Annotated in this window: 44 protein-coding genes; 19 read left to right on the top strand and 25 right to left on the bottom strand. The window is 40.6% G+C overall.

Going from position 1 to position 56,299, the window contains the following annotated elements; all coding sequences use genetic code 11:
- The first annotated feature begins 138 nt into the window (after positions 1-138).
- Positions 139-783 (top strand): hypothetical protein, encoded by a 645-nt coding sequence (locus RRG12_RS26750; RefSeq protein ID WP_420761265.1) that lies wholly within the window; start codon positions 139-141, stop codon positions 781-783.
- A 138-nt stretch (positions 784-921) separates the two neighbouring features.
- Here the strand turns inward: RRG12_RS26750 and RRG12_RS26745 are convergent, their stop codons facing one another.
- Positions 922-2,394, bottom strand: a complete 1,473-nt coding sequence (locus RRG12_RS26745; RefSeq protein ID WP_420761264.1) for a hypothetical protein — start codon at positions 2,392-2,394, stop codon at positions 922-924.
- 207 nt (positions 2,395-2,601) lie between these two features.
- Here RRG12_RS26745 and RRG12_RS26740 point away from each other — a divergent pair, with 207 nt between their 5' ends.
- Complete coding sequence (locus tag RRG12_RS26740; protein ID WP_420761263.1) at positions 2,602-4,005, top strand: amidase; 1,404 nt, start codon at positions 2,602-2,604, stop codon at positions 4,003-4,005.
- Positions 4,006-4,007: 2 nt separating this feature from the next.
- Positions 4,008-4,706 carry a Crp/Fnr family transcriptional regulator gene (locus tag RRG12_RS26735; protein WP_420761262.1) on the top strand — a complete coding sequence of 233 codons (699 nt, stop codon included), beginning with the start codon at positions 4,008-4,010 and terminating at the stop codon, positions 4,704-4,706.
- Positions 4,707-4,776: 70 nt separating this feature from the next.
- Here the strand turns inward: RRG12_RS26735 and RRG12_RS26730 are convergent, their stop codons facing one another.
- From RRG12_RS26730 to RRG12_RS26705, 6 genes are all read right to left on the bottom strand, one after another.
- Complete coding sequence (locus tag RRG12_RS26730; RefSeq protein WP_420761266.1) at positions 4,777-5,268, bottom strand: hypothetical protein; 492 nt, start codon at positions 5,266-5,268, stop codon at positions 4,777-4,779.
- A 21-nt stretch (positions 5,269-5,289) separates the two neighbouring features.
- Positions 5,290-5,637 carry a cupin domain-containing protein gene (locus tag RRG12_RS26725; RefSeq protein ID WP_420761261.1) on the bottom strand — a complete coding sequence of 116 codons (348 nt, stop codon included), beginning with the start codon at positions 5,635-5,637 and terminating at the stop codon, positions 5,290-5,292.
- A gap of 92 nt (positions 5,638-5,729) precedes the next feature.
- A complete protein-coding gene (locus RRG12_RS26720; RefSeq protein WP_069070643.1) occupies positions 5,730-6,506 on the bottom strand; it encodes an SAM-dependent methyltransferase in 777 nt (258 codons plus the stop codon).
- Positions 6,507-6,589: 83 nt separating this feature from the next.
- On the bottom strand, positions 6,590-7,129 hold the full coding sequence (locus RRG12_RS26715; RefSeq protein WP_069070642.1) for a GNAT family N-acetyltransferase: 540 nt from the start codon (positions 7,127-7,129) through the stop codon (positions 6,590-6,592).
- Between the two features lie 40 nt (positions 7,130-7,169).
- Positions 7,170-7,970: an EndoU domain-containing protein gene (locus RRG12_RS26710; RefSeq protein WP_069070650.1), complete on the bottom strand. Its 801-nt coding sequence runs from the start codon at positions 7,968-7,970 to the stop codon at positions 7,170-7,172.
- Between the two features lie 307 nt (positions 7,971-8,277).
- On the bottom strand, positions 8,278-9,144 hold the full coding sequence (locus RRG12_RS26705; protein WP_069070641.1) for an aldo/keto reductase: 867 nt from the start codon (positions 9,142-9,144) through the stop codon (positions 8,278-8,280).
- A 104-nt stretch (positions 9,145-9,248) separates the two neighbouring features.
- On the opposite strand from RRG12_RS26705, the gene RRG12_RS26700 reads away from it, so the two are divergent.
- Together RRG12_RS26700 and RRG12_RS26695 are read left to right on the top strand one after the other, a co-directional pair.
- Positions 9,249-10,067 carry a hypothetical protein gene (locus RRG12_RS26700; RefSeq protein ID WP_420761260.1) on the top strand — a complete coding sequence of 273 codons (819 nt, stop codon included), beginning with the start codon at positions 9,249-9,251 and terminating at the stop codon, positions 10,065-10,067.
- Positions 10,068-10,234: 167 nt separating this feature from the next.
- Entirely contained in the window at positions 10,235-10,498 is a 264-nt protein-coding gene (locus RRG12_RS26695; RefSeq protein ID WP_069070640.1) for a DUF3146 family protein, read from the top strand.
- 78 nt (positions 10,499-10,576) lie between these two features.
- Here the strand turns inward: RRG12_RS26695 and RRG12_RS26690 are convergent, their stop codons facing one another.
- From RRG12_RS26690 to ntcA, 3 genes are all read right to left on the bottom strand, one after another.
- On the bottom strand, positions 10,577-11,032 hold the full coding sequence (locus tag RRG12_RS26690) for a Holliday junction resolvase RuvX (protein ID WP_069070639.1): 456 nt from the start codon (positions 11,030-11,032) through the stop codon (positions 10,577-10,579).
- 517 nt (positions 11,033-11,549) lie between these two features.
- Complete coding sequence (locus RRG12_RS26685) at positions 11,550-13,040, bottom strand: DUF3084 domain-containing protein (RefSeq protein WP_069070638.1); 1,491 nt, start codon at positions 13,038-13,040, stop codon at positions 11,550-11,552.
- 170 nt (positions 13,041-13,210) lie between these two features.
- Positions 13,211-13,882, bottom strand: coding sequence for a global nitrogen regulator NtcA (ntcA, locus tag RRG12_RS26680; protein ID WP_010998529.1), 672 nt, complete (start codon positions 13,880-13,882; stop codon positions 13,211-13,213).
- Positions 13,883-14,261: 379 nt separating this feature from the next.
- Between ntcA and fabI the strand changes: the two genes are divergently transcribed.
- The 5 genes from fabI (at position 14,262) to RRG12_RS26655 (ending at position 21,955) form a co-directional block, all read left to right on the top strand.
- Positions 14,262-15,038, top strand: a complete 777-nt coding sequence (fabI, locus tag RRG12_RS26675) for an enoyl-ACP reductase FabI (RefSeq protein ID WP_069070637.1) — start codon at positions 14,262-14,264, stop codon at positions 15,036-15,038.
- A gap of 115 nt (positions 15,039-15,153) precedes the next feature.
- Positions 15,154-15,789: an imidazoleglycerol-phosphate dehydratase HisB gene (gene hisB / locus RRG12_RS26670; protein ID WP_420761259.1), complete on the top strand. Its 636-nt coding sequence runs from the start codon at positions 15,154-15,156 to the stop codon at positions 15,787-15,789.
- 234 nt (positions 15,790-16,023) lie between these two features.
- The gene (locus RRG12_RS26665) at positions 16,024-17,007 is read left to right on the top strand and encodes an ABC transporter ATP-binding protein (RefSeq protein ID WP_420761258.1); all 984 of its coding nucleotides are present in this window, start codon (positions 16,024-16,026) and stop codon (positions 17,005-17,007) included.
- Between the two features lie 498 nt (positions 17,008-17,505).
- Positions 17,506-18,978, top strand: coding sequence for an SLBB domain-containing protein (locus RRG12_RS26660; protein WP_420761257.1), 1,473 nt, complete (start codon positions 17,506-17,508; stop codon positions 18,976-18,978).
- 1,579 nt (positions 18,979-20,557) lie between these two features.
- Complete coding sequence (locus tag RRG12_RS26655; RefSeq protein ID WP_420761256.1) at positions 20,558-21,955, top strand: choice-of-anchor Q domain-containing protein; 1,398 nt, start codon at positions 20,558-20,560, stop codon at positions 21,953-21,955.
- A 151-nt stretch (positions 21,956-22,106) separates the two neighbouring features.
- Here the strand turns inward: RRG12_RS26655 and RRG12_RS26650 are convergent, their stop codons facing one another.
- The 7 genes from RRG12_RS26650 to RRG12_RS26620 all read right to left on the bottom strand — a co-directional run bounded on the left by RRG12_RS26650 (position 22,107) and on the right by RRG12_RS26620 (position 33,623).
- Entirely contained in the window at positions 22,107-24,353 is a 2,247-nt protein-coding gene (locus RRG12_RS26650) for a GumC family protein (RefSeq protein ID WP_069072693.1), read from the bottom strand.
- 521 nt (positions 24,354-24,874) lie between these two features.
- Complete coding sequence (locus RRG12_RS26645; RefSeq protein WP_069072692.1) at positions 24,875-26,068, bottom strand: glycosyltransferase family 4 protein; 1,194 nt, start codon at positions 26,066-26,068, stop codon at positions 24,875-24,877.
- A gap of 169 nt (positions 26,069-26,237) precedes the next feature.
- Positions 26,238-27,341: a glycosyltransferase family 4 protein gene (locus RRG12_RS26640; protein WP_420761255.1), complete on the bottom strand. Its 1,104-nt coding sequence runs from the start codon at positions 27,339-27,341 to the stop codon at positions 26,238-26,240.
- A gap of 35 nt (positions 27,342-27,376) precedes the next feature.
- On the bottom strand, positions 27,377-28,612 hold the full coding sequence (locus RRG12_RS26635) for an O-antigen ligase family protein (protein ID WP_420761254.1): 1,236 nt from the start codon (positions 28,610-28,612) through the stop codon (positions 27,377-27,379).
- Between the two features lie 776 nt (positions 28,613-29,388).
- Positions 29,389-30,486, bottom strand: a complete 1,098-nt coding sequence (locus RRG12_RS26630) for a glycosyltransferase family 4 protein (RefSeq protein WP_420761253.1) — start codon at positions 30,484-30,486, stop codon at positions 29,389-29,391.
- A 71-nt stretch (positions 30,487-30,557) separates the two neighbouring features.
- Positions 30,558-31,952: an oligosaccharide flippase family protein gene (locus tag RRG12_RS26625; RefSeq protein ID WP_420761252.1), complete on the bottom strand. Its 1,395-nt coding sequence runs from the start codon at positions 31,950-31,952 to the stop codon at positions 30,558-30,560.
- Positions 31,953-32,180: 228 nt separating this feature from the next.
- The gene (locus RRG12_RS26620) at positions 32,181-33,623 is read right to left on the bottom strand and encodes a sugar transferase (RefSeq protein WP_420761251.1); all 1,443 of its coding nucleotides are present in this window, start codon (positions 33,621-33,623) and stop codon (positions 32,181-32,183) included.
- A gap of 1,737 nt (positions 33,624-35,360) precedes the next feature.
- Between RRG12_RS26620 and RRG12_RS26615 the strand changes: the two genes are divergently transcribed.
- On the top strand, positions 35,361-41,279 hold the full coding sequence (locus tag RRG12_RS26615; RefSeq protein WP_420761250.1) for an amino acid adenylation domain-containing protein: 5,919 nt from the start codon (positions 35,361-35,363) through the stop codon (positions 41,277-41,279).
- A 125-nt stretch (positions 41,280-41,404) separates the two neighbouring features.
- Here RRG12_RS26615 and RRG12_RS26610 read toward each other — a convergent pair whose 3' ends face one another.
- Entirely contained in the window at positions 41,405-42,370 is a 966-nt protein-coding gene (locus tag RRG12_RS26610) for an RsmB/NOP family class I SAM-dependent RNA methyltransferase (RefSeq protein WP_420761249.1), read from the bottom strand.
- 210 nt (positions 42,371-42,580) lie between these two features.
- On the opposite strand from RRG12_RS26610, the gene RRG12_RS26605 reads away from it, so the two are divergent.
- Both RRG12_RS26605 and RRG12_RS26600 read left to right on the top strand, forming a co-directional pair.
- Entirely contained in the window at positions 42,581-43,996 is a 1,416-nt protein-coding gene (locus RRG12_RS26605) for a DUF2157 domain-containing protein (RefSeq protein ID WP_420761248.1), read from the top strand.
- A gap of 190 nt (positions 43,997-44,186) precedes the next feature.
- Entirely contained in the window at positions 44,187-44,897 is a 711-nt protein-coding gene (locus RRG12_RS26600; RefSeq protein ID WP_069074729.1) for a GDYXXLXY domain-containing protein, read from the top strand.
- Between the two features lie 285 nt (positions 44,898-45,182).
- On the opposite strand, the gene RRG12_RS26595 is transcribed toward RRG12_RS26600, so the two are convergent.
- Complete coding sequence (locus RRG12_RS26595; RefSeq protein WP_289800074.1) at positions 45,183-45,590, bottom strand: universal stress protein; 408 nt, start codon at positions 45,588-45,590, stop codon at positions 45,183-45,185.
- Between the two features lie 89 nt (positions 45,591-45,679).
- Between RRG12_RS26595 and RRG12_RS26590 the strand changes: the two genes are divergently transcribed.
- Together RRG12_RS26590 and RRG12_RS26585 are read left to right on the top strand one after the other, a co-directional pair.
- On the top strand, positions 45,680-46,882 hold the full coding sequence (locus RRG12_RS26590; RefSeq protein WP_069074728.1) for a phosphoglycerate kinase: 1,203 nt from the start codon (positions 45,680-45,682) through the stop codon (positions 46,880-46,882).
- Between the two features lie 111 nt (positions 46,883-46,993).
- Entirely contained in the window at positions 46,994-47,611 is a 618-nt protein-coding gene (locus tag RRG12_RS26585; protein WP_420761247.1) for an NUDIX hydrolase, read from the top strand.
- Between the two features lie 270 nt (positions 47,612-47,881).
- On the opposite strand, the gene RRG12_RS26580 is transcribed toward RRG12_RS26585, so the two are convergent.
- The 3 genes from RRG12_RS26580 to RRG12_RS26570 form a co-directional block, all read right to left on the bottom strand.
- Positions 47,882-48,520, bottom strand: coding sequence for a histidine phosphatase family protein (locus RRG12_RS26580; protein ID WP_420761246.1), 639 nt, complete (start codon positions 48,518-48,520; stop codon positions 47,882-47,884).
- 252 nt (positions 48,521-48,772) lie between these two features.
- A complete protein-coding gene (locus RRG12_RS26575; protein WP_420761245.1) occupies positions 48,773-50,950 on the bottom strand; it encodes a protein kinase domain-containing protein in 2,178 nt (725 codons plus the stop codon).
- A gap of 57 nt (positions 50,951-51,007) precedes the next feature.
- Entirely contained in the window at positions 51,008-52,708 is a 1,701-nt protein-coding gene (locus RRG12_RS26570; RefSeq protein WP_420761244.1) for a protein kinase domain-containing protein, read from the bottom strand.
- 184 nt (positions 52,709-52,892) lie between these two features.
- Between RRG12_RS26570 and RRG12_RS26565 the strand changes: the two genes are divergently transcribed.
- Positions 52,893-54,407, top strand: coding sequence for a phenylacetate--CoA ligase family protein (locus RRG12_RS26565; protein WP_420761243.1), 1,515 nt, complete (start codon positions 52,893-52,895; stop codon positions 54,405-54,407).
- Here the strand turns inward: RRG12_RS26565 and RRG12_RS26560 are convergent.
- Together RRG12_RS26560 and RRG12_RS26555 are read right to left on the bottom strand one after the other, a co-directional pair.
- Complete coding sequence (locus RRG12_RS26560; protein ID WP_420761242.1) at positions 54,392-54,754, bottom strand: hypothetical protein; 363 nt, start codon at positions 54,752-54,754, stop codon at positions 54,392-54,394. The two genes, RRG12_RS26565 and RRG12_RS26560, sit on opposite strands and share 16 nt — an antisense overlap.
- Before the next feature lie 27 nt (positions 54,755-54,781).
- Positions 54,782-54,940, bottom strand: coding sequence for a hypothetical protein (locus RRG12_RS26555; RefSeq protein ID WP_420761241.1), 159 nt, complete (start codon positions 54,938-54,940; stop codon positions 54,782-54,784).
- A gap of 58 nt (positions 54,941-54,998) precedes the next feature.
- On the opposite strand from RRG12_RS26555, the gene RRG12_RS26550 reads away from it, so the two are divergent.
- Genes RRG12_RS26550 through RRG12_RS26540 form a run of 3 tightly spaced genes read left to right on the top strand, consistent with a single transcriptional unit; the run spans position 54,999 to position 55,705 of the window.
- Positions 54,999-55,277 carry a hypothetical protein gene (locus RRG12_RS26550; protein WP_069074722.1) on the top strand — a complete coding sequence of 93 codons (279 nt, stop codon included), beginning with the start codon at positions 54,999-55,001 and terminating at the stop codon, positions 55,275-55,277.
- Positions 55,270-55,533 carry a type II toxin-antitoxin system RelE family toxin gene (locus RRG12_RS26545; protein ID WP_420761240.1) on the top strand — a complete coding sequence of 88 codons (264 nt, stop codon included), beginning with the start codon at positions 55,270-55,272 and terminating at the stop codon, positions 55,531-55,533. The genes RRG12_RS26550 and RRG12_RS26545 overlap by 8 nt, the downstream gene beginning before the upstream one ends.
- Positions 55,514-55,705: a hypothetical protein gene (locus RRG12_RS26540; protein WP_420761239.1), complete on the top strand. Its 192-nt coding sequence runs from the start codon at positions 55,514-55,516 to the stop codon at positions 55,703-55,705. Before RRG12_RS26545 ends, RRG12_RS26540 begins: the two co-directional genes overlap by 20 nt.
- Before the next feature lie 75 nt (positions 55,706-55,780).
- Here the strand turns inward: RRG12_RS26540 and RRG12_RS26535 are convergent, their stop codons facing one another.
- Positions 55,781-56,206 carry a HEAT repeat domain-containing protein gene (locus RRG12_RS26535; RefSeq protein WP_420761238.1) on the bottom strand — a complete coding sequence of 142 codons (426 nt, stop codon included), beginning with the start codon at positions 56,204-56,206 and terminating at the stop codon, positions 55,781-55,783.
- Between the last annotated feature and the right edge of the window lie 93 nt (positions 56,207-56,299).

The raw sequence follows: 56,299 nt of genomic DNA, 5'->3' as shown, positions 1-56,299 counted from the left end.
CAGAAATCAAAGCGGATTCCTATAGTTGCTTTGCCTTCCCGCAGGGTAGGTTCGCGGAGGAATGCAAATTAGGTAAAATTATGCTCGACTATAAAACTTATCACGAATAAGGTAGGTAAAACTCATATTTGCTCAAAAATGGTAAGTTTTCTGGAATCTCTACCTCAAATTTCTTTTACTGTATTTTATCTGTGGCTTTCTACTCTTAATTTGTTACCAATAGCAAACGCTGCAACCCCCAAAAATGCTAACAAACAAGTAATTTGCCAAGCTAAGAAATTAGGATATGAAGAAGCACTTTTTTTATACTTAAGAAAACCGCAAGGAGAATTTGAAGATGGAGGTGCAATTAATATATATGAAGACGCAAAGTTACAAGTACTAGCGAAAGGTTTTGAAAACTGGATTTACGTTAGTGTTATCGATGCAGATAATTCTAAAGAAAAAGGCTTAGAAGGTTGGATGCGTAGTAGCAGCCTAAAATGTACTAGCAATTTAGCTCAAGTTAAGCCTGCACTCTGCGAAGTAACTGGGTTACGATCGGGGCAATTAGCTTTACGTACCACACCTGGCGGAAAGTCAACAGCAGGTTTAGAGAATGGCAACAATATCACATTACTCAAGCCTGATATTGTATCACTTCAAGGTCGCCCAACACCTTGGGTTAACGTGCGTGTTACTAATAGCTCAAATAATAGAATAGTAGGAAGGGAGGGGTGGATTAATTCTCAATATATAGATTGCTATAGCAACCAAAGCAATGATGCAATAAATTATCCATAAAATATTTGAGGATATACCTCATTTTATCGATAACCGCTATGTAACAATTTGTGCAGGAGTTACGAGCAAAAAGAACCCCGACTTCTTAAAAGAAGTCGGGGTTTTGAGCCTCTCAATGTTTACAAAACAGATTAATTCCTATATTTGACTAGTAGCTGCATAACTATTTTTATAAATAGGAAGTAACTCTTTAGCTTGTATATAGACAAAGGTACTCTTTGGAATAGCTTCTAATAAATGAATTGCTTGTTTCCATTTACCTTGTACTTGCTGCCGAACTAGTAGAGAATGAGGTGGATTGTGAAGAATAAAATTAGCTTCTATTGCTAGTTTTTTTGCTGATTCTAAGTTTGCTATAGCGTTCTTTTCAATTAATACTCTTTTACTGATAGATTTGTAGTTAATTTGATAATAAGCCAATTTCTTCTTAGCTTGGTCATAAATTGATGTTTCATCAGGAATACTATCTAATAAGATTATTGCCTGATGCCATTTAGTTTCTGCTTCTTGCCAAACTTTTAAAGGATGCGGTGGATTTTGAACTAAAGAAGCAGCTGCCATTCCGAGTTTTTGAGCAGATTTAAACTTAGCACTTGCACTTCCTTGTTGAGTTAAACTTAGAATAATCTTTTGTAATTGTGGACTTTGCTCTTTAATTTTCCAACCACCAAAACCCAAGATTAATAAACTTGAGGCTATAATCAAAGCTGAACGGACTATTTTGGATGTCCAAAACTTTGGGACTCTTTCTACTTTCTGACTAATAATTGCTTCTTTATTACTTTCCTGTTCAATCTTTTTCAGGGATTGTTCTGCCTGTTCACTTAAAACGTTACTCTGAATAATTAAAGCAGCAATCTGTTCTTGGAAAAAATCACAATCATTGAGAATATCTGTTAATTCTTGAAATTTCCCTTCACTCGATATAATTAATTCGTGGTCATCATCCAACCACTCTAAAGCAAAGCCAGATTTTCCATAAAAAGCAGATACTCCTAATAAAATATTTAATAAACTACGACTGCTTTGAATAGCATGAAAAATATAATTTAATTTTTGCTGTAACTGTAATAGTTCTTTTTTAGCATTGCTAATATTTTGAATTTGACGTTGTATAACATTAGGTTTTGCAGGGTCTAAGTTAATATTTAAGCTGACATTGATTGCTTTAAATTCAGTAGTTATGCTTGGATGATTAATATCAGAGTTTAGTTGATTTACTAGTTGCATATCACTAAGAATGTCAGCGGCTATTGCTTGCAAAAAATAACCCCATTCAATCCAACTATCAATTTTTGATTGTAAATCAGTTAATGAAATTTTAGTTTCTGAGTTCCCGAATTTTTCAGCTATGGCTGGATCTACTAATCCTAGGTTAGGGATAAACAAAGTAGCGACTGTAGCAATGCGAGGAAGTGTAGCGATCGCAGAATTTTTGGCATGATCAAATCTCAATTCCTGAGCAATTAATTTTTTAAGATTCCGTAGTTGTTCCTGAGCATTATTGATCAGGATAATTTGTTCCATGATTTCATTGGAATCGCCAATAGTCAGTTTTAGACTTTGAATCAGTGTTGGCAATTCACTAACAAGTATTTCCAGGTTAGCCATAAATACCCCTTAGGGATTTGTCGAAAGTTTATGCGAAACAATTAAAATGGCTTGAGTAAGAACGTAAATACGCCTGTTGCATCTGAGCATCCTAAATTAGTCACAAATCTCAGGAGCTATAAAATGTATAGTTCCCGGAAATCCTGCTAAAGTAACAATTTCAGTTTCAAAATCCCAGGAAAGATAAAATTATCCATTCACTAACCTATGAATGAAGTTGATTTAGCATTTACCCCAGCCCTAGAGTTGGCACAATTAATTCGTCGCCGGGAAGTATCACCGCTAGAGTTGGTGGAAATATATTTAGAACGGATTGGGCAGTTGAATCCCCAATTAGGAAGTTATTTTACGGTGACGGCAGAATTAGCGATCGCAGATGCTAAAGCTAAAACAGAATTATTGACAACTACCTCAGAATTACCACCATTTTTTGGTGTGCCGATTTCCATTAAAGACCTCAACGCTGTAGCGGGTGTTACTTGTACTTATGGAAATCCGGCATTACTGAACAATATCCCTAATTATGATGATGGTGTTGTGACAAGGATTAAGCAAGCTGGATTTACTATTCTCGGTAAAACAGCTACTTCCGAATTAGGTTCATTACCTTACAGCGAACCTACGGGTTTTCCCCCAGCTAGAAATCCGTGGAATTTAGAATATACCCCTGGCGGTTCCAGTGGTGGCGCAGCCGCCGCAGTAGCAGCGGGATTGTGTGCGATCGCTCAAGGTTCTGATGGTGGTGGTTCGATTCGGGGGCCTGCGGCTTGTTGTGGTTTGGTGGGACTCAAACCATCCAGAGGCAGGGTGAGTAAAGCACCCGTAGGCGAACGCCTCGCTGGAATTGCCGTCAACGGCCCGATCGCCCGCACTGTCGCTGATGCTGCTGCCCTTTTGGATGCTATATCTGGCTATGTCACAGGCGATCCTTACTGGTTGCCCGATCCTGAACCATCATTTCTCGCTGCCACTCACACAAAACTCGGTGCTTTGCGAATTGCCTTTGACACTACTATTTCTCCTTTGGGAGAAGCTGATGCCAACTGTCAGCAAGGTGTCCGCCAAACAGTTGAGTTATTAGAACAACTCGGCCACCAAGTTGAACAAAAATCCCCGGATTTCAGTGCTTTAGTTGAACCATTTCAAATCGTCTGGCAAGCTGGGGTAGCTGCATCGGGACTTCCTGTTGAAGCCTTGCAGCCATTAAATCGCTGGCTATTTGCACGCACCGGTTCTGTTGCCCAATACCTGCAAGCAGTTTCCCAAATGCAGGTAGTAGCACGGCAAATCGTGGCGTTTTTTGATACAGTGGATGTGCTGGTATTGCCAGTTTATCTACATTCACCCATCCGCGTTGGGGAATGGGCTTCTTTGAGTGCAGAAGAGACATTCCAAAATATTATTGAGTGGGTTGCCCCTTGTCCACCCGCGAATGCAACTGGACAACCTGCGATCGCAATTCCTGTAGGCTTTGATAGTAAAGGTTTACCTATCAGTGTGCAGCTAATCGGTAAACCTGCCGCAGAAGCCACACTCATCAGCCTAGCAGCACAATTAGAAGCGGCTAACCCTTGGATTCATCATCGTCCAGCCTTTGCAATATCAGGCTAATCATGCAGGTATCCCTGGAACAACTCTCACAAATTATTGTGTTTGCAGGTTTAGAAACAGCAGAGAAGATAAGTTTGCAACCTTACGCTCAGGTGCAACACCATCGCAAAGGAGAGATTATTCTGCATGAAGGTGATGTCTTACCAGCAAAACTTTATGCTGTTGTCAGTGGATCAATTCAAGTTACCAAAACAGCAACAACGGGGAAAGAAACGATTCTCCGCGCCTTGACTGCTGGGGAAATTTTTGCGGCTCCTGCTTTGTTAGGAAATAGAATTTCTCCGGCAACTGTAACTGCTGAATCTGATTGTGAAATCCTCACTGTAGAGCGAGATGCTTTATTAAAAGCTATTGGCGAAAATCCTGAAATTGCATTACGAATGCTGATGGTTTTTAACAGTCGGATTCAGCAATTACATGAAACAGTCCACGGATTAGTTTCTGAAAGAGCTATTGTTCGCCTTGCCAGATTAATTCAATATTTTGCTGCTGAATCTGGAACTGAATCTACCTCACAAGGCGAGTGTTTAAAAGTCAAATTATCTTATTATCGTATGGCTCGAAGTAGTGGCATTACTTACGAAGAATGTGTGCGGTTAATTAAAAGTCTCAAGTCAATAGTTGCCTATCGTCGGGGTGGGACGATTACCATACTTGATGCTGCGAAATTGGATGCGATCGCTTCTGGAGATATAGATTAGAGTATTTGCTATTACATAGAGAAAACCTGCCTCAGCAGGTTTCACAAGTTTAATTTTCCGTAAAGAGTTATCAGACTGCTACAGCTTCTCTATCTCGTTCGCGTGCAGCGACAACTAGAACTAGACATAAAGCTGCGATCGCTTTTTGCCATTCCTGCCGAACTTGCGCGTCTTCGACACCTTCAAACATCCCTACCAAGCGGGGAATAGAAGCTTCTAAAGCCGGACGAGGTACTGGTTGGTGTAGTTCAACTAAATGAGTTAAACTTTCTTGATTATGGACAAAACCAATTACCCATGTTGTTGTGTGATCAGGACTATCAGGAACCCGCTTGACTCCCAACTCATTTTTTAGCCAGTTGTAAAAAGGTGGTAATTCTTTAGCTAAAACCCCTCCTGCCGTGGGTAAAGTTTCCTTAAGTAAATTGGTATCTAAGCTATTTAGTTCTTGTTGTAATTCAGGTGAATTGAGAACTTCAGTTAGAGGTTGCGATAGTATTTCTTCCAACTGAGTTTCAGAGAAGTTTAAATTTTGAGCAAAAGTTAAAAGTAGCGATCGCATATTTCCAGACTCCATAAATAACTAATTATTTTCTGTTAATTTTTCAGAAAGCGTGAGTATAAATGTCAGGTTTTCTTCAGCTTTTAAAGCATGAGACGCGTTAGCAGATATAAAGATAAAAACACCAGGTTTAAGTGCAATATCTTCTCCAGATAAAGTCAGTAACCCTCTGCCTTCGATGACATTAATGGTGGCATTTCGAGTAGAAGTATGCTCAGAAATATCAGTATTAGCTGCTAGGCAAAATAGAGTGTATTGACAAGCGTTATCTTTCAGCAGCACCTTGCTGAGAACTCCCGCACTGGGATATTCAATTTTGTCTTGGAGTTGAATCATAAAAGATGGGCTAATTGTGATTGAGTTTGTCATAGTATTTGGGGATGATGAACCGTAAATAAATGCTGATAATCATTCAAAAACTATCGGTATTTATCAGGTGATATATTTGGGAACCAATTATGTTAATGGGCAACAGCACACAAAATGATGTAGCCTAATTCGTGTTGGTATTTATGAAAAACTTGGTACATCTCTAAAACGCGTTTGCGGATAGCTCTCTGCGTCAATATATTCCACATAATCCGAGTTGTATTAAAGATGCCTTCATCTTGAAATATCCGTTTTAAATTCAATAAATTCATTGAATCAGTTTGGCATTTCTGTACTTGCAATCCTGCTGTTGCAAAAGCCGTCATCCAGTTTGATTCTGAAAGTGGTGTAGAATTAACTCGAATTACTGGTGCTAAGTCATCATGAATTTGTTCTTCTTTGTCACGAGCTAATAGTTCGTGGGAGAGAAATTTACCTCCCGGCTTGAGTTTATTGTGAATTTCAGCTAAAATCTTGGCTTTTCCCAATGGCGATTGCATTGTAAGAATAGCTTCTGCCAATACATAATCAAACTTTCCTGGGATTGTCTCTAAGTTGAAAATATTACCTTCAATGATTTCAACTTGATTTTCTAACCCAGCAGCACAAATATTAGCACGCGCACAAGCTACACTATCAGGATTTTTTTCAACGCCTACTACTTTCACATGGTAGCTTTTTGCTAAAGCGATCGCACTATAACCAAAGCTAGAACCTAGCTCTAAAACTCTCTCTCCAGGCTGAAAGTTTGCCCACTCAAATAATTTATCTGTAGCTATTCGTCCACCAGGACGCAGATATTTTTTACCTGCTGCTGCTAAAACTTCGTGTCCGGTAGCTGTGTGGAAATTGAGGATAGTGTTGGTCATCTCTGCGACCCTCTGAACTTGTCTTATCCTCAATTTCTCAGAAATTTACGATATTGTCTCTGAGGTAGCTCATAGAAGCAGTATTACTTTGCTTTCCACTCATGGTCAAGGATAGCGTAAAGAAAATTGTCGTACCATCTATCTTTGATTAACTCTTTTTCCCGCAGATGACCTTCACGACGCATACCAATTTTTTCTAATACCCTTACAGAAGCAATATTCTCTGCAACACACCAAGACCAGATACGATGCATTCCCAGTTCTTCAAAGCCGAACTTTAAAATGGCGTGTGCTGCTTCTGTTGCATAACCTTGTCCCCAATACTGAGTGTTTAGTTCATAGCCGATATTTGCTTCTCGCATTTCCGGGTTATTTACACGAATACCACAATTACCAATAAGCTGATTTTCTGCTTTGAGGATAATAGCTAACTGAAACTTTGTCCGTGGTTGCTCTTTTTGCTGATCAACAAACATCTGAATAAACTCGCAAACATCCTTTTGTGTGCGGTGTGTCCAATAGTTGTAACGCAAATACAAAGGATCAGATTGATAGATAAAAACCGGCTGCCAATCTGCCTCTATAAAATCACGCATTAGCAAGCGGTGTGTTTCTAAGATCATGTCTTTTCTTTATGCGCTAATTACAGGCAATCTATAAAATTTAACTTTTACATTTTGCACCTTGAGGAGTAGCATCAGGATAATAGGTAATAATTGCTTTGTCTTTTCTGATAAAAACTGTAGGAAAGGATTTACCTGTTTCTCGGTCACGTACATTATAAATACACGCTCCCTCATTATTGCCTTGGAGCTTAAATATTTTGGTGGCATCTAAAAGCATTTCTTCGGCATTACTGAGATAGCCATAGCCTTTAATGACATCCCTTACTGTCCGATTTTCCTGCTTAATTACTACACCCATTGTATAAATTACATTCGGAACAACTTCCTCTCGTCCCTGATTATTTGGCAACCGTCCGCCTATTCCTTCATTTTGTAACTGTAAATATCTGCCATGAAAATGTAAGCCACCAATATCATTGGCGTTATATATTTCACCACAAAATATATGCTCAAACCCCCGACGTTGGAACCAAATATTGGTTAAATCTTCGAGAAATTGTGCTTTATTATTACGTCCAGGACGTAGTTCACCGCCACTAACTTGCTGAAGTTTTTGTAACACATCTGGGTAATAAGATAACAATTGTTTAAAATTATTAGAACTAACTCTTGTACCAATAGGGCCACAGAGTTTAATTATCGCTTTGTCAAAAGAATTTAGCAGCGGTGGAGGTGGTGTGATATCTACCTGTTGTCCTGCGGGAAAACGAACAGGGACAGGGTTATCTATATTATCAAAAAACGGCAGAAGTTGCTTATTTGACTGTGGCTGCGCGTTCACTGAATTTTGCCAGCCAAAAGGGGAAACCAGTAGCAAAATAGCAAACATCTTTACCATCTGCTTTAACCTATTGGTTACAGAATTTAGTAGCATAAATTTTAGATTAATTAGATTAAAATACTACATCAAATTAAACTTGATGTATGTCGTATTTTCTTAAAAACCCGGTTTCTTTTAATAAACCGGGTTGATGAAGTCCTTTAAAATTATGTTGACTTGGAATTTGGAATTGTTTATCTATAGGACTCATATTTGATTTCTGAAAAAACTCAGTACAAATTCGTCAAAAGCGGATTCCTATAGCTAAAGATGGCGCGTAAATCTTTGGCAACTTTCACTCAATCTACATTATTTAGTGGAATGATTAAGTTGCCCGATCAATTCTTTGCACTTCTTCATCAGATAGTTTTACATTGATAGCACCTGTTGAGTCTTCGATGCTGGAAACCTTGCTAGCACCAGGAATCGGCAAAATAGCAGGTGACTTAGAACGCAACCACGCTAAGACGATATTGTATACTGACACGCCTTTTTCTTGAGCTAATTTAGCGATCGCAGGAATATCTTGCAAATCCTGATGGCGACGCCTACCGCCAAAGGGACTCCAAGGCAAAAATGTTAATCCTTGCTGTTCACAATACTTCAACACGCCGTCATTTTCTGGCTGTCTTTGCCAAGGGCTGTATTGATTCTGCACCGAGACAATATCCACCACATCCCGCGCCTGCTTAATTTGTTCAACGGAAAAGTTAGAAACTCCCACAAATCTAATCAAACCAGCCTCTACTGCTTCTTTGACTGGCGTAAGAGATTCTTCAATGCTGTAATTAGGATCGGGAGAATGGTATTGCCAAACATCGATGGGTTTAGCACCACCCAACGCTTCAAAACTGTCGCGAATTGTTTGGCGCAAATGTTCTGGATTACCGTTGGTTGTCCAGTTGCCATCGGGACGCATCAACCCGCCCTTCGTTGCCACAATTACTTGACTAACATCGCCTTTATAACTGGTAAGTGCCTTGTGAATTAGCCGCTCGTTGTGATGCTTATCTGACTCATCTTTGCAGTAAGAATCGGCAGTATCAATAAATGTAATACCCAAATTCAACGCCCGATGAATAACTTCGATTGATTGCGATTCGGGAGGGCGATTAGAAATTGACATGGGCATACCACCCAAACCGATCGCACTCACAAAGATACCAGTTTTTCCTAGCTGTTTGGTTTCCATGCTTCTAGCTATAGTTTTCTGCCCCAATTATCTATCAGTTAGGCAAAGCTTTTGTAGCTATTCATCATAAATCCTCCCTGGTACTTAGACTTGAGGATATATAAATGGTCTACGAGGGGAATACTCTACTCAGGGGTTCAGTATTCTATACACATACACCGATGAAAATTGTCGAGGAAACCCGTACTAGATTGCAGCTAAAGCATCGACCACTCAGAGAGTGGTTCACCGGATGGTGCATTTTTACTGTCTGTTTTGGCTTTTTGATTTACTGCTTATTTTTTGAGTCTGCTTCAGTTCAAATAACTTGCGAGCGCCTCTCCCCAAACCAAATGAATTGTGAATTAAGACGGTTTAATTTGTTGGGAAGTATGGAGAAACTCAAAATGTTTGATCTCCAGGAAGCATACATTCTTACAAAGACTGGTAGCAAAGGAGGGAAAACCTATCAAGTTATGATTGTGACTCCTTTTGGAAACTTTCCTCTTTTATCCCATGTTAAGTATGAAGAGAATCAGAAAACTATCTTTAAAATTAACAATTTTATCAACTCTGGTCAAACTTCCCTATTGGTACAGCAAAATCAGCGCCACTATCTACTTTTATTAATTTTATTTATATTGATTATGATGGCGATCGCTGCTTATTTTGCCACATCTCCTGTAACTACCTGTACCTTTTATAAAAGTATTGATAAGGTATTTATCGAACGTAAAAGTCTTCGTATTAAACAAATTATTGAACATCCACTAGAGAATATTATGAGTTTTAATATCCAAGAAAAACAATTTAAATACTCGAAGCTTTATCGGGCTGTAATTGTGGTGAAATACTTTAAGGAAATCCCAATCAATCCCCAATATACTGATGAAAGGAGTATCCGATATGCAGTTTCTCGGATACATTCATTCCTAAAAATTTAACCAAACCGTATTGGGTTATAGCTGCAACCTCAATATCCTGAAGTCGTAACATAACCTAGTGAACTACAAATACCCACTTTGTCAGTTTGTCTAATTAAGCTAAGTTTGGTAAATAAAATAAGTAGCCTACATGATCGGCTGTTATTCCACACTTGACATAAAGCATTGTGAGTGCAAAACGTCTGCCAGAAACCATTGCCCATGTCAGAATTACTCGCCAATCCTGGCAACACGGCTTCCTTGAGGGCGAAGTAAGTGCGGGTGAGTTTGAGTGGCATTTCCAATGGCATTTTCGCCGGGGAGAACTTGCCGTCAAGCCTTCCCAAGGCCGCGCCTTAATCAAAGAACCCCTCGGTCGATTTTTGGAGCAACAAGATTACCAGCTAGAGCCTGGAGGAGACTATGCTTTTACGATTCGGGCGGAACTCTAGGAGTTATGAGTTATGAGTTATGAGTTATGAGTTATGAGTTATGAGTTATGAGTTATGAAGAAATTAATTTCTAACCCCTCACTCATAACTCATAGCAGCTGATTCTGTGAGGCGATTTAAGTATCTTTCGATTAAGAGAATGGCAACAATGTCATCTATTGGTCTTGGTGGCTGTCGCAGACCTTGTGGCAATAGCTTTATTAGCCCTTTGGGTGGGAACATTTGCCAATAGCGATCGCGTGCTTCTAAGGTTGTATAGCGCTCATCCACTAAAATAATACTCAGCGGTTCTGTTAATTCCTGGTATAGTTGCTGTCTCCACTGCTTGGCTGTAGTTTGATCGCCCATCACCATCAAAGAGATAGGAAACCTTTGACGCAGTGTCTCAATGGTAGCGATCGCCTCTTTGGCTAACACAACCTGATGATAATACAGTTGCCGATCCAGTCCCATCACCGCTAAACCACACTTATCTCGACCTGGATCAAAGCCCAAGATGACTGGTTGCGTTGGTGAAAATTCATGGAAAGCCATAAAAAATTAAAAATTAGAAATTATTGAAGAAGAATTTAGGAGTCAGAATAAAGACGCGACGCTCGTTCGCCCTTGGCGTCTCCCCTTGGGAGAAGACTCGCTAACGCTGCGCTATCGCGGACTCGCTAACGCTTCTCTACGAGACGCAACGCGAACGCTATCAGTCGGGGATTCAGACCGGCGAAGGAATTGTTGCACCATCAACTTGAAAATTTGGTGGGGGTGCAAAAACGCCGATTATTTAGACGCGACTCGAAAATACTCGCTCTAAGCGAAGCATCCCGAAGGGTATACGCTACGCTATCGCGGACTCCCTTGCCGCCGGCGCTATCCGCCAGTCATACAGAAAACATTGCTGTTAGCGGATAGCTAAGGTTTAGCCCATTCTGACTCCTGACTTGTGAATTCTGTTCGATAAATGCAATCACAGCAACTATTTTGGCTGCTGTTCAATATGTTTAAATCTTGCAATAACTGCCTCCTGCCTCCTGAATAATAACAGTGTGCAAATAATTTTTTAAGTACTAAAAATAATTTTTCCGTTGACTGTTGCCACTAATTTTACTCTCAATGGCCCAGCGGTATAAGTGTCCTCTGCCGCGATCGCTTTGATCTCTAAGGGTTGATTATACTGTCTTAATTGGTTGACAAAGCGCAAAAAAGTCCCATCTACTTGGACATTTTCGACAATTCCGGCGTTACGGGCACGAAATTGAGAAGCAGAAATCAGTATTTCCAACCGCTGCTGTAACTGATAGGATGTCATGCTTTTAGAATCGGTATTAGTTGTGGCCAGCACCGCGCCTCCCGAAAAAACCAATTGATTCCGGGCTGTATCGGCGAAAAACTCTATCTGCTTTTCTCCCCTGACGTAATTACCAGCAGAAAAAATTCGCACCACGTATTCTTGGCCATCCTCAATCTGCTTGCTCAATTTCTCAACCCTCTCCTGGGTGAAGCGTATTAGCTCTGCATTTGCAGGATTTGCACCAGGTTCACTCAATTCCAGGTTGGCGTTGCGATTGGCTTCTTGTAAGAGTTGTACAACTGCCTGACGAGCAGCAGCAGGTTGGGTAACACGAACTACAGCAGCGGACAAAACTTGACCGCGAACTAGGGCCAGCTTACCCAGACGTAAATCGCGGTAGGACTGATAATATTTTTCCAGCCTTGCAACTTCCTGTTCTAATTGCTCCTGTTGTCCTTCCAATTCTTTAAGACGAGATTCCCGTTTGGCAATCACTTGTTCTCGCGCTGCAACTTCGAGATTACGCTTTTGAATCAGTTTATCCAATTGAGCAATTTTTTGATCGCGTTGTTCTATGGCTTCTTGGCGGTTAGCAAGTTCGCGATCGCGTTTTTCAATTGCTGCTTTGGCTTCGTCAATGGCTTTTTTCGCTTCAGCATACAGTCGTTGACGTTCTGTCTTCAGTAGTTCAACTGCTGCCTGTAACTCCTTTCTCTGGTTGTAAACGCTTTGCAATTCAGTTATAGCTTTTTGGTACTGAGTTACAACTTGTTCTAGCTGACCTTGAGTGCGTTGGAGTTGAGTTTGAGTTTGGGCTTGTTGACTAATGGTGCGGTTTAACTGAGCTTGTGTTTGGCGTTGTTTGGCATTCGCCGCCTGCAAAGATTGGTTGATTGCCTGCAAGTCTTGTTGTGCCTTTGCTTGGGCAATTTTGGCTTGGCTTAACTCACTCTCTATCTGACTTTTTTGAGTTTCTGCGGTTTTTAGCTGTTCTCGTTTTTGTCTGAGGTCTGTTTGAATATCTTCTAATTCAAAGACTCCCTTTCGCAAGCCTTCGTCGGCAGCGAATAAAATCCCTAAAGTTGATGCTGAAATCAAGCCACCTGTAAAAATAGTGACCAGTACAGCAGTGTTTTTTGGACGAAGCTTAAAAAGTGAGAGGCGGGCTTTGCCAACTCGTGTGCCGATGCGATCGCCCACGGTTGCAATTACGCCTCCCAGAATTAAAATTGCAGCGATGAGGATGTATCCGGTGGTCATCTTTAGCTACCGAAATCCTTCCAGATACAGCCTACTACTTTTAAGCATTGTCTGGAAAGAAGTGGAAATTGGCAATAGCTGAAATTACTCAATTTATTAGATTTACCTCTAGCTATTAGTGTCATTTTTCAAAATAGAACACGCGCCGATTCCCCTTTCTCCAATTGTTTTTATGTGAATTGCCTACTTAAGGTAACAGGTTTATGCACAGTAATCTTCTTTTTGTGGATAGAAATCATCTTTTTCTCACGCAAATCTCCCAGTAGCCTGGTAACGGTAACACGAGTTGAACCAATTGCTTCTGCGATCGCTTGATGAGATAACTTCAAATCAATAGTGATTCCATCCGCACAAGGAACGCCAAAATCCCGACAAAGAATTAACAAAAAACTTACCAACCTAGAACCCATATCTCGGTGGGCGAGAGTTTCAATCATCATCTCCGTCTGTAAAATTCGCGAAGACAGACCTCGCAGCATTAACATTGATAATTCTGGATTTTCCTTGAGTGCTTGCTCCACCTGTTCAATTGGTGCTGACAGTAATTCCACAGGAGTAAATGCAACCGCATGGTAAAACCGATCCGATTTATTTCCTGTCAGCAATGACAATACACCAAAAACACTATTTTCCCGCAGCAACGCTACCGTTATTTCCTCTCCTGCCTCGTACACCCTGGAAAGTTTAACAGCACCTTTCAAAAGAAAATAAACTCGTTCGGCAGGATCGCCAGGAAAAAAGATCGTTTTATTGCGTTCAAACGTTTCCACAACTGGCGGAAACGCCCCGGTCGCCATCTGACGAAATACATTTGCTAGGGCTTTATCTTGTGTCACGATCATCTCCCTTCCCCTACCCAATGCCGGAAAAACAAAAACTGATTACCTAAGAATACACCCGAAAAATGAATAAAGCACCGTCAACCTTTCTGTACTTTCCTATACTCAAACTAATCTCTTCATAACTCTTTGTTTACAATGATACATAATTCTTGATCCTTTCAGCTACTAATTGTTGATAAGTAGTTCCAATAGCTGTATTTAAAAGGTTTTTTGAAGAACAAATAAAGAAATCTTGAGAATATCTTTATAAAAAATCAAGATTTTTGTCACAGCAAACACCCTTAGCAATATTCATTTTTGCAAATCCTGTATAAAACAAAGACAAAACGTGCCTCAGATTCTAGTATGCTCCTAATGATCGATCGCATTAACAATTTCTATGCTAAATCTGACCGGAAAAAATGCCCTTGTTACAGGTATTGCCAATAACCGCTCGATCGCCTGGGGCATTGCCCAACAACTGCACAAAGCTGGAGCAAACCTGGGCATTACCTACCTGCCGGATGAACGCGGCAAGATGGAGAAAAAAGTTGCGGAGTTGGTAGAACCTCTCAATCCCAGCTTGTTTCTTCCCTGTAATGTCCAAGATGAAGACCAAATTAAATCTACCTTTGAGACAATCCGCGAACAGTGGGGAAAGCTAGATATCCTCATCCATTGTCTGGCCTTTGCTAGCAAAGAGGATTTAACTGGAGATTTTAGCCAAACCTCTCGTTCTGGCTTCAACACCGCCTTAGAAATCAGTACCTACTCGCTGGTGCAGTTAAGTGGTGCAGCCAAACCTCTGATGACAGAGGGAGGTAGCATCGTCACCCTGACATATTTGGGTGGTGTTAGGGCAATCCCCAACTATAACGTTATGGGAGTTGCCAAGGCGGGGTTAGAAATGAGTGTGCGTTACCTGGCTAGTGAACTAGGGCCACAAAATATTCGCGTGAATGCCATCTCCGCAGGCCCCATCCGCACTTTGGCATCTTCAGCAGTGGGTGGAATTTTAGATATGATTCATCATGTAGAAGAAGTAGCTCCCTTAAGACGCACCGTAACTCAGTTAGAAGTGGGCAACGCTGCGGCTTTCTTGTGTAGTGATTTGTCCAGCGGGATTACCGGACAAATTCTGTATGTAGATGCAGGATATGAAATTATGGGAATGTAAGATAATTTGGGCATGGGGCATTGGGAATTGGGCATTGGGAATTGAGTATTAGTAAAATTCTTGTCCATTTTTCATTCCCCATGCCCCATGCCCTATTCTCCATGCCCTATTTCTCATGCAAATCAGCAAAATTAATTCCAACTACGATCGCTTAACTGAAACCTCTCGGATTGCTACTGTTCACCGCACTACTGGTGAAACAGATGTGCAAGTTACCATCAACCTGGATGGTAGAGGAACTTGCAAAGCAGCAACAGGCATTCCGTTTTTGGATCACATGTTGCATCAAATTGCCTCCCACGGGCTGATTGATATCGATGTCCAAGCCAAGGGAGACTGGGAAATTGATGATCATCACACCAACGAAGATGTAGGCATTACTTTAGGGCAAGCTTTTAACCAAGCATTAGGCGACAGAAAAGGTATTGTCCGCTTTGGTAATTTTCTTGCACCACTGGATGAAGCCTTAGTTCAGGTAGCGCTAGACTTTTCCGGTCGTCCTCACCTCAGTTACGGCTTGCAAATTCCTACTGGGCGAGTAGGAACCTATGATACCCAACTGGTACGAGAATTTTTTGTGGCTTTGGTGAACCATAGCCAAATGACATTACACATTCGGCAATTGGATGGCATTAATTCCCATCACATCATTGAAGCAACATTTAAGGCGTTTGCAAGAGCAACACGGCTGGCGGTGGAAATTGACCCCCGACGTGCTGGCATAATTCCCAGTTCTAAGGGCGTTCTATGAAATGGGTATTGGGCATTGAGCATTGGGCATTGAAAAGAGGCAGAGGTGCGGAGGGGCAGAGGGGAGAAAACTTTCTACAACTTCTCTACTCCCCTAGCTCCCCTGCTCCCCTGCTCCCCTGCTCCCCCACTCCGCCACTCCCCAATAATTGACACACCAGTTGTTGATGGTTATTATCAGCCTACCGGGTAATTTGTAATTAATCCCAAGCTGATAAATAGTGATTTAACCGAGATGAAGTCTGTTGCAGATGACCCTAATTCTCAACTTAATACGACAGACATTCCGCCAGTAGTCCTAACTTCTGAGTTGCGAAAAGTCTACCGCACTGGTTTTTGGCTAAATCAAAAAGTCGTATCTCTCAAAAACTGTTCTTTAACGGTTTACAAAGGGGAAACCTTTGGGTTGCTGGGGCCAAACGGTGCTGGTAAAACCACACTTTTGAAATTGTTGCTGGGAATTATTCATCCCACCTCTGGACGGGGATCGTTGTTGGGTAAACCAATAGGCGATCGCAGTGTTAAGCAACATATCGGCTATCTGCCGGAAAATCCCTATTTATATGACTATCTCACTGGCTGGGAATTTTTGCAGCTAGCGGCTGGGCTATTTCAAATTCCCCAAAGTGTCCAACGCCAACGTATTCCCCAACTGCTGGAATTAGTCGGTTTATCCCAAGCCGATGCCCGTAAAAAGCTGCTGCGTCGCTATTCTAAAGGAATGCTACAGCGTGTTGGCATGGCACAGGCACTAATTAACGAGCCAGATTTAGTTTTTCTGGATGAACCGATGTCTGGGCTTGATCCGGTGGGACGCTACCAGATGCGGGAAATTATTCTGGCGCTAAAAGCCGCTGGTAAGACGATTTTTTTCAACAGCCACATTCTGAGTGAAGTAGAACAGATTTGCGATCGCATTGCCATCCTCGCTCAAGGTGAACTAATTTGCTCTGGTTCCCTCAATGAACTCTTAGGTGGAAAAAACACATATCACGTCAAAGGTCAAGGTGGTGATGGGGAAATTCTCAAAAAATGGATACCCACTCTTATATTTGAGCCTGATGGTTCCTGGCACGGTACACTACAAGATGATTACTATGATTTTCTTTCCAGTCTTCGTCTCATGGAGGGTAAAATTATCACCATGAACTTGTCCCGTCACTCCTTAGAAGAGTTTTTTATTCAACAAATCCAAAGAAAAGATAACTCATTAAATTAGTCTTGTTACCAAATAGCAAATTGCCGGTTGACTTGAAGAACAAAACTCAAAGTTTCTGCGTTTTGGAATTATCTTTGCTCAACCCAACCCAGAAAAAATAAAATTCTGACCTCTTTTTAAGTTTATTTGTATTTATTTAATGAACTTGCCCATAATTTTGGTAGTCTCTTACTACCCATTGCAGATTTTAAATGTCATCAAATTAACTTTGACAATAAAACTTTATTCGTAAGTACTTGATTGGCTAAGATAAAATTTATTGTATAAACTGTGTTTAATTGCGTAAATCCTATATTTTTTGATAATTGCCATATTCAAGCAGCATTAACTTTAAGCTAACTTCACTAAAAATTTAAATTCAATAAACAAATTCCCTCCGGAAAATCACACTTTTCTAGGAAAATAAGAGTGTCGGGGAACTTGAATACTTAGGTATAGTCAAAATAAAAATGTTTAGACAGTACTTTATTGATCGTAGTTTCAGAGTCTCAGGTAAATATGCTTAACAAAAGTTTGTCTAAATTCCTAACTCAGCCAGTTGTGGGTGTGGCTTTATTAACTGCTGTCAATGCCGCTGTGTCATCTGCCAGTCTAGCTCAGGGACAACCATTCCCACCAGCTACACAACCACCAAGCACAGAAACACAAATAGATACTAATTATTCATTAGGAGGCGGCGATCGCATCCGTGTAAATGTCTTTGAAGTACCTGAATATACAGGTGAATATCAAATTCCCCCAGGTGGAGCAATCAACCTACCTTTAATTGGTAGTGTGTCAGTCCTCGGCCTAACAACTGAACAGGCTGCTGACGAAATTGCGAGAAGATATGCTCGCTTCCTCAAACGTCCCTTGATCTCAGTCAATTTGTTATCGTCTCGTCCCATCAATATTTTCGTTGCCGGAGAGGTGACACGTCCAGGAGCTTATACTCTGAACTTGAGCGGAGGCGCGGGAGACAATCCAGGTGTACAATTCCCCACTGTATTAGCCGCATTAACAACAGCGCAGGGTGTAACTCTTGCTGCGGATGTAACTCAAGTTCAATTACGGCGTAAAGTAGGACGTTCTTCAGAGCAAACAGTCACCGTCAATTTGAAGGAACTCATCCAAACAGGCAGGTTATCACAGGATATTACCTTGCGGGATGGAGACACTATAGTTGTACCAACAGCAACCAACTTCAACGTGGCAGAATCTCGCAATATATTTGCAGCTAACTTTGCCGCCAGCCAAACCACACCCCGGACGGTAACAATTATCGGTGAAGTTAACCGTCCCGGTTCGTATCTTGTCACCCCAGCCAGCACTGATGCTGCTCAGGCGGGTGCAACCCCTAACAGTGGTACTACCAATCCCAATGGTCTACCAAATGTAACACGGGTAATTCAACTAGCAGGGGGAATTACAGCACAAGCTGATGTTCGTAATCTCAGGTTACGCCGACCGACAAGAAGTGGCTCAGAACAAGCCATAGATATCAACCTTTGGCAACTCTTGCAGAGTGGTGACACCAATCAAGACATCATCGTACAAGACGGAGATACGATTGTTATTCCGACGGCAACTGAAATTAACCCCGCAGAAGCTACTCAATTAGCTACCACTACTTTGTCTCCTGCACGCATTCAAGTTGGTGTGGTAGGCGAAGTTAAAAGACCAGGATTAACAGACGTTCAGCCGAATAGCTCTTTAAATCAAGCTATACTCGCTGCTGGCGGATTTAATGATGCCAGAGCTAGTAGCGATGCTGTTGATTTGATTCGCCTCAACCCTAATGGTTCTGTGACTAAACGTATAGTAAAAGTGGATTTCTCCGCTGGGATTAATGAGCAAACTAATCCCATACTCCGTAATAATGATGTTGTAGTAGTCAACCGATCTGGTTTAGCTAAGACTGGGGATACTACAAACACCATAGCTGGTCCTCTAGGTGTTATTTTTAATATTCTGAGGTTGTTCGGAATCTAGTTTAATATATAGATGCAAATTGGGGGCGTTGGTCAATTCTCCTCGTCTCCACAATTGCACTATACCTTGAATCAAAGCTCAATAGTCACGAAAAGTTTTGAAATTTGACTCAATAATAAGGGTTTCAGGCGTCTAAGTTGGGTTTTCAATCATGACCACAAGCGATCGCTCTTAAGTCCATCCAGAACAGATGTGTCTGAAAGGTAGCGTAGCATCTCGCAGAGAAGCCATCACTTCCTCCAAAATAGTGTTTTCTATCAGCTATTTTTATAAAAATTTTATCGAACAGAATCAAGGCGTCAGTCGTCAGAATTCAGTTGGTTATTCTGTATGACTGGCGGTGCTTCGCAGCGTAAAGCCTTCTCTTTCAGAGGCATGGCTTCGCTTAGAGCGACGCAGGAGCGTCTGAATAATCGGCGTTTTTGCACCCCCACAAAACAAGAAAATTTGGTGGTGCAACAATTCCTGCGCCGGTCTGAATCCCCGACTGTAAGCGTTGCGGAAAGCGAGTCTTGTCTACGACACGCTACGCGAACGAGCGTCTTTATTCTGACTCCTGTTAGCAGATAGCTAAGGTTTAGCCCATTCTGACTTCTGAATTCTTCTTAAATGATTTAACAAATTGTGGGGGTTTAAGTTCCCTGCAACTAACAAACAGCAAGTTTTCTGGCGGGGTCTAAATCCCAGCCCTTTCAATGCGTTCATTTGTACTATATTTTTGGACTCTCCATTAATCCTTGCTATATAGTCCTTACGAGATTTTCTGGCACAAAATGCACGAATCAAAGACACCATATTTTGATTGTCTTTGATATTGCGATCGCCTTGAATAACATCGATAGCCTCAAGTCATAACTTGATATCCTACACAGTGTAAGGGTTTCAGCCTTTAAAGTAGTTTATTAGTTCGCATTGAAAGGGTTGAGTCTAAATCTATATTGCAAAACTTGATTGCGAATTACATTAGCGAGACCTTGAGCGTGATTACGAATTACGAATTATTTTAAGTAGTATTGCTCATTGACAAATGCTTTAGACATTAACAATTCTTAATATGCATTGACAGGCTTTTGAAAACTTTGTTGTAGGTACTTAGATTTCTTATGATAATGAGAATGGTTTAGAAAATAGAGGCGCTAAAAGCTACTATATTCGTTGTTTTATCTATTCAATGATTCTTATTATCATAAGAAATATTTAAGTAAATTAACTTATTGATGACAGATATACTATCTTAACCAAAGATACCGCGTATACACAGTAGAATGATGTCGAATTGGAAATGACGCCATTTGTACGGTTGCTTAGTGTCCATTAATGGAGTAGCTGTGGATACTGATAAATTTTATTCAGTATTTTTACCAAATAGCTGCCATTTTTGGAAACACAAGCTGAAAAGGCAGTTCAGCCATATTTACGCGAAAATTCGCAGGTGCAAACCTAAAAAAGCGTGTATAAACTTACAAATGGCAGTTATACGACCGTATCCAATACTGAGTTACTGAACATTACTTAACTAAGGCTAGAGTTACTGACCGTTGACGATTGAGTATTTTGCAACATACCCTATTTTTTCCCTATGATGATTCATGGTTTCGGTTTTTTAAGTTTGAGCGCATCTCTTGTGCTTCCCTGGGCATTAACAGGTTTGGTTCCAGGAGAGAAAATAACAGAGTCTTTAGTTAAAGATGTTCGTCAGTCTCCCACTGATCAAGCAATGCCACTACCTAGTCGTAAGTTGATCAGCCAGACTTCAACTGCGACAACATACTATGTTAGTGTTAGCGGAAATGACAAAAATAGCGGACGCACTACCTCATCTGCCTTTAGGACAATTCAGAGGGCGGCAAATCTTACCAACCCTGGCGACAGAGTATTGATTATGAATGGAGAATACAAAAATACAGGGGGAAATGGGAGTGTCGTAAATATAAGACGTTCTGGAAGAGCAAATGCATGGATTAAGTATCAAGCATATCCTGGACATTTCCCAAAAATTCGGCACAATACATGGAATGGTATCCTATTGTCAAATGGAGTTTCATATATTGAGATCGACGGGCTAGAGGTCATAGGGAACAATGCAAACATAACCCTTTCTTATGCATTAAGTCAGAAGACTAATGGATCAAATCCGCTTACAAACGGAAGCTGCATAAGTATTGACGGACGCAATAGTTCTGTTCGTCACATAAATATTCTAAACAACAAAGTGAATAACTGTGGAGGAGCAGGTATCTCAGTAATCTCCGCTGATTATGTGAAGATTGATAATAACACAGTGTTCAATAACGCCTGGTACAGTATGTATGGTACCAGCGGTATTTCGTTCTTGAAGAGTCGGAATACTGACAACAACCAGGGATACAAGATGTTCGTGACTAATAACAGGGTCTACAACAATCGCAATTACGTTCCCTGGGCTCAACGTGGAATTATCACAGACGGTAATGGCATTATTATCGATCTTTCAAAACAGGGTCCAAATGGTGCATATAGAGGACGGACTTTAATTGCAAACAATATTAGCTACAGGAATGGCGGTTCAGGTATTCATGCCCATGAAAGTGAGCATATCGATATTGTCAACAACACAGCATATTTGAATCAGCAAAGTCCAGAACTGTCAAAAAAAGGGCAAGTCTATGCTGGTTATTCAAATAATATCAGGATTTACAATAACCTTGTTTATGGTGTTGCTGGCAAAAATGTGAACAGCAGCTACATGAATAAAAACGTCACTTATAACTACAATCTTTACCCCAATGGTTCAGTGATCGATGCGAAGGCGAGGGGAGCTAACGATATTATTGCAGATCCACAGTTTCAAAATGCCCCAAATGGTGACTTTAGACTCAAAGGAACGAGTCCGGCGATCAACAGGGGTTACAATTGGAAGGATTTGAAAACTGATCATGCCGATAACCCTCGTCCTGCTGGTGGTGCATATGATATTGGGGCATACGAAATTAGGTAACCGTAATAACATGTCCTGCTATCTGTCCATAGTTCTTTCAGACTGAAGTCTACGGTTACACAAAATAAGAAGCCTGCTTTCGCAGGCTTCTTATTTTATGGATAATTAAACATTATGGTGTTCTAATTCACTTGTGAGACAAAATCCTAATTTATACAGAGCTTTTGTCTGGAATACGTTTTTGTCGCTTAACCGCTTTTGTCAAATCTTGATAAGTAAAGTATTCTTTCGCATGGTTGAAATAACTACTAGATTCGTTTTTATCAATGAGACCATTCACAACTAAACCTAAAACGTTGTGACTGGATCTCTCTAACATTTCTTGAGCAGCAGCTGCACTGTTAGAATCAATTACCCCAGGTCGAGCGACTAACAAAATCCCATCAGTCATTTGGCTTAAAGTCAAGGCATCGGCTGCTAAAAGGAGGGGAGGAGCATCAATAATGACAAAATCATAGTTATCTTGAGATGAGAAATTCTCAATTAGTGATGCCATCCGCTTTGAGTCAAGCAAGGCAAGTGGGTTAGGAGGTCTAACTCCAGCAGTTAAAACATCAAGGCTATCCATTACCTTGGATACGGCAATGTCAAATTCAGCCTGACCTACAAGAACCTCACTCAAACCAACTGCATTGGTTAGTTGCCATAGATGATGCTGAGAAGGAACTCGCATATCTGCATCAATTAGTAAAACTTTACGTCCTAGTTGAGCGATCGCTGCCGCCAAATTAGCTGAAACTGTAGACTTGCCTTCTTTCGGAACTGCGCTAGTTACCACAATAGTTTTGAGCACTTTATCTGAACTCAGGAATTTCAGATTGGCTTGAATCATCCGGTACATTTCGCTGGTTAAAGAGTGAGGTGTATCCCTGACGGCGATTGTTTGAACTGTTGATTCTGTATCTGAATAACGGGAGCGAAGCTTCTTAACAGACAAAGGAACAATGCCCAGCAAAGTATATCCAAATATATCTCTAACTTCTTTAAGTGTTTTTAGAGATCTATCTCTCATAGCCAGTAAGAGGATAGTTGTTGTGGCAAAAAATAAACCGAACATCACTCCCAGCACCAAAACAATTATTTTTTTGCCTGCTACTGGATCTTTTGGCACTAAAGCCTGAGCAATAATCCGGGAACTAGCTGTATTTGTATTCTCAACTAACTGTAATTCTTGAACCTTTTTCAATAGAGTTTGATAGGTCGATTCTGCAACTTCAACTTTCCGTTCTAATTCCCGCTGATTTTGTGCCAACTGGGGTATGAGTTTCACCCGCTGTTCGTAGGTAGAACGAGAATTATATAGAGAAGAGAGTCTTTGAGTTAACCCAAAGCGCTGTATTTCTGACTGGAGAAAATTTTGTATCAGGTTTTGTCTAAGTTCCCCAATCTGCAACAGGCTCTGAGGAACTGGTGCTTGATTGCCAATAGTCTGACCAATTTGCTGTTGCAAGAGAGAATTTAAACTAGCTTTTCTTGCTTCTAAGTTAATAATTACGGGGTTGTCATCTAGAAAACGGCTACGCTCAACCGCTAGCTGCCGATCGGTTTCTTGAAGTTGTGTAAGGACTCCCTGTACTGCCGGTGACTGGCTGAGGGCACTCACTGCGATCGCTTCCTGAGAATTTAGCTCTACTTTCTGACGGAGTTGATTGGTTTGGGCATTTACCTCATTTAATTGAGCTTTAACACTATTCATCTCATTATCTAGATTTCCAATAGTCGCAACGGCTGACCTTGTCTCCTCTGATAAATCTGCAATCTGATGCTTCTGCTTAAATATACGTAGCGCTACTTCTGCATTATTAACAGCAGCTTGGGTTTTAGGAAGCTGCTTGGCCATAAATTGACGAGCTGCTGCTGCCTCAGAGCGATTTGTCAGAATATCATTTTCTAAATAAAAATTCATTATTGTGTTGACCACTGCCGCTGCTTCTTCGGGGTCAGAACTGCTATAGCTAATTAGCAATACATCTGTCCCACCAATAATTTTTAGATTCAGGGCTTTTTTTAGAGCTTGTACCTCTAGAGGTATACCTTCGTTGTCTTTGAGTTGTAATTTATCTATTGTCCGCTGCAATAACTTGGGGGAAGTAATAACTTCTATCTGACTGCTTATAGGATTTTGAGTTGCTACCAATGGTTTCAAATCTCCTGAGTCTCCTCCTTCAGAGGAACCAGGCGAAAGATTAGTTCCTGCTACCTTAAAAGAGGGAAGTCTGAATAACAGTTTTCCTTCTGCTTCATAATCTGGCTTCATAAACCTTGTAGATACAGCACTCAGAATCACTGTAGCCACAAATATGCTGACAGCCGGTAACCACCAACGCTTCAATATCAACAAGTAACGATTAAGGTCTAAATCAATAGATTCTCTAGATTCCATAGATTTTTCTGACATAAATCTTCCAAAGTACAGGTCTTAAACAAGAAACTAAAAATTGACTTAGAGCAATCACATAAGCAGTTGCAATTGACAATACTGATATTATTTTACAATATGACAATAGTATAGACTATTTAAGTTAAAAATTTAGTTTCAATTTGGGTACAAATATGCAACAGTGTTCCATACCCCATTATTAAGCAAAAGCGTTAGTAAATTTGGGATTTGAGGTGAGTTAACGGTGTCCTAACTATACTGCATTAGCAAAAATAAACCCTTTAGCAGCAGGATGTTCAATTAAAAACCTTTGCCAGTCATTAGCCATTATTATGAAAATTTATTTCTTGATTATCAAAAGCTTAAATTGTTTCCTCGAATATTATATTGCTCTACCCCTTATCAAATAAACATGTTAACCAAAAATTCCTAAGCCCAAGTAAAAAACGGGCAGTCTAGTCAGGTTGTGATTTTTGACCATAAACATCCACTCATTACTCAGCCCCACTTAACAGTGATTCTGAAATTTAAAGTAGCTACTAACTTTGCAAAATTTTATCATAAGCCTCTAACAGTTTAGGAGCTTGATATTTCCACTCAAGAATCTCCTCCATTCTGCGTCGTCCCTCTGCTCCTATCTTTTCTCTACATTCAGGAGAATCCAGAAGTTCCAGAATTTTCTCAGCAAATTCCACCTCATCATTAGGCTTGGCATAGAGAGATGCTTCCTGTGCAGAACGTCTTCCCTCTCGCAAATCAAACTGGACAATTGCTTTTCCCATCGCCATATATTCGAGGATTTTATTCATGGTGCAGTTTTCGTTATAAGTAGATGTTGGAGAAGGCTCTACACACACGTCGCAACTGGAGAGCCGTTCTAAAAGTTCTTCCCCTTGCTTAAACCCTGTAAATTCTACGAAATCAGTCACTTCTAACTCTTTAGATAAAGCCTTAAGTTTTTCAATTGCAGGTCCACTACCGATTAGCATAAAGTGAATATCGGAGCGATTTTTTTTCTTAACAATGTAATACACCATTCTCAGGAGATAATCAATTCCCTCTGGTTCGCCCATGACACCCATGTACCCTATTAAGTAGTTTTTACCTCTACGGTAATTAGGGTTTGGAGGCATTCGGCGAAAGCGTGAAAGGTCAGGTGCACTACGAACTACAAAGACCTTCTCTGATTTCTTGTGCCCGCGATTCAGAGCAACCTCTCGATGTGACTCGTTCGTTGAGATTACAATATCTGCTGTGGCATAGGTCAAGCGTTCAGCCCAGCGTAATCCATGATAAAAGATATCACGCCGTTGATACTTAGCTTCATACATCTCCGGACTGAGATCATGATGATCAAAAATAACCCGTATACCATGAAATAATTTAAACCATCCTGCTACTAAGAAAAGTAAATCCGGTGGATTACAAATATGTATGACATCAAAACCACGCTCTCGCCATACCCTTTTAGCTAAACGGAATTGCCAGTTAATCGCCCAACTGTACTCTCGAAGATAGCCAATGACTGAACTTTCTTCCGGTGGTAGAGGATGACGGTAAATGTGAATCTGCTCAATTACTTCATAGTCTTTGTCAAAACCATTACCTGTCGGTGAAATTATAGCAACTTCATACCCAGCTTTTTGCAAAGTAATTGCTTCCATCCATACCCGCCGATCAAAGGGAACTGGCAGATTTTCAACGATAATTAGTACTTTTGTAGGTGATGCCATAATAGTCTCAATTCTTAATGAGTTTAACAAAACACTGACTTGTAAATTATAAAATCTGCCTTTTTGAATAACTTTTAGTCATACCTGACAAAACTGGGCTGAATAAACTGCACATCTGCATATTCATGGCTTTCAGTCTTGCAGTTGCTGAATATTTACACTCACATTATTAACTATCTGAATTTAATACTGAACGATATAAGTTAAGGAAGGAAACCCAGTGATTTTTGATATCGAGACCAAAAACACTTGTTCTGGCCTTAGATCCTAGAGAAAGCCTCAAAGCCTCATTTTCAATTAAAGACTTAACAGCATCAGATAACTGCTCAACATTACCTGGATCAACTATTAATCCATTGTCAGATTGAGTAACTATCTCAGGTATACCTCCTACTGGTGTAACTATGACTGGTAACTCCCAAGCCATTGCTTCTAGCATTGCTAATGGAAGACCTTCATTATAAGAAGGCAACACAAAAACATCTGCTTCAGTCAAAAGAATATCACGTTCGTCTGGTCCTATCCAGCCAGGCAATTTTATATAATTTTCTAGATTTAAAGTCGTAACTAAGTTTTGTGCTTGTTCTATGTCTCCATCTCCTGCCATGACCATACTTGATTTATTTTTATGCTCAGTAGGTAAAAGAGAAAAGGCTTTGATCAAATCAAATGCTCCTTTTCGTTGGCCAATTCGTCCTAAAAAAAGTAAGTTTACTTTCTTAGAGACTGAACGGAGTGGAACTTCAGCAGGAATTTTTACTGGATTATAAAAAACTACAACTTGTTCGGGTCTCATTCCAAGGTTTTCTATGTAAAAAGTTTTCCAACTTTCTGATAAGACAACTAAGCGTTGACACTTGCAAAATACCCAACTTAGTAATTGCTGTATCCATTTTGCAAGTTCACCGTAGAAAATATGAAATTGACTACCGTGAGCATGTAGAATTATCGGCTTGTGAAATACCCAAGCTAAAAGTGCCATAATCGCTTGTCGTAAGACACTACCCCGCTGGGAAATTTCCAGTTGAACAATATCGACTTCTTCCCTAATTAACACCCAAAAAAAATTATATATAGCGCTCAAAAATATTATTATTTTGAACGCTGTAGATCCGTCTTGGTGAGTAACAACATGACGAATATTAACTTCATAAGGAGCATATTCCAAAAAAAGTTTTTCGTAATTGGAAATGCCTCCTTGCTGGAGTAAGCTAGGACCTAACAGGAGAATCTTGATAGTTTTAGTTGGACACATATGCTGCACTTTTTCCATAATTGGACTATCTTTGTTTTTTTTGTTTCATGATTTTAATTTTGTTTAATATTTTTTCTCACCGAGAAAGATACAGCCACATAGAGTATCCAATTCAAACTATTGGATTGCAGCAAGGCAGATTCAGTAAGGCTAGCTAAGGCTATATATGTCATATGTATAAGTGGCCAAATATCTAATGCTGTTTTACTACCACGCAGCCGAGCGAATCCTTGCAGATAACTGCGCCAAAATCCTAACAAAAATAGCCCTAACCCTAAAAAACCCAAATCCAGGCAAATAGATAGATAACCATTGTGGGGGTGGGTTGGTACCCATCCGACTATGCGCCAAATATAAGCAGATTCGCCATTCCATCCTTGCCAGAATCCGCCATAACCATAACCAAGCCAAGGATGTCTCCAAATCCTATCTATCACTAATGGCCAAATGTCTGTTCGACCCGTCAGTGTCGAATCTTTACCAACTGAAGTGAACAGGACATCAGAGTTATTGGAAAACCAAAAATAGAAAGTTTGGATGATAGTTGCCACCATTATTAGTGTTGGTATCATAACCTGGTATGGCCAACGCCAAATTTGAAAAGCAAAAAATGCCAATATTAAAATTAATATATTAAGTAGAGATGAAGTGGAAGCGGAAAGTAGTAAGAGCAGTATTGATAAGATAAATCCCCCCCAGAAAAACCAACTGCGTCTTTTGGTTTGATAAGCAAGGATAAAAAAAACTATACTACTAACTACCATCTTGCTTCCCAGACCGTTTTTGTGCACGAATACTCCACGCCACATTGGGCTACCAAGATCGGTCTGTATGCCGTATTTAGGCAAGGCGATAGCAAAAACGAAGCTCAATACTATAATAATTCCAAAGTTCCAAGCAAGTAGATGTAATTGCTCTTTTAAGGTGTATCTGGAGGCAAAATATACACCAAATAAACTGGAATTAACTAGTGTAAAACCATCTTTTAATGTTGTTGATGGCTCGAAAGACCAAGTGACAGAAATAACTGTTAATATGATTAAAGAAAAAAGCCAAATGTCGTTACTTAAGATAAAGAAGTAAAGAGTTTTTTTCCAACGCAGGACTATTAGTAAGAAGGTAACTAAGTATATTAAGAAAAAAATAACCCGAATTAAGGAGCTATCATATTCTACCAAATTATTCTGTCCTGCTCCTCCTGACAGAATGACGTTTAAGATTGCCCCTGAATACAGGAGCAAAGATACAATTGTGAACCCCTGCTCCGCAAAAATTAGTAGTTTTCTCATACAGTAATTTTAAATAGATCGTGAACACTTATCTGTATTTGAAGAAGAATTCAGAAGTCAGAATGGGCTAAACCTTAGCTATCCGCTAACAGGAGTCAGAATAAAGACGCTCGTTCGCGTAGCGTGTCGTAGACAAGACTCGCTAACGCTTCTCTACGAGACGCTAAAAGCGTAGATTGCAACTCTTACAGAGTACGCTATCAGTCGCGGGTCTGAATCCCCGATTGAATTGTTGCACCACCAAATTTTCAATTTAGTGGGGGTGCAAAAACGCCGATTATTCAGACGCTCCTGCGTCGCTAATGCTGCGAAGCACTGCCAGTCATACAGAAAACATTGCTGAATTCTGTTCGATAAAGAATCGAAGGAAAAAACTGGGTGGTTAACAACGAATTTAAACAAGAACTTAACACTGCATAAAATGACTTGCATAAAATATAAAATTGGCGGACAAAATTTTTGCCTTGTAACTAGAGATATTCTAGAGGATCTTGTTCAGGAGCCTAAAGAGTAAGACGAATACAGGTGATTTTCGACTATTTGCTAGGTAAAGGTAGATTTTAGTTAATTTAAGCATCATACTTACGTATTTAAAACGTATTAAGTTAACTTACTAACAAAATACTTGCGTACTTAAAACGTATTATTTTAACTTATGCTGTAATAGCTTAGTTTTTGAATCAAAATTAGCTCCATATTATTGCTCGATATAATCGAATACTTCGTCCTTTTGTTCGCAAGCTATTTATTTAGGATCGCTGTATATTAACTAATATTTATTTTTGCATATTCATTTCTCTATGATAGATTTCGGCTGTTTGAGCGGCAATATTTGACCAATTTAAATCTTGCTGACAACGAGCTAGTGCGGCAGTTTGCATACTTTGTTGCAAGCTGCGATCGCGTAACAAACAAATAATAGCATCCGCTAGAGTTGAAACATCACGGGGTGGAACTAACAAACCATCTTTTTTGTGCTGAACTATCTCACTCAATCCCCCCACATCAGTAGCTACGACCAGCGTTCCCATTCCATAAGACAAGGCTGCCACACCACTTTGAGAGGCTTCGATATATGGCAAAACTGTTACTGTGCTACGTTGAAATAGATTACCTACTTCTTCAAGGGGGATAAACTCATTAATAATCTCGTAGCGTTTTTCATCATAACCATTAGGGAAATACTGGCTAATGTTTCCTCCCCTTCCAGCAATAATCAGCTTGACTTCAGGTATAGATTCAGCAATTAAGGGCATAGCATCAAGCAAATATTTTAATCCCTTATAGGGTAAGATACGTCCAAAAAATAGCAAAGTATATGGCTCACGGACTTGAATATTTTTATTACCTCGACGCTGATACAAACTACCAAGTTCCCCATGAGGTAAAACATTGACTTTCTCTTGAGGTATACGAAATTGTTCAATGAGAATGTTTTTTAGTTGATGAGTATGGACAATCAACTGTTGTGAACGGTAGAAACTAATACGTCTGGTATACTCAGAACCAAACACACTCATATTATCCCCTGGGTGACGAAATACATCGTGGATAGTTGTCACCAATGGCGGCATTTTGTTGAGTAACAAAGTCCAATCGTACCAAGGATCGTTAGTTTCCTGTACATGTAAAACATCTGGCTGTATATCTTTGATGATACGCATCATAGCGCTCATAGACAATAAGTTGCGTGGGTCGCGAATCCGTGGTTTTTTAAAGCTAATGACGCGGATTCTGGAGTCAAGAACATTGCTACAGACATTTGAGACTTTTTCCGGCTGAATTAGCGTTAAATCAACATATTTAACCAGACTGTTTGCTAATTCGATGGTGTAGTCTTCAAAGCAAAAATGTAAGAGAGCAACCTTAATCATAATTAACTTATATTTTAATTTAAATTATTTATTCAACCAACAAATATTAGATGTATTAATAGCAATAGTTTCTACTGGGTTTTTAAAAGCTTATCCCACAAAAAACGGAAACCTCCAAAGGCACGAATACCTAGATAAGTCACAATTAATCCATAGGCACAAGTTGCAATAATTAAAGTGAATATAAAGTCTAAGCTAATTTTTTGCAGTAATACGAATACAGGTAACATCAAAATGCTTACTAGTAATGGCCGGTGCAGAATTCGCCATAAATTTAATGAAAATAGGCGAGTATAGGTGAAGAAAACATACTGGACAAAACCAAGAATAGTCATTAATAATGCCATAATAGCTGCACCTAGCAACTGATATTGGGAAACTAATGCTACACCTCCTAAGCTTCCTAATGTAGTAGTGATAACCACTTCACGTAGATTCACTATCTCGAAACCATTGGCTACAAGTAGATACGAAAGCGACCGTATGAAGGGCAATAATAGCAGTGATGCAGCACTTAAACGAAGGGCTACATTTGCCTGAGCAAAGCTAGCATCATATATAAAAATTAGTATATCTTTGCCAAAAAACAACATCCCTATAAATAAGGGTAATGACATAATTAGTAGGACTTCAATCATATTTTCAGTGATCTGCTTCTGCTTCTCACGTCCTTGATCTACCGCCTTTGAAAGTCTGGGAAACATTGCTGAAATTATACTGTTAGCAATAATCAAAAATGGCTGTAGCAATTGTAATATTCCACCAAATAGACCTACTAAAAACTCATTTCCTAATAATGAAAGAATTAAAATTTGAATTCTACCAGAGACTACAGCTATTGCTTCAATAGCAAAAAATGTCCGAGCGCTTTTAATTGTATTAAATACAAAATCACCATCAATCTGCCATTTTATCTTTACTAATTTTGTTACAAAAATCCATTGAATTACAAGAATTAGTGTTTCTGAAAAAAATAGGATCGCTCCCAGATATTCAATTCCGTATTTCAGTTGCATCGCCCAAATCATTATTATTAGGCGTAAGACATATACTGGAACTGTAGCGATGGCAATCAAATGCATCTTTTCTTGAGCTTGAAAAATTGCCTCAGTTATGTTGGAAAGTGCAAAGGGAATAATCGTTAAGCCCATGATGTAGCAAATAGTCGAGGTTGTGGGATTGTAGGGAAGTAAGAAGACTACAATCACCAATGCCCCATAACTGAAGAAACTAAATATTAATTGCAGCCAGGTACCACTCATTAAATAAACTGGCGTTTTTTGTGGCTCACGGGCTAATTCTCTGGTAAATAATGTCTTGAGACCTTGTGAAGCAATACCCACAAAGATAAAGTAGTAGCTATACGCTAGTAAATACTGACCTAAAGCCTCAGCTCCTAGAGTACGAGCAATAGCAGCAGTTAGCACAAAGGCTGTAATGCTTTGCGCTAACCGATTAACTATCATTGATAGGGAATTACTTATGAATTTGTACTTTTCTACCATTCTAAAATTATTAATCAGCCTATTTTGTTAGCCTATTTTCTTAATTATGAATCACCCATACCTGTAAATATCATGACTTGCAGGCAGTTAATCACTCAGCAAATTAGAAAATCTAAATTTAATGCGTGAAAAACTGCGCTAAAAACTTCAATACTTGTATAAACAAGTAATTATTGCTGTCTGCTGACCTTAGTAGGCACCTTCTTTTTTCAAAACTACCATAACTGTTTTGAGCAGAATTTCAAAGTCTAATCCAAGAGACCAATTTTCAATGTAGTTAAGATCAAGATTTATCACTTGTTCAAAATCTAAAATATCGGAGCGACCTGAGACTTGCCAAAGGCCTGTAATACCAGGTAAAACTTCATGGCGAATAAAATGATGCTCAGAAAACTTATCTACATCTCTAGTAGGTAAAGGGCGAGGTCCTACTATACTCATTTCTCCGAAGATAACATTAAAAAGTTGGGGTAATTCGTCTAAGCTGTAACGACGGAGGAATTTTCCAACACGGGTAATGCGAGGATCATCTTTAATTTTAAAGATAATTCCATCTTTCGTTTCATTTAAAGCTTCTAATTCTTTCTGCAATTTTTCCGCATCAGACCTCATCGTTCTGAATTTCCAGACTTTAAACTGTTGCCCATGTAAACCTATACGGGTTTGTCTGTAAAACACTGTGCCGGAAGAGTCCAGTTTTATAGCTATAGCTATAGCTATATAAATAGGAAATGACAGCATTACAAATAAAGTCGCCAAACAGAAGTCACAACTACGCTTTATCCAAAAATCTTTACCTGTAATTATCGGACAATCCAAGCTCAGACAAGGCATTCCCCCTATCTTGTTAAATTCTACATTTTTATAAATTGGTTTTAATTCCATCGGTAAAATATGTACTTGGATGCCCGATGCTTGAAATAACCAGCACAAAAACATTCTATTTTTTAGAGCATCCCAAGATATAAAAACTTCGGTTACACCTAATTGATTAAGTTGATTCAAGGTTTGCTGACGTTTATATCTGTCTAATGCATTAGCATGTGCAGTTCCAGATACAATGTAGTGCTTTTCTTTTTTGATAAAGCTAGCAATCTGCTCATGATCTTGAGGATCACAAATGATAAAGACAGAAGAACGAACTATTTTTTTCTGCTTACGAAGATATTCAAGAGTAATATTTACAGCGTATCTACCAGTACAAATGAACAATATACTCAGCAACCAAGATAATAAAATTAGTCTTGGGCGCGTAATATCAATAATTGGTTGATACAAAAGACAAACAAGCAGTATTAATCCATGAGCAAAAGTTAGCGATTTGATAATATTAAAATAGTCATAGCGTTTTTGACCTTCTCGATAAATACCTTCGAGAGCTAGCGATCCTATTTGAATCCCAATCGTGATTAAAATTGGTAAATAATTACTAGGTATATTCCAAGCAAAATTCCCATAATCAGATTGATATCCAGCGAAAACCCAAGCTAAGGATAAAAGAGTATAGTCTACTAAAAACAGTGTGATTAATCTTAACCACCACGAACCTTTGCGTACCTTGACCAATGAAGATGCACGTAAATCTAAAGGCACTTCACTCAATTTATTTGTTGCAATGCTTTGATTACTCATAGTTAGTAACAGTTGGTGTAGTTAAAATTTGATGAAAAACTATACAATTGGGCTATCTCACGTTTGACTTTTAAAGAAATCTCTCCTTTATAGTCTACATATTAATCATTTTCTTCAGAGTAACTTTAAGTTCTTGATCAAAAGCATCTTCCAGGATTGGTTTGAGTGTGGCGACTATCCGAAGTCTTAGATTTTTTTGCAGGATAGCATCCAGTGTTTTCTGAAAGTTTTGAGCTTTAATGCCAAGGAAAATATTTGTTGTTGAGCTAAGTTATTGTTAAATACAATTCCTGGCATTTTATAGTAGAGCAGGTAAAGTAAAAATATTAAAATTTTTAAGGTAGGTAATAAATAGTTGGGCTTAGTGATTGCAGATTATTGCTTCCAGAGTAGAGATACAATGATATCTCTTTACGAATTACTGTAGCATATCTACTTATACTGACTCAGTTCTGCTTAGAACAGGTTTTGTTTTTTTACGCATAATTACTGATTAACAAAACTTACACACATAACATATAACGAAATGCATCAAAAGTTTGACAATTGTTACAAAGCTTAACATAAATAAACATCGTGGCTGAACTTAGGTCAGCTTCATGGGCATCTCTAGATAATTGGTCACAGACTAGTGAAAATAAATTCTAATAACTGGAAGTAGAATTAGCAATGTGTGGTTTATGTTAGTCTTGTCAAATCTGCATTCTAGACATTTTTGCCTCCTGATAAAGAGTTATTTTTTCTGACATATTTTGGACTGTTATGATCTTGATTATTAAAAAAATTAGACCTTTCGCACAGTAGTATTACCATAAAACAATCAACGCTGGATTTGCTGCAAGTCTTTAATTTTTAGCCAAAGAGCTTGAATGGGTGTTTGCTGGGAGAAGAAGTAAAGATTTATTCTGTATCTTAGGTTACACTGTCATGGGTGTGAAATCCATGTGCAAGGTTTTAGCTTTATGTATGCTTTATATATAGTGAGATGAAACTCACTTGACGATAGGTTCACTGAGTCAGCATCCAAAAATGTAACTATCTAAAGAAAGATAAACGAGGCTAAAACCCTCTTTTTTCCTATTTTCAGCCTCTTTGAAGTTTCTATGCCTGTGTCGGGCTATGCAAACACAGGAAGCCCGCGCTCTAACTTCTCTCTGGCTCCTATCTGATTACAATGACAAATCTTTACACTGATTTACTTAACTATTTTAGCAAATCACAATTATAGCTTTACACGATTTTTACATATGCAGAAGCACAATGAAGATTTGGTAATAATTATTTTTTCTCTCAGTAGTTTTTTATAAAAAAGGATAGAGTCTCTTCAGTATTGAATTTTACCTATTGTAATTTGATAAAGAAACAAAAAACTATGTTTCAACTATTGAACTAAAGTAAATTAGCCAATATAAAGTCTTATCTGTGTTTCTAGTTAATAATTTAAGATTAAGAATATGAGAATTATTATGTTTATTGTCAATCAATTTGCTAGACCTTTAAATACCTGTTTTATTTGAAGATGTATATGAACACTTATTGCTAAAAAGCAGAGCTGGTATGTTTTAGAGAAAGCAAACTACACACATTGACCTGCTCTGAAGGCTATCTAGGCTTTGTTTCTGAGCCAGTAGCTTCTACTCTGAAGGATTTGTGTTCAGCTTCAGTTGGTATAAACAAATATACAATAAATAATAAAATAAAAAAGTGGCATTTCCTGATGGAGTTGATATATAGAAAATGCAGATAAGTAGCCAGACTTCAGATTATAAGCAAAATATTCCGTCAGATAGCTTAACTCACATCATCGATACTCAAGTTCTACAGGAATGGAATGATACCCAAGTCGTTCATCATCAGGCTCTATGCATCCATCAAATGTTTGAGATGCAAGTGGAGCGATCGCCCCAAGGCATTGCTGTAGTATATGAAAATACACAACTTACTTATCAGCAGTTAAACCAGCGGGCGAATCAATTAGCGCACCACCTACGTACTTTAGGTGTTGGGCCTGATGTACTTGTGGGCATTTGCCTGGAGCGCTCCTTGGAGATGATCGTAGGGCTACTGGGAATTCTGAAAGCTGGAGGTGCTTATGTGCCTTTAGATCCAACATATCCCTCAGAACGTTTAGCTTTCATCTTGGAAGACACCCAAACACCAGTATTGTTAACCCAAGAGAAATTGGTCAAGAACTTGCCACCGCATCAGGCGCAAGTAATTTGTCTGGACTCAAACTGGCAAGGGAATATCCCATACAATCAAGAAAATCCTGTAAATGAAACGACGGCTGATAATCTCATCTATGTAATCTACACATCTGGTTCTACAGGACAGCCCAAAGGTGTAATGATCCCTCACCGTGGGATTTGCAATCAACTCCACTGGAAGCAAACAACCTTTGGATTAACTCACGCAGACAAAGTTTTACTGACTATTTCTTTTAGTTTCGACCCTTCAGTGTGGCAGATATTCTGGCCATTGTGCTTTGGAGGGCAGTTATTCATGGCTTGTCCTGGTGGACATAAAGACCCTGCCTACCTTGTGGAGGTAATTACTGAGCAGCAAATCACCATTTTGGCCTTAGTACCTTCCATCCTCCGTGTCTTACTGGAAGAGAAGGGAATTGAGAATTGCCAATTTCTTAGACACATAATCTGCGGTGGTGAAGCTTTACCTGGCGAACTCATAGAACGTTTCTTTGCTCAATTGAATTTGGATAATGTTCTACATAATTGTTATGGCCCGACAGAAGCTTCCATTGATACCACTTTCTGGACTTGCCAACGCGGCACTAATTACACCATTGCTCCTATTGGTCGCCCGATAACTAATGCAGAGATTCACATCCTCGATGAAAACTTACAGTCAGTGCCCGTTGGTGAATCAGGTGAACTGCATATAGGCGGTATTGGTTTGGCGCGAGGCTATCTTAACCGTCCAGAATTGACCACAGAGAAGTTCATTGTCAACCCTTTTAACTATGAACCTGGGGCACGTCTTTACAAAACTGGGGACTTGGGGCGTTATTTGAGCGATGGTAATATCGAATTCCTTGGTCGGATTGACTACCAAGTAAAGATTCGTGGCTTCCGTATTGAATTGGGAGAAATTGAAGCCAGATTAGGTCAACATCCGGCACTGACACAGGCTTTAGTTATAGCCAGAGAAGATGTTCCTGGGGACAAGCAACTCGTGGCATATATTGTTGCTAGTCCAGAGCAAATTCCTAGTCAGGTTGAATTGCGTCGCTTTTTGGAAGGTCAACTGCCTGAATACATGGTGCCCGCTTCCTTTGTATTTTTGGACACCTTGCCACTAAATCCCAACGGGAAAATAGACCGTCAGGCTTTACCAGCACCGGATACATTTGCTCTTAGTCTATCAACTAACTTTGTTCCACCTCAGAATCCTAGAGAAGAAGTCTTAGCTACCATCTGGGCAAAAGTTTTGCGGCTGGAACAAGTAGGCATCCACGACAATTTTTTTGAATTGGGAGGTCATTCACTGCTGGCCACTCAAGTAATGTCTAGGGTTCGTCAAGCCTTTCGGATAGAAATACCGTTGCAACTTTTGTTTGAGAATCCCACGATCGCTACTTTAGCTCAAGCGCTCGCCCAAAATCAGACTCAAGAAAATGATCCCCAAAATCAGACTATTCCCCAAGTAGCCAACCGCGAGTCAGCCCCTTTATCCTTTGCTCAACAGCGAGTGTGGTTTTTGCAGCAGTTGCAACCCAACAGCCGAGCATATATCGTCTCAAATGCACAGCGCTTAACAGGTAAGTTAAATGCAGATATATTACAAAAGTCACTAGATGCGATCGTTATCCATCATGAAGCACTGCGAACAAACTTCATCTCATCACTTGATGGTAGTCCCATACAAGTAATTGGCACGCCTCGGCCAGTGGAACTCAAGGTAATTGAGGTAACACAGGAGCAAGTGGAATGTCTGCTAAACCAAGAGGCGCAACGCCCCTTCAACTTAGAAACTGACTTGATGCTGCGAGCTACATTGCTCCAAATAGACGAACAACAGCATGTACTCCTGTTAGTCATGCACCACATCGCCTCAGATGGGTGGTCAATAGGTATTCTCTGGCAGCAGTTAGCAGCTGTTTATGAAGCCTTGTTGAGTGGTAAGCCTTCTCCCCTGGCAAAATTGCCCATTCAGTATGCCGATTTTGCTGTCTGGCAACACCAATGGCTATCGAATGAAATACTTTCTAGCCAAATCAACTACTGGAAAACCCAGTTAGCAGGTGCTAATACTGTATTAGAATTACCAACCGACCGACCACGGCCACCAGTTCAAACTTACCAGGGAACAGTGCAATCCCTGATGCTACCCCAAACCCTGAGTGCATCGCTAAAAAAACTCTCGCATCAGCAGGGTGTCACCCTATTCATGACATTGCTGGCGGCTTTTGGGACAACACTGCACCGCTACACTGGGCAAGAAGATATTCTCATTGGTTCTCCGATTGCTGGTCGCAACCAAGTTGAAACCGAAGGCTTGATTGGGTTCTTTGTCAATACCTTAGCCATACGTACTAACCTTTCAGGCAACCCAAGTTTCCGGCAGTTACTTAGTCAAGTTCGAGAAGTAACACTAGGAGCTTATGCTCACCAAGACCTGCCCTTCGAGAAGCTAGTAGAAGAACTACAGCCAGAACGAAATCTGAGCCATTCACCGCTGTTTCAGGTAATGTTTGCCTTCCACAACACTCCAAGGGAAGTTTGGGAACTTCCGGGATTGAACATTACCCCTTTAGAAATCCATAACGGCGGAGCAAAGTTCGATCTCACCCTCGATCTGGAAGAAACTTCAGAGGGGATCAAAGGTGGAATTGAATACAACACAGATTTATTCGATGCTACAACTATTGCTCGAATGCTAGGGCATTTCCAAACTTTACTTGAAGGTATTGTTGCCAATCCAGAACAGCATATTTCAGATTTACCTCTGTTAACCGCAGCCGAACAGCATCAGCTACTAGGAGAGTGGAATAATACTGAAGCTGACTATGATTTATCTCAATGTCTGCACCAGTTATTTGAAGCGCAGGTAGAGAAAACACCAGATGCGATCGCTGTAAAATTTGCAGAAAAGCATCTTACCTACAATGAGCTAAATTGTCGCGCCAATCAGCTAGCAAACTACTTGCAAACCTGTGGAGTCCAGCCAGATGTACTCGTAGCCATTTGTGTTGAGCGTTCCTTAGAAATGGTTGTCGGATTGTTAGGGATTCTCAAGGCTGGTGGCGCTTATGTACCTCTTGATCCCGAATATCCTCAAGAGCGAATAGCATATATGCTAGAGGATTGTCAAGCCCCAGTGCTGCTCACCCAAAGTAATTTAGTGGAGCATCTACCCGGAAAAACTCAGAAAATTTGCTTGGATACCGACTGGGAAACAATCTTACAACAAAGCGATCGCAATCCCAATTCCAGCGTCAAGCCTCTGGATCTAGCTTATGTAATTTACACCTCTGGTTCCACCGGCAAACCAAAGGGCGCAATGAACACCCATCGGGGAATTTGCAATCGCTTACTGTGGATGCAAGACGCTTACCAACTAAATGCAACTGATAGCGTTCTACAAAAAACGCCTTTTAGTTTCGACGTTTCCGTTTGGGAGTTTTTCTGGCCCCTATTGACAGGGGCGCGTTTAGTGATGGCTCAACCAGGCGGACAGCGAGATGCAACTTACTTAATCAACACCATCGCCCAAGAGGAAATTACAACACTGCATTTTGTACCCTCCATGTTGCAGATATTTCTAGAAACCAAAGGGCTAGAACGTTGCAAATCTTTAAAACGGGTATTTTGTAGTGGCGAAGCCTTACCAGTTGACCTTCAGGAGCGGTTTTTTGAGCGGATGGGATGTGAACTACACAACCTTTATGGCCCTACCGAAGCAGCAATTGATGTCACATTTTGGCAGTGTCAAACAGAGAGTAACTTAACAAGTGTACCGATTGGGAGAGCGATCGCTAACACTCAACTTTATATCCTCGACTCCCATTTACAACCAGTTCCCTTGGGTGCGAAAGGCGAACTTTATATTGGTGGTGTCGGAGTTGCTACAGGTTATCTCAACCGTCCAGACTTAACAGCCGAGCGATTTATTTCTCATCCCTTTAACAACGGTGAAAAGCTTTACAAAACTGGAGACTTAGCCCGCTATCTTCCCGATGGCAACATTGAATATATCGGGAGAATTGATCATCAAGTAAAAATTCGTGGCTTTCGCATCGAACTTGGAGAAATTGAAGCTTTACTAGCACAACACCCTGGTATACAGCAAACTGTCGTCACAGCTAGAGTTGATAATCCACAAAACCAGCGACTAGTCGCCTACATCGTTCCTCACCCAGAACAGACACCAACCACAGACGAACTGCGTCATTTTCTCAAACAAAAATTGCCAGAATATATGGTGCCTAGTGCTTTCGTTTTACTAGACACCCTACCCCTAACCCCCAACGGCAAAATCGACCGCCGCGCTTTACCGGCACCAAACTCAACAAAGCTTGATTCAGAAAACACCTATGTAGCTCCACGTGATGAATTAGAATTCCAACTGACCAAAATTTGGGAACAAATTCTAGGTGTCCAACCCATTGGTGTCAAGGATAACTTCTTTGAGCTAGGAGGACACTCGATATTAGCAGTAAAACTATTTTGGCAAATTGAGAAGACATTTAATAAAAATCTACCTCTTGCAATTCTCTTCCAGTCAGGTACCGTAGAGGCTCTAGCCAAAATAATCTGCCAAGAAGAAGATTTAACAAAAAACTTGGCTTCAGTAAATACCTTGGACAAATCAAAACCTGCCTGGTCATCCCTGGTAGAAATTCAACCCAATGGTTCCAAGCCACCTTTTTTCTGTATTCATGGACTGGGTGGAGAAGTCTTGTGTTTCCGTGAATTGGCAGTGCATCTAGGTTCAGAGCAACCATTCTACGGACTACAGCCACAAGGGTTAGATGAAAAATACCCTTTCCATACGCGGATTGAAGACATGGCAACTCACTATATTCAGGAAATACAGACCCTTCAGCCCAAGGGGCCTTATTTTCTGGGAGGTTATTCTTTTGGAGGTATAGTTGCTTTTGAGATGGCTCAACAACTCCAAGAGCAAGGCGAACAAGTTGGTATTCTAGTTATGCTTGATAGTTGTCGTCCAGGTTATAGCTGGCGGGCATCATTTCTCAAACGAGGTTTTTTGCATTTAAAGAATATGGTTCAACAAGGGCCTAGCTATCTTTGGCAAAAGGCTGTGAAATGGATCTATTGGCGTAAGCGGCATATCCAAAATAAATATAACCGTTACTTGGAAGAGTTACTTAATTTACCTGAGAATGACAAGCACTTAAAGAGTATAGATGCTAATACTCAAGCCGTTAGTGAATATATCTTCTCACCTTACCTTGGTCAAGCTATTCTCTTGCGGACAGAGGATCAGAATCGAAGTGAAGCTATTGGCACACAATACGATCCTCAATTCGGCTGGGGTGACATAGTAACTGGAGAATTAAATATCCATTACCTTCCCGGATCTCACCTTGAAATACTTAAAGAACCCCATGTACAGGTGTTAGCCGAAATATTGGGAAATTGCTTAACTCAGGCGCAGTCTCCAAAGAATTAATTTGAACTTTTGCCTCAATTCAGGATTTCGATGGTACGAACGTCACTCGAAGGGTTTTCGAGACGCGATAAATCGCCGTCTCTACAAGTTTTTTGGTCTTATCTGAACTGTATTGTGGTATGATTTTACTTTTTTAGATTTTGGTAGATATACAGTGAAGATATTGTATTTAAATATATTTCTTTACGCTCATCTTCATCGTCATTAGTATTTTTAAACAGGACTGTAAACGCACCAGCGCCTAACCTATCTTGAGGAAACATCCGATAACAAGGCATTGTAGTTAAATGCGATTGATATTTGGCTAAATTACTAATTTCTATTGCCTGAAAATGGGGAAAGCGTTCCAAAAACCATTCACATACTTGCTCATTTTCTTCGGGTGAATATGTACAAGTCATATAAGCAAGATAGCCTTGTGATGAAACCATTTTCGCCGAGTTAGCTATAATGCGCTTTTGTCGATTTGCACTCTTATTAATAGCAGTTGGGTGAAAACATCCGGGTGCTTTTTCACCTTTAGCAAGTAAAGATTGTCCAGTGCAAGGAGCATCTACTATTACTAGATTGCTAGAGCAAGGAAACATTTGAGCAAATATACTCGAATCTCTATTAACCACTGCGCTAGGGCTAATCTGGCAACGCTTCAAATTAGAAATTAGCATTCCCAGACGTTTGCCAATTACTTCATTACTGATAAGTAAGTCAGGTTGTAAAGCTTTCCACGCGAAGATACTTTTACCTCCTGGTGCAGCACACATATCAAAAACTAAACGCACTGACTGAGGAATAGCTAACAAAGTAGTAGCTGCAAACACCGAAGAAAAATCTAAACAATAAAAATATCCTTTTTCATGAAAGGGATGCCGTCCGGGTTTTTCTCCCAAAGATAAGCGGTCTATAAATTGTGGTTGCCAAGAAGTTGGTGTTTCCACTGCAAAAGGCAAAGTTTCTGACTTTTCTTGACACCAAAGAATACTTGGTGAAAAAGGCTGAGGATTCATCAAAGCCTCAATAAATTTTTCTTGATCATCTAGATTAGTGAACAAACGTCGCGAGACTTTAAGTAATAAATTAGAAGGTTTTTCCATGTGAATAAATATAATACCAATTTTCAATTATCTGTAACTTAAGTTTCTTAATTACGAATTACGAATTACGAATTTATAGGTTGTATCACAATCCAAATAAAACTGTTACACAAGAACAATGTAATTAAGGCTTTTGGCTTCATACTCAAAATATAATGACCGCCATTGGGATCGCAATGGCCAAGCTACCCCACTGCACCGGAGAAGGTCATGTTCTTAGATAGTTTTCAGGAAAAATTACGCAAACAAGCACAACTATGGAGGGATGAAGGATTAATTAGTTCTTCGCAATATGAGCAAATAGCAGAGCGTTATCAATTTAAAAACCTGGAAGCTGCTGCACGCGATCGCAACAAAGCGATCGCAATTGCTGTAGGCAGTGTGCTTTTATGCTTAGGCATAATTACCTTTGTATCAGGAAACTGGCAAGGAGGATCGCGAGAAGTCAAATTTATTCTGATGATGAGTTTGTTTTTTGCGATCGCAATCACTGGATTTTACAGTTGGAGACCACCTGAAGGAAAGAAGCCAGAACGAAGCAAACGCATACTGGGAGAAGGGTTGCTAATTTTAAGCGCCTTCATCTTCGGTGCAAATTTACTGCTAATGGCCCAGATGTTCAATATCACTGGTTCAGCTTCCCAACTGTTTCTCGCCTGGGGGTTGGGTGTTGTGGTGATGGCCTTCAGTTTGTCCTTAAATTCTTTAGGAATTCTGTCAATTGTTCTCGTGGAAATTGGCTATTGGACGGGATTAGAAGACTTGTGGTACGCTTCAGGAGAGTTAACTTGGTCGCGTCTAGTAATCCAGCATATGCCATTGTTGGCATGGCTGGTATTTGTACCCTTAGCCTACTTCTGTCGATCGCGTTGGATTTTTGGTCTAGCAGCCTTTGTTTTTGCTAGTTCCTTACAAGCCAACCTTAACCCTCTGCCACTGCTAAATTATGCTGATATAGCCCCTTGGGTGGCATCTTTTGCTTTTGCACTCCCACCTGCATTATTCTGGAGTTATGATGACCTGCTGTTTCCAACCATAAATTACAGATTGTTTCAATCTCTAGCCCGTAATTTAGCGTTGGTAAGCTTCGGCGTTGTCTTTTACATTCTGTCTTTTCGTTGGGTCTGGGAATCTCCATATAGTTTTAATCAGCCAACGAATTTGACAAACTTGTTCGAGTCTCTGCCGATCATCGATTTGGGGATTCTCAGCGGCTTGGCTGCATTGCAATGGTTGTTTCTACTGCGTCAAAGAAATAACCCTCCGCGCCGCGAAGTGATTTTCACGACTGCCGTTATTGGTACTTTTCTTGCCTTTATTGTCATAGCACCTTTTTGGCATCAAACTATCAGCCGGATTGATGAACTTGGCATTTTTATTTTCAATGTACTTCTAGCAACATTAGCATGGGGACTAATTCAAGAAGGATTGAAATTAAGCAACAGAAGTTCCTTTTGGGGCGGTATGCTGTTATTAACATTGCAAATTATCAGTCGCGTACAAGAGTATGATACAGACTTACTTTTTAAGTCTCTAGTCTTTATCTTGTGCGGTTCTGCTTTAATTAGCGCTGGACTCTGGTTTGAACGCCGCTTACCTGGTGGTAGCTCTGCAAGTAAAAAGTAGGGCAAAAGATGAAACAAGTTATGTCAATTTTAGATTTTGAATTTTGGATTTTGGATTGAATAAAAAATCTAAAATCTAAAATCCAAAATTCTGAAATCTCTGTGAGTTAAAGTTTTTAAAGTTTCTCTGCGTCAGTCCTAATCTCATTACTTTGACCTCCTCAAGACCTCTGCTTTTTAGGACTACGCTCATGACTAATAGTTCTTCTGAATCTAAAAATAAAACCTTGTCTCCCGAAGCCGAATTCTCCAGTAAGGTGACTTTTCGGGATTACTTGATTGCTACTGAACAAAAATCGAATAAGCCCTTACCTTTTTGGCGGTTACTAGCTCCCCTGGCGCTGCAAACGGGGTTAATTATGGCAGTACCAGCCCAAGCTGTTTATACAGATGTAACAGGTAAAACGGTGATTTTGCAAACCGTACCTGTAGATCCTAGTAATGTGCTGCAAGGTAACACCTTAGCGTTAGATTACAACATATCCCGTACCGCAAATTTGAGTAGACTGCCTGGTTGGCAACCATTAGTCAGCAAAGGCCGGGGAAGTGGCAGAAGATTGCCTGAAGGAACCAACATCTATGTGATTTTGCAAGAGCAATTATCCTCTGGTCGCGGTGTTCCTAGGGCTTGGAGACCGTTACGAGTAAGTAGCGATCGCCCCACGACTCTTAGAGCCAACCAAGTAGCTTTAAGAGGTGTTTATCAGGATGGCTCTGTTAACTACGGCTTGGAAACATATTACATCCCAGAAAACCAACGTCAGCAGATTCGGAACGACTTGCAAGCCCAACGCGCCCGCAGGGGACAAATACCGCCCATTGTGGTGAAGGCGAAGGTAGATCCACAAGGTAAAGCAGTGCCAGTTAGTATGTGGGTGCGCGATCGCAACTATCGCTTTTAAGCTCTTAGGCAAATAAACATTGCATGTTTACACGCCAGATTTCTTTCCCAAGTTCTGAGTGTCGGCTTCCGACGCTCAGAACTTTCTGTTTGTCATTAAATATTTGGTGAAAAAAATGTAGAGACGTAGCATTTCTACGTCTCTACAATGATTCTAAGTAAAGCATATTTAATTTCTAGAGATGTTTTATGGGTAATTTACCCCAGCCGCCTTTTTGCAACAACCGCAGAATTTTTTTAGCGATCGCACTACACTACAAATTTACTAGTATTCGGCAACACACTGCTAAGGCACAATCAGCACTGGGCAAGGAGAAAGGTTAATCACGCGGGTGGTAACACTATCATCTGCTCCCTCTTCAGTCAAACCTAGACCCCGACAGCCCATGATAATTAAATCTGCTCCAATTTCATCAGCGACATCGCAGATAGTAAAAGCTGGTTTGCCTTGCCTTTCCAAGGTTTCAGATTGAATTCCTTGTTCAGAAAATAAAGATTGGGCATTTTCTAGCAGTTTAGCAACTACCTCTGGCGACACCATCGGATCGGCACTAGGCGCGTCTGGAGGTGGTTCTTCTACCACAGACAGCAGCACCAAGCGACTGCTGTACTTTTTAACTACGTTGGTAACAACGTCAGCAGCTTCCCGCGTTTCCCGACTTTGATCGATAGGAAATAGTACTGTCTTAAATATATCTGTCACTTGGGTACCCCTGACTCCGGTAAAATCTTGATGGTTCTACTTTCAAAACAATAACAAAAAGGCAATCAGGAGAGTTTGGTGTGTCCAAAAAAAGTTTAGCAAGTTTATCTTCGGCTGATATCTCTGGGAAACGTGCTTTAGTGCGGGTTGACTTTAACGTGCCTGTGGACGATCAAGGCAACATTACCGACGATACTCGCATTCGCGCCGCTCTACCAACCATCCAAGATTTGACGCAGAAGGGAGCTAAGGTCATTCTCGCCAGCCATTTTGGCCGTCCCAAGGGTGTGGATGACAAATTACGCCTAACTCCCGTTGCCAAGCGTCTGTCTGAGTTACTGGGGCAAGAAGTCATTAAAACTGATGATTCCATTGGTGATGAAGTTGCAGCTAAAGTTGGCGCATTGCAAAATGGCCAAGTGCTGCTACTAGAAAATGTCCGTTTTTACAAAGAAGAAGAAAAGAACGACCCAGAATTTGCGAAAAAATTGGCAGCTAATGCTGATTTTTATGTAAATGATGCTTTTGGTACTGCACACCGCGCCCATGCTTCTACTGAAGGTGTGACTAAATTCCTCAGCCCTTCTGTGGCTGGATATTTGGTTGAGAAGGAATTGCAATATCTGCAAAACGCCATTGAAAATCCCCAACGTCCTTTAGCGGCAATTATTGGTGGTTCCAAAGTTTCCAGCAAAATTGGCGTAATTGAAACACTGCTGGAGAAGTGCGACAAGCTGATCATCGGCGGTGGGATGATTTTCACCTTCTACAAAGCCCGTGGTTTGAATGTTGGTAAGTCGTTGGTGGAAGAAGACAAGCTGGAACTAGCAAAGTCTTTGGAAGCTAAGGCTAAGGAACGGGGCGTTGCTTTATTGCTTCCCACAGATGTGGTATTGGCAGATAACTTTGCCCCTGATGCCAATTCTCAAACCGTTAGCATTGAAAACATCCCCGATGGTTGGATGGGTTTGGATATTGGACCAGACTCGGTGAAATTTTTCCAAGAAGCTCTTGCAGATACCAAAACGGTAATTTGGAATGGGCCAATGGGTGTGTTTGAGTTTGATAAATTTGCGAAAGGTACGGAAGCGATCGCTCATACCCTCGCCGAAATCGGTAAAACTGGCACAACCACCATCATCGGCGGTGGCGATTCAGTAGCGGCTGTGGAAAAAGTTGGTTTAGCCGACCAAATGAGCCACATCTCCACCGGCGGCGGCGCTAGCTTGGAGTTACTTGAAGGTAAGGTATTGCCTGGAATTGCAGCTTTAGATGATGCGTAATTAGGGATTGGGGAAGGGAATAGGGTACAGGTTACAGGGTACAGATTATTCCCTATTACCTGTCACCTGTCACCTTTTCCCAATTCCTAAGCCACTACATGAGAAAAATATATGCAACCTAAATGGCTGGAATGGACGCAAAAATTACAAGCGATCGCTCAAAATGGGTTAACTTATTCTGAGGGCGTGTTTGATATTGAACGTTACAAACAATTACGAGCGATCGCCACAGAAATTATGGCGACTTACTCGAATGTAGAACACAGCTATATCCTCGATTTATTTAGCCGTGAACTAGGATATACAACTCCCAAAGTTGATGTGCGGGCAGCAATTTTTCGTGATGACACTATATTGTTAGTCAAGGAAAGATCAGACGGCTGCTGGAGTTTACCTGGTGGATGGGCTGATGTTGGTGAGTCACCCAGTCAGGTAGTTGCGAAAGAAGTATATGAAGAATCTGGATATCAAGCACGCGCTATTAAACTTTTAGCAGTCTATGACAGAAACAAACAGGGACATCCACCATTGCCGTTTTATGTCTACAAACTGTTTTTTCACTGTGAACTCATTGGTGGTTCTCCATCATCAAGTATTGAAACTGAAGATGTAGGTTTTTTTCCTGAAGATGGGTTACCAGAACTTTCTATTGGACGTGTGACACCAGCGCAAATCACGCGACTTTTTCAACATTATCGCCAACCAGATTTACCGACAGACTTTGATTAGTAGTCCCTTCAATATTTAATATACTTTGCCAAATTTTTTAGGCAATATACTACTACACAAATTTCCTATCTACACTAATTAACTATCCCTCTTTTGTCAGTTTCGGCAACACAAATTCTGTAACCTTTATTTAAAAAGGTTTTTATAGCAGTCCTAAATCATTTGTGAAAAATTAGATCCCCGACTTCTTAAAGAAGTCGGGGATCTGGACAACGCAAATTTTCACAACTTTCACGTCGCGCATCTCGGCTCAATACCTAGTAAGGACTATTATGTTCCCGGACGAGAGCGAATATGATCGGGTATATGATGGCGATCGCCTAATATTTCTAACAAAGGGCCATGAACGTCAAATTTAACCATACTTACCGACGCAACCAAAATATTCACCCGATAGCGATAGCGTCCCAAATCAATTCCCAGTAAACTGCAAAGTGTAATCCGAATCGTGGCTTTATGGGAAACTATTAAAACATTACCGTGGGGATGTTTTTCTTGAATTTCAGCAATTACAGGCATAGAACGGTTAGCAATATCTACCGCAGTTTCTCCACCTTTGGGCGCATTCCAAGCTGGTTCTGTCAACCATTTTACATAGTTTTCTGCGTAATTCTCTTGGGCAAACGATTTACTCTTAGTTTCCCATTCGCCGTAACTACCTTCTCTAAGTCCATCACGCAACTGCATATCCATACCGATAGCATTACAAAATGGCTTGGCAGTTGCAATTGCCCGCTTCATCGGGCTAACATAAACAGCTTCCCACTTCAAGTTTTGATAAACATCGGCAAAACTCTCTGCCATCTGCATCCCTTCAGAAGTCAACTCCGCATCAGTTTCACCGCAGAAATTACCACTTTGACTAAAAGTAGTTTCTCCATGTCGCAGTAAATATAAATTGAGTGTCATAGATTGTATCGCGATTGGGATCAAGGAGTTGGTGCAAAAATAAACTAGCATCAATCTCGCAATCAAGTATGTGACACCAGGACAAAGTAATCAACCAAAAAAGTCAATCAACTACAAACATTTTGAAATCGAAGACAACTAGTACCGCAAGGCGGAAATAAACCACCCATTCTCAATCAACAAAACCCTTATGCTGTCTTCATTTTTAACTTTTAATTTTTAATTTTTAATTTTTAATTCCGCCTTGCGGTACTAGGGCGTTGTCTCCTGCGGCGGTGTCGGTGTCGGTGTCGGTTCAGGTGTGGAGGTTTCTGTGGGAGTTGGTGTAGGTGTTTCTGTGGGTGTGGGAGTTGGCGTGGGTGTTTCTGTAGGCGTTGGTGTTTCTGTAGGCGTTGGTGTTGGCGATGGGGGAGGAGTGGGATTTTCGGCGGTAATGCTGAGTTTATAATCTACTGGTTTCGATGCTGTGGAAACTACAACAAACTCGTAAAATCCGTTTTCTGGTAATTTAGTTGACAAACTACGCTGGGTAGAATCTTCTAAAAATTGAATTTTGCCAGATGGTGAATAGACTGATAACAAAACTTGGGAATTTGCTTGTAGGTTCAAGTCTAGAGATTGGTCTTTGGCAAGTCCAGCAATGAATACTTTACCACCACCAGGTTGGAGAGTGCCGCTGACTGTTTTACCAGTAGCCCCCGGATCAAAGACAATTTTCTGGAAAGCACTACCGGCAAGGATAGCACTGAGTTTATCGCTAACAAATCCATGCCAAACTTGTCCAATGGGCTGATCTTGGAAATTTTTACCCCGCTGCTCAGGGAATACACGTAAGAAAGCCGCATCTCCCAAATCATACAAAGAACGACTACCAACGTTAATTTTATTGACTTCCACTTTCCAGCGATCGCGTTCAGCAGTTGTGTAGGTTCCCAACTGTCGTCGTGTATTGGAACTCAATGGTGCAAGTTTTTCCAGCAATTCTGAGGCTGTTTTATCCCATTCTGCCCGCAAACCTTCATCTTCAGGGCCATTGCTGAGAGTGCGTCCTCGCAAACTGGGATTTCTATCCCAAAAAACTTGATTCACCAAATTCACGTAGAAGTTAGAACTAATACCCAACTGTTGACGGCGATCGCTTAATTTTTCTTTGCGTTCCCGTTCTGCTGGTGAATATTGCGCTAAGGGATCGGTTGGTTGTTCACTGGTTGGAATTGGACTGGCTGTAGGTGTAGGTTCGACTTCACCGACATCTCGCCTGCTATTCAATCCCCACGAAATTAATCCAACACTACCAACGACTAACGCCGCCACAAGGAAGATTTTTGTTGGTGTCCACCAGTTTGTGGACTGAGGGGATTGGGGATATGAGGGAGATGGGGAGGATGGGGGAGGTGGAGAGACGGCGACGGTGGCGGATGTGGGTTGTGGTTGTGGTGGTGTGGGGTATTGAGTTGGGGGAAAGTTGGCTGGGGGCGAGTTGATAGCTTGGAGTACTTGACGGGCTGATTGATAGCGATCGCTTGGTCTAGCAGATAGCATTTTATCTAAGACCTCTGCCAAAGTTTGACTCAGGCTTACTTCCCGTCGCCACTGCCAACTAAGAGTGTAGGTATCAATTAATTCTTGAGGTTGTTTGCCTGTCAGTAAAACCAACATTGTTGCTGCTAAAGCATACAAGTCGCTGTGGGGAGAGACTAACCCAGTTTGCATCTGTTCTGGAGGCGCAAATCCTATCTTACCTAGTAGGGTTGGTGATGGGGAAGATGCAACTACGCCGGGTTGGTAATATTGGGAAGCAACTACTGCTACTACTTGTTTGACACCGCCAAAATCAATTAATACTGGCAGTTTGTCAACAGTGCGAAGCATTAAATTATCTGGAGAAATATCTCGATGAATTACTCCTAGTGAGTGGATATACTCCAACACTGGCAAAATTTGCTGCAATAATTGGCGTACTTCTACTTCTGTAAAGCGCAAACCTTGCTTTATTCGGGCATCTAACAACGAGTTGTAAGTTTCCCCTTCTACATAATCTTGTACCAAAAACAGATATTCTTTGCCTCCTAAGTTCATCCGCAGCAGTTCCCGGAAGCGGGGAATTTGGGGATGTTGCAGTTTATAAAGAACACTCGCTTCCCTTTCAAACAGTTCTTCAGCTTTTTGGACAACGTAAGCGGTTTGAACTTGGGGAGAAAATTCTTTTAAAACACAAAGTTCGCGGAAACGGTTGACATCTTCAGCTAAATAAGTGCGTCCAAAGCCACCCTGGCCAATTTGACGTACAATCACATAGCGATCGCCTAAAGTTAATCCTGGTTGGATACCATAACTCATGGGCGTATCCAACAAATTTTCACCACACTGGAGACAAAAGCGACTACCTGGAGTATTTTCATGTCCTTTAGAACAATATATTTTTGTCATTTGTCATTTGTCATTTGTTATTAGTAACTCTTCTCCAGTCCCCAGTCCCCAGTCCCCTTACTTGCCAGATTGTACTTTACTGACTTGATCAGCTGCGATCGCATACCAAATTTGACCGAAAGTCTGTTGATTGAGTTTTCCACGCTGCTGATCAGGAAACAACCGATCAAATTTTTCATTTGTGTCTTTGGTCAGCTGATCAATTGTATAGTTCCCAAACTGCCCCGATCGCGCTTGTCTTCTCCATGTATCGTAATCTTTTTGACTATAGTTCCCCAATTGCCGACGAGCTGCGGTACTGAGGTTAGCCTGTTCTAGTTTATTCAATAAATCATTAGCAATACCAGACCATTCATCTCGTAAACCAGCGTCTTCAGGTTTAGATGACAGGCTACGTCCTTTTAATTCTGGTTTTTTTGTATAAAATAAATCATCTACTGAGCGAATAAAAAATCCTTCAGAAATTTCTAGCTCTTGACGACGACTGATAATTTCCTGAAGATTGCTGTTTTTTCCTTTGTCGCTGACTGGCTTACCAATCGGATTTGGAAACTGGGGAATTTCCGGTAAGGAAATTGTTGGAATGGTAATTGAAGTTACGCTGCGAATGACTGCATTTACTACCGCCCAAGCACCCGCGCCAGTTAAAACAACTAAAGCCGTCCCACCAAGACTCATCACAAAAGGGCGAATCCAAATAGGTAAAGACATTGGTTTAGCAATGGCTTGCGTTCTGCTCTGGAATCTACTCACAACAGCACTGGCGCGTTGTCTTCCTGGAGCAACGACCATTGTCTTGATTTTGCTAGTAATATAATTACCTGGGGATTTAATCGCAGTTGACGATGGTAAATCTTTGAGGATTTGCTCAGCTCGTTGGTAGCGATCGCTAGGTTTATAAGCCAGCATCTTTTTTAACACCGCTTCCAGTTGAGGACTAACTCGGATTTGTTTTCCCCATCCCCAAATTCCCTGATAGCTGTCGTATAATTTTTGCGGTTCTTGTCCTGTGAGCAACACTAATGTTGTCACCGCTAAAGAGTATAAATCACTACTAAAAAAAGCTTTTCCCTGCCGTAGCTGTTCTTCTGGGGCGTAGCCCTTTTTACCCAGCAAAGTATTATTTTCAGCTAGCTTAGTCTGCCAAAAACCTTGAGAAGCTGGCAATTGCTTGACACCACCAAAATCAATCAGCACTGGGAGATTATCAGAACGCCGCCAAATCAAATTATCGGGAGAGATATCACGGTGAACTACATCTTGTGAGTGGATGTAGGATAACACTGGTAAAATCTGTTGTAGTAAAGTGATTACTTCCTCTTCACTAAAGGTTTTTCCTTGAGTTTCTCGCTGTTCTAATAATTGGTAATAATTATCACCATCCACATAATCTTGTACTAGAAAGAAAAAATCTTTAGTACCGATTTTCACTTGTAGCGAGGCGTGAAAACGCGGAATTTGTGGATGCTGGAGTTTTTTGAGAACATTGGCTTCTCGTTCAAATAACTCTTTAGCTTTTTGTAAATCTTGATGTTCTTGTACTTGGGGTGCAAATTCCTTCAACACACAGGTTTGATGGGATTTATTTATATCCTCAGCCAAATAGGTGCGTCCAAAGCCGCCCTGCCCTAATTGACGGATAATTTGATAGCGATTATCCACAACCTGTCCCACACCAAGAGGTAATGGCTCACCGCAATGGGTACAAAAGCGGTTACTACCATTATTTGTGTGTTGTTTACTGCAATAGAGCTGCATGGTGCCCAAGGATAAATTAAGGTTTTATTGAGTAACTACAACGCGTATACCCTCATTTTCGGATATCCTACGAATTACGTTAGCGTAGCGGTAGCGAGTCCGCGAGCGTCATTACGAATTACGAACTACGAACTACGAATTATTTTAACGGTGTTGGTTTACTTCAGGATAAACAACAAGCGTCATGAACCACAAATCAAGACAGCAGCAGGTAATTAAAGCATTTGAAGATTTTTTGTCTACCCCCCTAGAAACGCTACTGCAACGGCATCTCAACACTCAAACTTCGGCAGCTTTGAGTTTATTTCACGATATGGCGGCTAATGTGCCAGCATACAAGGCTTTTTTAGCAGAAAGGGAAATTAATCCCGCAACTATTCAAACCTTGGAAGAGTTTCAAAAACTCCCAGCGATCGCTAAACAAAATTATATACTGCGTTATCCCTTAGCTGACTTGTGCCGCAACGGACAACTCCAAGGGTGCGACATGATAGCTGCTTCATCAGGTTCCAGTGGGAAACCGACATTTTGGCCTCGTTTTTTCACAGATGAACTCCAAATCGCCACACGTTTTGAACAGATTTTTCACGATAGTTTCTATGCAGATACGAGACGTACCCTAGCAGTAATTTGTTTCACTTTGGGCACTTGGGTAGGTGGAATGTTTACTACTAATTGCTGTCGTTATCTTGCTAGCAAAGGTTATCCCATCACTGTAATTACTCCTGGTAACAATAAAGAAGAAATATTGCGAGTTGTGCAGGAATTAGGTTCAGCTTTTGAACAAGTGGTGTTATTGGGATACCCGCCATTTTTAAAAGATGTCATTGATACTGGTATCGCCCGTGGTGTGGAGTGGCAGCAATATCAGATTAAATTAGTGATGGCGGGAGAAGTATTTAGTGAAGAATGGCGGAGTTTAGTTGGCGAGAGAGTTGGTTCACAAAATCCTTGCTATGATTTTGCATCACTCTACGGCACTGCGGATGCGGGAATTTTGGGTAATGAAACACCCTTAAGTATCTGCATTCGCCGTTTTTTGGCAGAAAATCCCGATGCCGCTAGAGCTTTATTTGGGGAATCGCGTTTACCCACGCTAGTACAATATGATCCTTGCAGTCGCTTTTTTGAAGTTCAAGATGGCGGATTGCTGTTTTCGGGAGATAACGGTATTCCCTTAGTGCGTTATGACATTTTAGATACTGGCGGGATAATTAGTTATGATGCCATGCTGCAATTTTTAGCAGAATGGGGATTTAACCCGCTCGAAAATCTGCGTTCTGACACTCAAGAATCACCTAGAGGTATTCATCAGCTACCTTTCGTTTATGTCTTTGGGCGTTCTAACTTTACAGTTTCCTACTTTGGCGCAAATATCTATCCCGAAAATGTGACGGTGGGATTAGAGCAACCAGGAATTCAAGAATGGGTGACGGGTAAGTTTGTGTTGCAGGTGAAGGAAGATGGTGACAAAAACCGATTTTTATCTGTGGTTGTGGAGCTAGGAGCAGGGGTAGAGGGTAGTGAAGATCAAAGAGTTGCGATCGCATCTTCTATTCTTTCACAACTGCTACGTCTCAATAGCGAGTTTGCTAATTATGTTCCGGCAGAATATCAAACACCACAAGTTACGTTAGCGCCAATGGGGGATGCAGAATATTTCCCTATTGGGGTTAAGCATCGTTATACGCGTAAATAGCGATGAATTAGCAAGAAGACGCGATTCATCGCGTCTTCTTGTGTTTGATTAATAACCAAAATCCCATGAATATGATTAGGCATGACGCAAAACGAATCTATCTGGCAATTAGAAAAATTATTAGGAATCTCATACCACAATTTCTTAGCAATTTCTCCAATTGGCGATCGCTGCATTTCACCCTGTACAATCTCACCAAAAAAGCATTTTTTACCGTCGGTGCAAATAGTAACGAAATATCCAGCATTACTAGCATAACTCCATGCAGGCAAACGGGTTGAGTCAATTCGATATTTACCTTTGTATTTGGATTTGTTGTTTTCTGGTTGAGGCTCATCATTATTCATGATTACATCTTTGATTGATACAAAAATTTATGCAATTATTGCTTTGCATTGATGTAATTGCCAACCCAAAAAACTCTGAATTATTCTTCGCGCTATGTAAATGATGGGAAGGAAGAAGACGCGATGAATCGCCGTCTCTACAAGGGGGGCGATCGCGTCTGCCACAGTTTCCTCTAAGATAACCAAAGCACTTGGAAGATTTGATGCATAATAAAAACTAAACCTTGAAATTATGAAGTAGGCAATGAATACTACCGATAATTCTCCGATGGATGATGGGTCATCAGCAGATTTGATCTCTGTTGCAGAGTTACAGCAACAGCTTAATGACTTACTCCAGCAACTATCTCCAGAGCGATTACGGGTGCTGACTGATTTTGCTGCTTATTTGGCAAATGCTGAAAGCGAAGCTGCAACCCAAGAGCTTTTGGCAATTCCTGGATTGTTAGAGCGAGTTAAGCAAAATCAAGTAACGCCTAAAGCCCAATACACCGCCTGGAGAACTCTTCGCTCTGATGTATGAAGTTATTCTTCATCCCGATGTCCAGGAAGTTTATGTCAATGCTAACAAAGCTTTTGCTAAGAAAATTGCCCGATGTTTGCAGCAGCTAGAACAAACTCCTCGATCGCACCCCAACATTAAAGCCCTCAAGGGAGATTATACAGGTTACTATCGTTACCGAATCGGGGATTACAGGGTCATTTATTCTATAGACGATGAAGTTGTGCAGGTACTTGTTGTGGCGATCGCTCATCGCAGTGAGGTATATAAACCGTAAAGGCGATCGCTTAATCAATTCATCACGGCGATCGCAAAAACGATGCCTGCGGCGGGCTACGCCTACGCATTCCCATTCTGTTTACAATATCTGTTTTATTAGGGGCGATCGTATTTTCTGGATTGCGGAAAAACCAGACGCGATAGATTTACGAGACGCTTACGAGACGTGATTCATCGCGTCTTTACAAGGGATTGCTGCTTCGACATTTCGCTTATGTTTTGGCTGGAGGAAATATTTTTCTTTCCTACTCTCGATCTTTGACTTTCTCTTGTTGATGCCAAGTTTTATAAAAAGCAGGGTAGGGCATACTTTGGGCGCACTTCCAGATAACTTTGTAGCAATTATTAAATCGCTCAAAGTTATTTTTATTTTCAGGTGATAAGTAATCCTTCAACCCGTTGATAACACTCGGCATCTGTTCCTCTAACATAATTTTCTCTAAGCTTTCTACCGCTTGCATTCGGGTAGAATTATCCAGTTGTGGTTTGCCGATTAACTCTACCAAAGCAGCGATCGCTTTTCGGTTGCCAGAGCTAATTTTCTCTAAGCTAGATACCGCTTGCCTTCGGATAGAATCATCCAGTTGTGGTTTGCCAATTAACTCCACCAAAGCATCAATCGCTTTTTCGTTGCCAGAGTCAATTTGCCCTAAGCTTTCTGCCGTTTGCAATTGGATATCATCATCCAGTTGTGGTTGACATTAACTCCACTAAAGAATCAATCGCTTTTTCTGTGAGAGGTGGGCGTCTTCACAAGCAAAACT

This window comes from Nostoc sp. CALU 546 (assembly GCF_048836525.1).
The sequence above is the reverse complement of the archived record's forward strand: the minus strand, read 5'-3'. Positions and strand labels throughout refer to the sequence as shown.

Bases quoted from the DNA above. Each gene is read 5' to 3' on its own strand.
- RRG12_RS26725 (WP_420761261.1), bottom strand. From the start codon at position 5,637: ATGACAAACTCAATCACAATTAGCCCATCTTTTATGATTCAACTCCAA.
- hisB (WP_420761259.1), top strand. From the start codon at position 15,154: ATGCAAATCAGCAAAATTAATTCCAACTACGATCGCTTAACTGAAACC.
- RRG12_RS26570 (WP_420761244.1), bottom strand. From the start codon at position 52,708: ATGCAGCTCTATTGCAGTAAACAACACACAAATAATGGTAGTAACCGC.
- RRG12_RS26610 (WP_420761249.1), bottom strand. From the start codon at position 42,370: ATGGAAAAACCTTCTAATTTATTACTTAAAGTCTCGCGACGTTTGTTC.
- RRG12_RS26600 (WP_069074729.1), top strand. From the start codon at position 44,187: ATGACTAATAGTTCTTCTGAATCTAAAAATAAAACCTTGTCTCCCGAA.
- ntcA (WP_010998529.1), bottom strand. From the start codon at position 13,882: ATGATCGTGACACAAGATAAAGCCCTAGCAAATGTATTTCGTCAGATG.
- RRG12_RS26605 (WP_420761248.1), top strand. From the start codon at position 42,581: ATGTTCTTAGATAGTTTTCAGGAAAAATTACGCAAACAAGCACAACTA.
- RRG12_RS26565 (WP_420761243.1), top strand. From the start codon at position 52,893: ATGAACCACAAATCAAGACAGCAGCAGGTAATTAAAGCATTTGAAGAT.
- RRG12_RS26715 (WP_069070642.1), bottom strand. From the start codon at position 7,129: ATGATCTTAGAAACACACCGCTTGCTAATGCGTGATTTTATAGAGGCA.
- RRG12_RS26625 (WP_420761252.1), bottom strand. From the start codon at position 31,952: ATGATAGTTAATCGGTTAGCGCAAAGCATTACAGCCTTTGTGCTAACT.
- RRG12_RS26655 (WP_420761256.1), top strand. From the start codon at position 20,558: ATGATGATTCATGGTTTCGGTTTTTTAAGTTTGAGCGCATCTCTTGTG.
- RRG12_RS26750 (WP_420761265.1), top strand. From the start codon at position 139: ATGGTAAGTTTTCTGGAATCTCTACCTCAAATTTCTTTTACTGTATTT.
- RRG12_RS26650 (WP_069072693.1), bottom strand. From the start codon at position 24,353: ATGTCAGAAAAATCTATGGAATCTAGAGAATCTATTGATTTAGACCTT.
- RRG12_RS26620 (WP_420761251.1), bottom strand. From the start codon at position 33,623: ATGAGTAATCAAAGCATTGCAACAAATAAATTGAGTGAAGTGCCTTTA.
- RRG12_RS26720 (WP_069070643.1), bottom strand. From the start codon at position 6,506: ATGACCAACACTATCCTCAATTTCCACACAGCTACCGGACACGAAGTT.
- RRG12_RS26635 (WP_420761254.1), bottom strand. From the start codon at position 28,612: ATGAGAAAACTACTAATTTTTGCGGAGCAGGGGTTCACAATTGTATCT.
- RRG12_RS26615 (WP_420761250.1), top strand. From the start codon at position 35,361: ATGCAGATAAGTAGCCAGACTTCAGATTATAAGCAAAATATTCCGTCA.
- fabI (WP_069070637.1), top strand. From the start codon at position 14,262: ATGCTAAATCTGACCGGAAAAAATGCCCTTGTTACAGGTATTGCCAAT.
- RRG12_RS26575 (WP_420761245.1), bottom strand. From the start codon at position 50,950: ATGACAAAAATATATTGTTCTAAAGGACATGAAAATACTCCAGGTAGT.
- RRG12_RS26700 (WP_420761260.1), top strand. From the start codon at position 9,249: ATGGTCTACGAGGGGAATACTCTACTCAGGGGTTCAGTATTCTATACA.
- RRG12_RS26580 (WP_420761246.1), bottom strand. From the start codon at position 48,520: ATGACACTCAATTTATATTTACTGCGACATGGAGAAACTACTTTTAGT.
- RRG12_RS26740 (WP_420761263.1), top strand. From the start codon at position 2,602: ATGAATGAAGTTGATTTAGCATTTACCCCAGCCCTAGAGTTGGCACAA.
- RRG12_RS26745 (WP_420761264.1), bottom strand. From the start codon at position 2,394: ATGGCTAACCTGGAAATACTTGTTAGTGAATTGCCAACACTGATTCAA.
- RRG12_RS26730 (WP_420761266.1), bottom strand. From the start codon at position 5,268: ATGCGATCGCTACTTTTAACTTTTGCTCAAAATTTAAACTTCTCTGAA.
- RRG12_RS26550 (WP_069074722.1), top strand. From the start codon at position 54,999: ATGAATACTACCGATAATTCTCCGATGGATGATGGGTCATCAGCAGAT.
- RRG12_RS26660 (WP_420761257.1), top strand. From the start codon at position 17,506: ATGCTTAACAAAAGTTTGTCTAAATTCCTAACTCAGCCAGTTGTGGGT.
- RRG12_RS26735 (WP_420761262.1), top strand. From the start codon at position 4,008: ATGCAGGTATCCCTGGAACAACTCTCACAAATTATTGTGTTTGCAGGT.
- RRG12_RS26685 (WP_069070638.1), bottom strand. From the start codon at position 13,040: ATGACCACCGGATACATCCTCATCGCTGCAATTTTAATTCTGGGAGGC.
- RRG12_RS26545 (WP_420761240.1), top strand. From the start codon at position 55,270: ATGTATGAAGTTATTCTTCATCCCGATGTCCAGGAAGTTTATGTCAAT.
- RRG12_RS26710 (WP_069070650.1), bottom strand. From the start codon at position 7,970: ATGGTAAAGATGTTTGCTATTTTGCTACTGGTTTCCCCTTTTGGCTGG.
- RRG12_RS26665 (WP_420761258.1), top strand. From the start codon at position 16,024: ATGAAGTCTGTTGCAGATGACCCTAATTCTCAACTTAATACGACAGAC.
- RRG12_RS26705 (WP_069070641.1), bottom strand. From the start codon at position 9,144: ATGGAAACCAAACAGCTAGGAAAAACTGGTATCTTTGTGAGTGCGATC.
- RRG12_RS26585 (WP_420761247.1), top strand. From the start codon at position 46,994: ATGCAACCTAAATGGCTGGAATGGACGCAAAAATTACAAGCGATCGCT.
- RRG12_RS26640 (WP_420761255.1), bottom strand. From the start codon at position 27,341: ATGGAAAAAGTGCAGCATATGTGTCCAACTAAAACTATCAAGATTCTC.
- RRG12_RS26560 (WP_420761242.1), bottom strand. From the start codon at position 54,754: ATGAATAATGATGAGCCTCAACCAGAAAACAACAAATCCAAATACAAA.
- RRG12_RS26690 (WP_069070639.1), bottom strand. From the start codon at position 11,032: ATGGCTTTCCATGAATTTTCACCAACGCAACCAGTCATCTTGGGCTTT.
- RRG12_RS26630 (WP_420761253.1), bottom strand. From the start codon at position 30,486: ATGATTAAGGTTGCTCTCTTACATTTTTGCTTTGAAGACTACACCATC.
- RRG12_RS26645 (WP_069072692.1), bottom strand. From the start codon at position 26,068: ATGGCATCACCTACAAAAGTACTAATTATCGTTGAAAATCTGCCAGTT.